Below are 55,436 nucleotides of genomic sequence, written 5' to 3'. Positions count from 1 at the left end.
ACGGCGGCGTTACTAATTATGCTTTCTAAACGGCTATTAGGCATATTTTAAATAACACACAGGATCAAATATTTTGGCATTTGATCCTGTGTGTTTCTATGGCTTTTCGATCCCTTAGGTCCAGTACGAAGCGGCGGATTGAAATTGACCAAGTTTTATTTCCAGTTCAATAATCCGGTTAAATCTTCAAAGATAAAATCCGGATCTAAGCCCAACTCATCAACTGTTTGCTTCTTGCGGTTGATCCAAGCTGTTTGAAAACCGAAATTTTTGGCTCCGGCCACATCCCAATTATTAGAAGATACAAATAAAATTTCCTCGTGTTTCAATCCAATTTTGTTTAACATGTACTGATAAGAATAAAGAGATGGTTTAAATTGCTTAATTTCATCCACACTGATGATATGTTTGAAGAACGGAGCATAGCCAGCATTTTCTACAAGAGGATCTAACATATTATGAGATCCATTCGAGAATACCATCAGTTCTTTTTCTTTTAGCTGTTCGAGTGTCTCTGCCACTTCCGGATAAGGAGTTAAATGCAGGAAAGCTTCAAATAATTCCTGCTCCTTTGCAGCACCCAGCTTTTCCCCTAAGTGTTCATTGATCGAAAACCTTAATCCCTCCTTGGTAACCTCTGAAAACGGGATATATCTACCCATGAGTTGATGTAGGAAAAGATATTCCATTTGCTTGGAATGCCAAGTTTTGCCGAGGTCTTCCCCTTTTCCCGGATACATTTCTTCACACGCTTTGGAGACTGATAACACATCGAATATTGTACCGTACACGTCAAATACCAGAGCTTTGATCGAAATGCCCATAACCTTGCCTCCCATAAAAAATTTTCAAATTCTTTGAAATGACTCTAACAATTCTTCACTTGCTCTTTTTGATTTTTAATTTCTTGTTTTCCGGTCGTTTAGTTTTTGAAGCAACAAAACGTTAGTGGATTACCTATCCAAGGTATTTCCTTCCGCCGGAATAGGATTTTGCCGTAAAGCACCCGCTAAATGATATGTGTTATAAGCCAGCCGTTTAATCGCTGTTCTCGTGAACTCGTTATCCCGACCGGCTTTTATATAAGACTCTCCTGGACCGGCTTCACCAACCCAATAAGCATCCACGTTCGGAGGAATCAAGTAACCGATATGCGATAAACCGTACAGGACCGAGGCTGCAGAATGCTTCGCCCCATCTTCGTTTCCTGTTATGACCACGCCTCCCACTTTGTTGTAGAAGACCGCCTGGCCTTTATCATTGGTCATGCTGCTGCTTCCATAAAGCCGTTCGATTGCAAGCGTCGCAAGTGAGCTTTTTTCGCCGAGCCAGATTGGTGTGCCGATGATCAAAATGTCCGCTTCTTTCACTTTCTTCAAAATTTCCGGCCATTCATCATTTCCACCTAAATCTTCTGCGATGCCAAATGCAATCTGATAATCAGCCAATCGGACGATTTCAGAGTGGACACCTAATTGATTGTAATGCACTTGGACATCATGGATAAAACCTTCCGTGTTTGATACCTCATCAGACTTCTTTAGTGAACTGTTCAAGAACAAAGCTTTTAATGGCTGCATATGTCCACTCCTTCGGGGTATAGTTTTCAGATTCCTTTGAAAACTTTGTGCTATACAATTACCCACACGGAACAATAACAAACAAAAGGGAATGTTGTATAGGGCACCAAAAATAATTCCTGAGAAGAGAAATATCCTTACGGTTTTTACTTTTCATCTCTAACAAAAAGAAACTAAAACAGCTTTCACTGCCTTAGTTTCTTGAAACAATCTTATTGTATTGTGGACTTCATGCTAAAAATCGATAAAAAACGGCTGCTTGCTGTCATCTAGACAATACTCAATCCGCTGCCTGAAATTCTTCCATGTGACCAACTGCAGGGCTTCTTCAATTGGAAAAAATTCCACCTCTAAACTTTCGGTGGAAGTTGTTAGCTCTCCGCCGATTGCTTTGGCTAAAAACAAGGAATTGCAAATAGACGCTTTTACATTTTGAAAAATGCCGCAGAACTTCACAATTTCTATAGCTATCCCGGATTCTTCTTTCACTTCCCTTATGGCTGCATCTTTCAATGATTCGCCTTCTTCTACTTGTCCCCCCGGCATTTCCCAGCCTCGCTTTGGACCTTTGATCAGCAAAATCTGCCTTTTGTCATTTAAGACAATCGCAGCTGCAGAAAGAATATGTTTCGGCGGTGAATGAAATAATTGGAGTTCGCGGCCTTGAGATATCATTAAAGCGCCTCCTTTTTAGGCTTGTTTGTTTCAAAATGCATTTGTGGTCGCTAATAGTTTCATTGTTGGAATCAAATCTCCGCTTTTTGCTGAACCGACCACTTGTTGCTCCTGCTATACTCCATCAGCCAGTTGCTGCCAGCATTTATTACAATAACTTTTCGGAATCCGCATTTTTCATAACACCTTATCGCCCTCTTATTGCTGATATCCGGATCGAGTATGATTTTGTGGAAATCGGTAGTATCGTATAGAAATTTTATAAATTTCTTGACCATGGCGGTTCCTAACCCTTGGTTAAAAAGTTCTGGCTCGCCAATGAATTGATCGATACCGCATATTTTCATGGAAGCTGGATAACCGAATTCTTCTTTTTTCGCATCTGATAAATGATATTGCTGCATGTATCCCATAGGACTATTGTTCAGTTCGACGATATACGGATGGATAGGCACGTCGCCATGGATTCGCGGCCCGTATTTTGCTTTCACCCGTTCTAAAGAAAAAGGAGAATTCACATCTCCATAGAACTCCAGAACTTCTTTAGTACTTAGCCACTGAGCCATCAATTCAAAATCCGAAACCCGCATTTTTCTAATAGTTATTCCATCTGTATGCATCAAGTCTCGCCTCCCTCGTTTAACCAACAAACCAGAGCCCTAATATCGAAAAAAATGCTATACATTGTTTTTTCTACCTTAATAATTTACCGGCCATGCTCTTCTCTTTCGCGCATGGCACAATCACGCTGAAAACTGAAATTATGCCTAGTAATCCAAAATAAGTTGCGAAGAAACCAAGCCCAGCGGTCGGAGAATCGCTTAGAAAGGCGCTTATGCAGAAAAACACCAGAGACATAAGTAGAGAAAATCGTTTCATTCCTTTGTTCTTATTTTTAAACAGCCAGCTGGCAAGCAAAAATAGAATAACGATAGCCGAACTTGCCATTAAGAACGGGAAAAGCGGTTCAAACTTTGCCGCGTAAATGAAGTGATCGATTGCCAGAATGTCTTTCGAAGAAGTAACTTCTCCAATTAACCAGCTTGAAAAGACAGCGGTATGCTTCCATTCCCAAGGGATATCCAGAAGTTGAGAACCCTCATACCAACTGATAAGCGCAGAAAAGACGAAAACACATGCAGCAACCAACAATGACACAATCCGGTTTAAAATCATCTTGTATCCTCCCTTTCTTTTAAAAGCATGCTTACATCTTAAAATCTTTTATGTACTTTTTCATAGCAATTTCGCCATATAATACTCATCAACAAACTGATTGCCAACCAACAGCGAATCGCGCTTCGTTCCTTCAATCACAAAGCCCGCTTTCTTATACAAAGCGACTGCAGCTTTGTTCTCGCTGATGACAGTCAAATCTAGCCGATGAAGCCCTGCTTTCTTTACCCATTTCTCAAGATGGAGAAAAAGAACTTTCCCAATGCCTCTCCCTCGGCAATCCTTGTGTACACCAATAACGATATAAGCGCGGTGGGCAATCCGCTGGGGGGTGTCGTTTTGGGCAATCAAATATCCTACTACTTGGCCATTACGGCAGGCTACAAACAGCCTGGATTTTTCTTTGCTGTTGATAGCTTCTATGAAATCGGCGAAAGCTGCGGGTGACAGTGTCCTTTCCCCAGGGTTGAATAGCATATAACCGGATTCTTCTGCGTTTTCCATCACTTTTGCTAATTGCTCAGCATCTGTTCTAACCGCTTTGCGAATTGTCGCCATGGACAGTGCTCCTTTCATCAAATATAACCAATATTCGGTGCAGATGTTCCGCGGTTCTGCCGCTTTCTCATTCAATACTTTCTCTCTGCATAACTTTCAACATTTAATAAGATTGAAATTTTTTAAAGTTTCATATACTTCTTTAATTATATTAATCCTCCAAAAAGATTGCTAGATAATTTTGGAAATCGGTCTACTAAGATTTGAGTGTATAGTCTCCATTCTTTATACTTTTAGTTACTATTCATATTTGGAAATAGAGAGGTAAGAATATGATGAAATGCTTGTGCGTACAAGATTTTAAATGTGAAATTAAAATAGAAGCAGATGTGGCCGCAGATCCGTTTTGGTGTACTTGTTGCAATTTGAATCTTGATCTAGAAAACTTCCCAATCTCCTCTTCTTTGCTTAACAGCTTAGAGGAATGGACAATGCGATACGGTGAATGGATAGATTGGGAAAGAGACCGCCTTTTGCCTAACGCTCTCTTGCTTGAACAGCAGCACAATATCGCTGGAAAGCTTCTTACTGAGAAGGTGAAAAAAGAGCTTGGGGAATATTATACTTTCATATTTTCTCCTTCTACTATGGCTAGTTATTTTTCTAACCAATTAATGTAATGCTTGCTCCAATCCGAACCATACCCAATTTTGTGAAATTGTTCGTTACATAAAAAGAAGACTAGAATTTTTGGTTTCTAGCCTCCCTTATTTAGATTCTTCATCCTTTAACTTTGCTGAAAAACCTAAAAAGATCGAATTGGATCATCACAATCCACTCAGTTTATATTATGAGCTAATTAGCTTCCAATAACTTTTCAACGTACCTATTTATGAAAATTTTAAAATCGTTCAGCACCTGTTTATCAAATATCTTGACTAAACAATCGTTGTAATCTTCAAAGATAGAAGATAAATAATCAGCAGCAGATACAGCCGAAAAAAATTCATGAATCGGTTCGCCCTTTAAACAAATCCAGCGTTTGTTGAGGATCTTATATGAGCAGCTAGATCCAAATCTGATTTTTCACCACTATTGAAATAATGCGTCGTTCCTTCATTCAATTCTTTCACATATCTTCCACGCCAAAATTCGCTGAAATGAAACATACAAAGGAGAAGGACGCTGCCAGTTGTTGAATTGCGATATGGTTATATGCTTTAACTTTCTATGTGTTCAGAAAAATACTTTTCACTTTGTCCATTCGCCTTGCAAGCAAGCGTCAGCAGGACAGTTATAAGCAGCATCACAAAAGTCGCTGCAATCACTGTAATTTGTATAGAAATTATATGAGCCGCCGCTCCGATTATAATTGTAGCAAAGATAATCAGCAGAGCTTCAAGCAAGCTGTACAAACTGACGATTCTCCCCATCATTTCCACCGGTATATTGTTTTGGGTAAAGGTTTGGAATCCTGTATTCGCAAAAGCAATCCCGAAAGCCAGGATGAAAAATCCGATTGCAGCAAAAGCAAACATATTGGAAAAAGCGTAAAACAAATAACCAACCGAGACCACAAACGCCCCGCCGCCAATCAAAACTGAAGTGTGCAGATTCTTTATATATACTGCATTCACTAAAGATCCTGCAATGATGCCCACACCAGCTATACTTACTAAAAACCCATACTCACTATCAGTTAATAATAGCACCGCTTTTGCAAAGGACGCTTCTTGTGAATCAATGGCTGTCGCCATGACCATTATACAACTGTAAAGAAAGAAGACAGACATAACGTTTGTTGATTGATGACTGTACTTTATGACTCCTCTCCAGTCATCCTTAATAATGGCCCACGACATTTTGACAGTGGACTTTTCGGCAACTTCGAATTTCTCCAGACGGGGCAGGCCCATCTTTACTAGTCCAGATAGAAATAAAGCAAATGCATTTATATAAATAGCAGTCAAAGGTGTACCGAGCATAAAGAGAATGCCCGCAATCGCAGGGCCGATCAAGAAGGCACCGGAATCAATCAAATTCCTGAAAGCGTTAAACCGTTGCCTTATTTCACGCGGGACCAGCATGGCTATATAGGTTATCGAAGCCGGTTCAAACATTGATCCCGCCATATTAATAATTAAAACAAGTAGATAAATTCCCCATAGCGTTGAAGAGAATGGCAATACCATAATTAGCACACCTCTTAACACATCCAGGAAGATCATCAAATTCCGTTTGCTCGTCCGGTCTACCACGCTGCCAGCCCAGCCGTTGGTCAACAAAGCCGCAAAAGGTTTTATGATATACAGACCGGCAACCGCTAACGGTGAATGGGTCATTTCCAGAACGATCAGGTTAAGTGCAATAAGGTATACCCACGCGCCAATATTGGAGATGCCGATACCAGACAGAAGCAAAAACGGGTCTTTCCAAGCTTTCATTTTATCCATAGAAAACTCCTTCCCTTCCCTAAATTTAGGCAAAACAAAAAATCCCACCCCCAAGACAGCAGTCTTGGGGACGAGATTTCTATAATCGTGGTGCCACCCCTATTCGCCGATATGTCGCCATATCGGCCTTTTTCGGTACTGCGACGGATCGCTCATACCTCAGCCCTGTAATGGGAGCCCCCACCACACCATCCCCTCCCAACAAGGTTCCTTTGTGGAGCTCAGAGATTTGGTTCAACAACAAACTCATGCCCTTTTACACCAAACAAGAGCTCTCTTGGATGAAAATTTGTTGCCTACTCTTCTCTTCAACGCTTTTGATTTTCTGATTCCCATAATATTACCATAAGGCAAGCCCTTTGTATCTTGTATTTTTTTGATTTTGGCTCGAATATAAAGCCATTCTCTTTTTACACTAACTATAATGCTCATTTTCTGCATCGGTACATTCAGTGCAGCAAGAACTTTCAGAAGGTCAATTGTAAAGGCTGGCAGTCGCACCAATGGCTGAGGCCCGAATTGCTTCCTGGTCTTCTAAAACTGCAAGATCCGCTACATCTCCTGTGACCACTGCTCCAATTACTTTTACATTGTCTTCAGTTAAACTTTTGGAGCCGCCTTTTAAATTGCCGGCAATCCGTTCGTATTCACCAAAATATTTCCCCTTTTCGTTGCTCAAACCCATATTTATATCTTCGATAAATCCTTTTACACTTAATTCAGGATGTTCACTAAACTCATCAAATCCATATACTTGAGTAGCCAATTCAGGGGTAGGATCAATAATATATAGTTCTTCGTCCGAAACAGCTCTTCTATTATCAATTCTGTCAATATCATCAGCTGAGTAGGTATCTACCCAAAACCACTTCAATGTCACTCTCTCAGGAATCATTTGCCTGATTTCTTCGACAGAATAATTTTTGTCGAGTGACAACGAAAGCTCTGCTACTGTCTGTTCAGGGAAATCAGCCAATTGGCTAATTTCATTTGCAACTTCTTTATACTCGACTTCAGGATGGTAAAATTCCAAAAGGCGCTGCTTTGTTTCGCGATCGAATGATTTTACTCCACCGCCAGCTTTTTCTATTTGAATCGGTGAATAGTCGCCTGCAAAACCGCTGACACCGCCAAACAAACTGTATGTCACCACTTCTGAACTCCAATCAACCGGTATTCCTTCTAGTTCTTTGTAACGGTCAAATGTCAGGATGCTTTGAAAGAAACCATTTCCTACTTGTTGCGGCCCTGCCTCCTGAATGTTTGGATCGGTAATTTCACTAAATAGCTGAATATCATTTATGGCATTCGCTTCACTCCATCTCATTATTGAAAGCCAGGAAAAGCCAAAAACTATTATTAGAAAAAACAGAACCAATGCTGAAACAATAATGTTCCTGATAATAGTCTTTCTTCTTGCTTTGCCTATAATTTTGGAAAAAGAATCGTTTGAATTCCCCTCTTGAAACATCTCTTCCAGGTTCAGTTCTTTTCTATCTCTTGTCATATTTTCGCTGCTCCTCCCCATACCGTTCTTTGAAAGCTTTTCTTGCTCGAAACAAATAGGTTTTTATCATGCCGGTATTCAAATCCATTAATCCTGAAATCTCCACATAGCTTAGCTCCATTTCATACTTCAGCAACAGCAATTGTTTTTGAAGGGGCGGCAACTGATCGAGAATGGATTCAATTTCTCTTCTCATTTCGCTCTGTTCAGCCTGTTCTTGCGGCAAAAAAGAATCATCTGCAAAATCAAGATTTTCAAAAGCGATGCGCACATCCTTCTTTTGCTTGCGGCATAAATCATAATATTGATTGACTGAGACTCGAAATAGCCAGCTATATGCTTTGTTTGGATTGACTGATTCTATGTATAGCATCAATTTATATAGCGATTCTTGTACAATATCTTCAGCATCCCGCTCGTTAGCGCCTATTTTTACTAAATATTTGAATATGATGTCTGTTTTGCCTTGTAATGCACGATATAATTCCTCTCGCGGGCTCAATTGCTCCCCTCCTTCCTTCATTAGACTTTTAAGCTTTAAAAAAGTTAACACTGAATATAATATTTCTAAAAAATGGTTAAAATAAGCAACAAATGCATAAGAAAAAACCCACCTTGTTATTGATGGATTTCTTATAGATAAAATGAAATTTTAATCCTTCAACAAATACCCCTGTACCGCAACAAAGAAGATAAATAACGAGACGGCAATAAATACATATCCATCAAATTCTTTCCGCTCCTTTTGGATTTTTTCAAATCCCGCAACTAGCATAAGCGCTCCCAGCGCCAGCATGACAAAAGGCAGCATTGTAAAGTTCTGTGCGGCAAGAACATATAGCGAAAAGATAATTACAACAAACTGCAAGGTGATTCTTATTACTTTTACCATCATTAAACACCCTTTCCATGTTTGCTTGCCCGTACTGCTTTTTTATACGCAACGAGTAACATCCACCAACCTGCTGCCAAGCCTAAAAATATAGATATAAATAAAAAAGGGGAAAAGGTTCCACCAAAAGCCGCTTCCGATTGAAGCATCTCTGTGCTTTCCCAGGCATTTGCTATATCCGGCCTGAATGCCAATGCTTTCAAATACCCTATAGCAAATTCTGCAACAAGATAAATCGTAAATGAAGCAGCTGCAGTCAGTAAGGCATACAGAAATATTTTCATTCCAATCCACTCCTCTTTTTCTAAATTTTAGCATATTATTCGCTAGCAGTTATTTTCTGCCCTGCCCAAATTTGATAAAACCAAACCAATAAAGCCGGCTGATTGAACCAATCAGCCGGCTTTATTGGTTTATTTTGTTACTCTAGAAACCGTTAATCCATCACCTAAGGGCAGCAGGACCGATTCCAACTGGGGATGCTCCGCTACTGCTTTATTGAACTTTGCCATATTTTCTGTATACCGCCTAGGCTGCATCTCGGAATCTGCTACAGTGCCTCCAGCAAGTACGTTATCTGCGACAATGATTGCTCCGTCTTCAGCAAGTTCAATGCATGCTTCCAAATAATTCTCGTAGTTTTCCTTGTCGGCATCGACAAAGAAAAAGTCAAAACGCTGGCTGCTGTGAGCCAACTGCTTCAAGCTATCGAGTGCTGGCCCCGTCAAATAAGTCACTTGATCGCCAAATCCGGCTTTAGCTAAATTTTTATGTGCCAATTCTGCGTAGTTTTCCATCAGTTCGAGTGAAGTCAATTGCCCACCGATTCCAAAGCCTCTTGCCAAGCAAATTCCGCTATAGCCGCCGAGTGCGCCGATTTCAAGAACTCGTTTAGCTCCTGAAATTGATACGAGCATAGTGAGCAGCTTGCCAGATGACGGGGAGACTGATATTGGGCGCATGCCGTTCTCTTCAATTGAACGAAGCACTTCTTTTAAGATGTTATCCTGATGTTGAAAAACCGAATCGATATAGCTATTGATCTTTTTCATGCCATTTCCCCTTTTATGGTTTCAGTTATTTTCCAGTTCATTCTGCGTCTTTGAAGAAGCCTCTTGCTCGCTGTTCTCTGCATCCCCTGATTCATGAAGCTCAAACAAATGGACAAATTCATCCATTATCGTCTCCGTAGCTTTCAATTCGCCGATCAGAATGGGATTGATCGCCTGCAATTCCGGTGTCTCCAGCTGTTTTTTCAACGTAGCCTGCCTCAGCTCCAGCTTTTCTAAAAAAGCGAGGGCTCTTCCCCTGCGGAAAGTTTTGGCTCCGCGCGTATTGGAATGCGCGTCTTTTCTGCCTCCGCCGCCTAGGTGCCTGCCTTTTATATTTTCATGTTGATGCGGTGTTTTCATTATATCAACCTCCTGTTGTATACAAATGTATACCCTCAATACATTGTATACATTTGTATACACCCCGTCAATTACTTCTTTAAAAAAGAGAAATTGCTCTGATTAGAGCACTTTCTCTTTGAACTTCCGTTATGGCTAGCTTTTATTGCTGTTCGACCTCTTTTCCCTTACGCTGGACCGTTCGCAAAAAACCAAGGGCAATAGCGGCTCCCACACAGCCAAACAAGCAGCCGAACAACAGATAAAAGGTTGGCTCTGAATCGCCGATTGCCACTGACGCCACACCGCCGATTGCGGGAAACAGTGCAACCATATAACCGCTGGTGGCGGCGCCGATTTTTTCGACAAGTTTCAGGTAAAACATCCAGGCTCCAAAAGAGGCGACTACCGTTAAATATGCAAGTGCACCAAGATAGGAAATGGATGTCGGCAGATAAAAGCTTTGCCCTTGAAAAGCGCATATGCAGACCAGCAGAATGGCTGCGACACATCCGCCGATGCTATTGGAATAGACGGGATGGATGCCTTTTTTTGCGTTTCTGGCAGAACTTGCATCACCAATTGCCGTAAGGATGGTGCCAAGCAGCGCAATGCCTATTCCTTTTATGTATATGATTTCGAATCCGGCGCTCAGTAATGGATACACTACGATGCAAACGCCGATAAGGCTCACCGTTCCACCGAAAATCACTTGCGGATTCAAGCGTTCTTTCAGAAAAATCCGCAGCGCTATCGGAGTCAAGACAGATTTAAGCGAAAAGATCAACGTCACCATAGCTGCTGCACTCCAAATGGTTCCATAGTAAAGAAACAGGTAGCTTAAAGCAAAGTTGCATATCCCGAAAATGATGATAGGCAAGAAATCTTTTCGGGAAGGCCAGCCTTTTGGCCGCTTCAAGCCCGCCAGCAGAACAAATAAAAAGGCGGCCCCAATCAAGCGATACGCCAATGATACTTCAAGATTAATTGGTGTTCCTTGAATTTTGACTGCTATAAAATTCAGCCCCCATACGACTAAACAAAATATGTACATAAATGCGATCATTTTTCAATCACTTCTGTTTCCTCCTAATGGCGTCTTCAAGTATTTCCTGCAGGCTATGTCGGGACCCTCTTTAATTATAGGTTTTTTGCCGGATGCAATGAAAATTGGAACTCGCTTGAAAAGAAAAAGAAGAGAATGCCATGGCAAGCAAATCCCCTTCCTTTTTCGCTTTATGTATCAACTCATATGAAAGGTCATACCAAAAGAGACTTTACTGCCTCTTTCAAATTCGGATAAACAATATCCGCATTTATTTGTGAACCGTTGCGCACAATTTCCATTGCGGTGCTTTTTTGGATTCCTGTAACAATTGCCTGGTAGCCCAGCAAATTTAAAGTAGTATGCAATTGTTGGAATGCTTCGTGGCTTGATTGATCGATTCGTTGGACACCTGACAGATCAATGATGACATATTCTATCCCTTTAAGTTCATAAATACCTTGAACAACCTGCTTTTGTATATAGCGGACTTTCTCCAAAGTCAGCTTTTTAACAATTGGCAATACAACCGCGTGATCGAGGACTGGCACAATAGGGGTGGAATATTCGAGTATTTCCCGCTTTTGGGATTCAAGCTTTTCTTCCAAGAATAAAGATTTCGACACATCGATCGCTACACCGACAATAAGTTCTTTTTCCGGCAGATAGCGGAGTTTGCATTCCAAAAACTCATCACCGATGGTCACTTGGTAGCTTACCTCTCTATCCGAAAGCGCTTTTTGATGATTCATATTATTAAGTCCGCTAGGCTCTTCATGATTAATTTCAGCGACCATTTTCCCGATAATATCATTTCTATCCACTTTCCATTCTTCAAATTTCTCGCCTACAATTGCTATGCACTTCATTTCCCGGTCGACCACCCACATGATTCCGGGTATGTATTGAAGTAAATCACCAGCCTCAAGCGTCAATGTCATATGGTTCTGCTCCTTTTGGTAGTTTGTCCAACATGGCCTGCTCACACGTCCACTATCATTGTCGTCCCCGCCAGTTCAATCCCCGATGCTTGTTGGCAATAGGCCATTAAATGATGAAGGAAGGAAATGATCCTAACTTTTTGCATTCTTGTCTAAGAAAACTAAAATACAGTATTTTCTATCGATAATGTGAGAATATCATAGACAAAAAGAATCATCAAATATCTGTATATCCTTTATATAACTTTTGTCTTATTCTAATAGGTTACTTTTGTTGATTTTTTAAGATATACGGAAAGCCTTACATACTTATAATTTTTTCTGCTTCTCTTATCCCGGATTTTGTGCATTTTTTATGGAGTTTCCAATATTCTGTTTAATGCGATGATGAAAGGGAATTTTCAATTGTGTAATTAAAATATGAAATGGAGGTTTTGCGAATGGCACATGAACAGCACCAAGAACTGACTCAGATTTTGCACGATTGTGCAGCAACTTGCAATCACTGTTTTTACGCTTGTTTACAGGAAGATGATGTGAAGATGATGGCAGAGTGCATTCGATTAGACCGGGAGTGTGCAGATATCTGCGCCTTTGTAGAACAGGCGATTACCCGCAGTTCACCTTTTGTGGCCGAACTTGCCGCAGTTTGCGCGAAAGTTTGTGAAGCATGTGGAAAAGAGTGTGAGAAACATGCTGAACACCATGAACATTGCAGACGCTGTGCAGAAGCTTGCTTCAAATGCGCGGAAGCTTGCCGGAACATTGCATAATTCCATCTAAAAAGGCTGGGCGGAATTTTTTCCGCCCAGCCTTTTTACGTTATTCCGCTTCATTTATCCACTTGTATCCCATTCCCCAAACGGTCAAAAAATGATCATCAACCGGAAAACCGGCTTGCCTGATTTTTTCCCGGACGTTGCGTACATGGGAGTCGATGGTCCGGCCTTCAGTCTCAGAATCATATCCCCAGATCACTTCAATCAATTGCTCTCTTGTATAGACTTTGTTGGGATTGTTCAAAAGATGGCCGACCATCAGAAATTCTTTTGGAGTCAACTTAATGGAATGTTCATAGTAAGTGAGTTCAAACCGGTCCGCATCCCACACCAAACCTTCCACTTCGATTTTATTTTTAGGGGATCTTCTGCGCAGCAGTGCTTCCATCCGCGCCAGCAGCTCTCCTTCATGAAAAGGTTTTGTGATGTAATCGTCCGCACCTATCTTTAACCCTTTGATGATATCCTCCTGCTGTTGGCGTGCTGTCAGCATGATGATCGGTACGTCCGAAAACTTTCTAATTTCTTCGCAAAGCTCCCAGCCATCCATTTCCGGCATCATGACATCCAGCAAGACAAGATCAAATTGCTCTTTTTCCAAACAAGCGAGCGCTTCAAATGGCCCTAATGCTTTTTGGCAATTGTATTGATGAGGCTTCAAGTACAAAGCCACAAGGTCTAGCATTCTTGGTTCATCATCAACCAATAACACCTTCCGCATGCAAATCCCCCCTTTCCAGCAGAATGTCCACAGTAGTCCCTTCACCATGTCCGCTCTGGATATTTATATGGCCGCCGTGCAATTCAACTATCTCTTTTGCGATAGCCAGTCCCAATCCGCTGCCGCCTAGCTGCCTCGACCTCGATTTGTCCACTCGGTATAACCGGTCAAAAACAAACGGAATATCCGCTTCCTGAATGCCTTCTCCCTCATCATGAACGCTTATTGTTATATGAGCTTTATCTTGCTTTCCTTGAAGAATCACCTTTGTGCCTTCCTTGGAATATTTCCGCGCATTATCCAGTATATTCAGCAATACTTGTTGAAACCGTTCCCGGTCGATGAACGCGGTGATGTCAGTATCACAATGAACAGCTAAGGAAATTTGCTTTTCGTCAAATACCGGCCGAACCAAATTGATGACTGACCGGAACAGGTCATCGAGGGAAACCGCCTTTTTCCGAATGGAAAATTGGTTGTGATCCAGTTGGGCCAACTCAAAAAGATGTTGCACAAGGTCCGTCAGATGTGCCGTTTCTTCACGGATAATCGTAATGTATTCTCTTTTTTCCGCCTCAGAGATATCCGGGCGGCTGGCAATATCAGCATAACCTTTAATATAGGTTAAAGGAGTACGCAATTCATGTGAAATGCTTGCGAGAAATTCATTCCGTGCATTTTTCATATGGTCCAAATCATCGGATAAAGCAGTGATGGAATTTGCCAATTCGCCAAGTTCATCTCTACGCCCGACATGGAGCTTCACTTGGTTGTTTCCTTTGCTGATTTGTTCCGTCGCTTCTTTCATACGGATCAACGGCAGCGTTATCAATCGCGACAACAGGAAGATTGTAATAATGGTCAATCCTAGTGCAATGAGGCCAACTACTAAAAATTGATTTCTCAAATGGCTGATCCGTTCTTTAATAGGAGCGGTCATTGCAAACATAAAAACATGCCCCCGGTGTTCACCGTCTATGGTGACGGGACTGTCCGTCGCGATAAATTCTTTTGCGTTCCACCTCTCTTCTACCACTCTTCCTTCCTGTGAATCCGTGTGAAAATCGGTGTGTTCCAACACTTCGAGCATCTCCGGTTCAACCGAATCCGAATGAGTCAGCTGGCTTCCGAATTGATCTGTAATAATAACGATAAAATCGGAAGCTGACTCCATCATTGCCACATGGTTCAACGTTTCCGGATCAAAGCTATCTTCCAGCACTTCACTGTGCGTATTTCCTCTAGCAAGCAGATTTTCCATAACTCCGTCCACTCGTTCATTGACGAACGTAATGTAGAAGGTCAAAAACAGCACGGATTCAAGTATGACAATAAACACAAAAAACAACAAACCGATTTTTAAAGCTAATTTATTGAACATAATATACCTCTTTAAGATTTATAGGTGAGAAAAAACCAACTATCGTTGTCTAATCCTGTTGCTTGAAAATATCAAACCTTATCGCAAGGTTTTCCAGGATTTTGCCCGGTCGTCAGATAAATAGGTATCTCCTTGGATTGTATAGATGGCTAGTTCCATATCATCCTCCGGATTCTGTGCGATAAATGCAATGCCATCTTCTTTCAATTCAGGAATTTTCAATTTCTCCATTTCTTCGTTTTCAATAGTATACTTTATTAAAGAGGCAGTTGTTCCAAAGCTGCCGAAATACAAGTGGTCTTTTGTAAATGCGACGGCCGTTCCTATCTCTTTATCCTTTGTGATAGGCCGGAAGTTGGCACCCGCATCGCTTGAAAAATAAATGCCTGTAGAAGTTGCTGCAGCTACATATGCTGAATCTTCCGGATGAAGGGCAAGCCCTGTCACTTCTCCAGTTAAACCGGCAGCTTTGACAGGTTCCCACGTTTCTCCTCCATTGCCGCTCTTATAAATCCCTTTTTCAAGCAAGGAATTCTTTGCCGGATTGATCAAAAGAATATCATGGCTGTTGTACCCGACTGCCATGGCATGGAAATCCGTTTCTCCTTCAAAGGAAATTTCTTCAAGTGTTTTACCGCCATCTAAACTGCGCTGAATTCCAAGCGGATTAGGCAAATCTGAATTTGCACTCGGATGGCCGGAAGTATAAAACCCTTTGTCTACTGCATTGAATCCCATGTAATCATGGAAATTATCCGCCGTTTCAAGCCACTTGCCATCACGGTATATCTTCAGTCCGCTGTGAGATGCAAAATATAATCCGCCGTTGTTTCCTGCATAGCCCATCCCGTGGACATGGCTCAGCTCTCCATCAAAGGCAACTTCAAAACTTTCTGAAGCCGTTTGGCTACCTGGAGACGATAAACTATTATCGCTATTGCAGCCTGTCAGTACAAACATAGCAAGGAGTATTCCTGCAAGCCTTCTTTTTTTCCTCATCGCATAAACCTCCATTGGATTTTATATCATTTTATTGATACTCGAGATTATATCAGGAATATTTAGATTTTCTGTGCAGAATACTTTCGCACCCTAAGCTTACTTGTCGCCAAGTCACATTATTGCCATAAAGGACTAGGCGGGAGAAGGCCAAATCCCTCCTTTCCTGCACACTTTATGCAATTTTTTGGGGTAAAATCCAATCATATAAACTTAGAAAGAGGGATTCAGATGTTAAAAAACAAATGGGCAGTGAGTTTTATGTCGCTTCTCACGGCTCTCACATTAAGCGCTTGCAACACACAAAGCGAAACAAGCGAACAACATATGGATGCCGGGCCAGAAGAGAAACAGGAATCAGCTCATACACATATGGACCACTCTGGATCAGGGGAAGTACCGGAAGGTTTGGCTGAAGCCAAAGCTCCTGCTTTTAAAGCCGGTGAGCAAGCGACAATCAATGCAAACCATATGGACGGCATGGACGGTGCCGAAGCGACTATCGTTGGAGCTTATGATACAACTGTCTATTCTGTCACTTATACCCCTGTTGGCGGCGGAAATCCTGTAAATAACCACAAATGGGTCATACACGAAGAATTAGAAAGCCCTGGTGATGCACCGCTAAAATCCGGTGATAAAGCGACCCTTGCTGCTGATCATATGGAGGGCATGAAAGGGGCAGAAGCGACAATCGATTCTGCCGAAGAAACGACTGTTTATATGCTCGACTTCACTCCTACAAATGGAGGGGAAAAAGTGACTAACCACAAATGGGTCACCGAAAGCGAGCTTTCGGTTAACTGATATTTGGACTTATTGCTTACGAATGGCCAAGCAGCGTAACCACTTGCTCTTGGCCTTCTCTTTGTCTTCCGCACTGCCCTGGGTAACAAAAAACTGCTTTTCCTTTAATGGTTGGATATATTAAGCTTGTAAAATAAAAAAAGTATAGTAGAATTTATTAATGAAGTTCCAAACACATATTTTTTATCTGTATAACCTTTAGAATATGGCTTAAGGGTCTCTACCAGGAACCAAAAAATCCTGATTACAGAAAACGACTTGTTCGTTTTCTGTAATCAGGATTTTTTGTTTTTTCTGACAACTGCATTCGAGTCTTTTTTGTCCACCCTATTAAGAAAGGAAGAGAAACCGTTAATGAATTTGAAAGTTTATATCCTTGCCCTAGCTACAGTGGCAGTAGGTCTCGTTGAGTTAATCGTCGGCGGAATACTGCCGACCATAGCAAAAGAATTTAATATCTCCTTGGGGTCCGCCGGACAGCTGATTACAGTATTCGCGCTAGTCTATGCAATTTCGGGTCCTGTACTGCTGGTATTGACCAGCAAAATTGAGCGAAAGAAGTTATATCTTGTTTCCTTGTTCGTTTTTTTCCTAGGGAATGTCCTAACCTATTTCAGTCCAAATTTTGCATTTATGATGGGTGCAAGAGTATTGACTGCTATCAGCACAGCACTGATTGTCGTACTTTCTTTGACTATCGCCGCTAAAATTACAGCTCCTGCCTACCGGGCAAAAGCTTTAGGATTGATCTACATGGGGATTAGTTCGTCGCTAGTTCTAGGTGTACCACTCGGCATATTAATTTCCGAGGCATTCGGATGGCGCATCATTTTCCTGGGAATCGCTGGGTTATCCATCGGATCTATGGTGCTGATTTCTCTATTTTTAGAGCAAATTCCAGGAGAAAATACGATTCCCCTTTCGCAGCAGCTGAAAGCGGTCGGCAGTCCCAAAATCGGAAGTGCCCATTTAGCTACATTGTTTATGCTTGCCGGACATTATACCATTTACGCCTATTTCACACCGTTCCTGGAAACAGCGCTTCATCTCGACTCCTATTGGATCAGCATTTGCTATTTAATATTTGGAATCGCAGCCGTTAGCGGCGGTGCAATCGGCGGCACACTTTCTGATGCCATCGGCGCTCCTAAAAGCATCGTCATGGTCATTAGCGCCTTCGCAATTGTCCTTTTCATATTGCCGTTTTCAACTTTCTCATTGGCTGTATTCATTCCAGTAATGATTGTTTGGGCTGCATTAAGCTGGAGTTTGGCTCCGCCCCAGCAAAGCTATCTTATCCAAACTGACCCTGCATCATCCGATATTCAACAAAGTTTTAATAATTCTGCTTTGCAAATCGGTATTTCCCTAGGGTCTGGAATCGGCGGCATTGTTTTGAACCAAACCGGTTCAGTCTCTAACATCGCTTGGGTTGGCAGCATTATCGCACTCTGCGCCTTATTATGCGCTGCATTTTCAATAAGCAGGCCAGCCATCGTGAGAACCGTCTCTTCTTTTCAGAAATAGCAGCAAGTACGCTCCATTAACCAAGAAAGCAAAGGAAGAAGAGTTTGAACAAGCTGAAGTTCCTTCCTACAGTAATTGAGTTCGACGATCAGTTGAAAGCCCATCCTTTTAACAGGATGGGCTTTTCTTTTTTATGTGCCAGAACAAGATAAGAAGACTAAAACTAAAATCCCTTTTTTCTTAGAGGATGCATCAAACCTAAATGTAAGCATCAGCTTGCATGAACTATACAGCATTAACAAACAAAGGTGGTTTTTTTTGGCTCTTTACCTTCATTTCTTCTTTTCTGCCATCTTTTTTAGTTCGATTGCTCGATTGGTGATAAATGCTGTCATGTATTTTTCCAAGAATAATTTATCTGCCACTTTGCCTACTATGCCTAATGGAGATTTATAGTCGAAGTTATCTCGCATGATTGTACCGGCACCGCTTTTTATAAATTCATGCGTATGCGTAAACGAATGAAAAGCACCAGTTACCATCGTATCCGTAAACGAATGCGGCCGTTCCATTTTTATAATCTTAGCAGTTAATTTTTGCTTTACTCCAAGGTGGGTGGCCTCCCAGGTTACACTATCCCCTTTTTCCATCAATCCTGTCGTCACACCCCCGACAGCTCTTTCTTTTGTGTTTAAAGTGGTTTCAGTATGGACCTCTACATTTCTAGCCAAGTCAAAACAAACCTCAATCGGGGCCTCAATATAAATTTCATGAACAATAACCGGCATTGCTCAACCCTCTTTCTTTTTTCAGCAGCTTTTCTCTAGAATTCAACTTCATTAAGGAGTGGCAGTTTTCACTATGACTGTAAGCAAGACAAAGGAAACCTTATTGGAGGTCTCAAAGAGGGAGATTTTGCATGGAAGAGACGAAGGCGAAAAAATTGCCAATCGTTTCTAGCATTTTTTAGTATACAGCCTCAAAAATGAATACCATTTAACTCTCATCTTCAGCAAAATCCCATGCAAAGCGGTGTAATAATTGAGGCATTAAATCGTTCCTCACTTTTCCAGTACCAATACCATGAAAGCTTTGTCTTTTGCAAAATCCCAATCGACAAACAATTCTCCCACTTTCTTTTCCAACACAGATTCTTCATTGAGAGAGTCCATCAAACGATGTTCTAATGGACGTTTAGCCACCCGCAATTCTTTGACTGCCCCATTTTTGACCAGCTCTTTTTCAATATCAACCATGATGCCTAAACGCTCAATCAGGAGTATGTAGTCATTTAGGCGATAGATTTCTATTTCATCAGGGGTTTTTTCTGTTTTTCGGCTAATATAAAGAACTTTCTCTTTCAACTTTCTTTTCTCTTCGTTTTCCTGCCACATGGTTCTATCTTTTTTATCCTTTTTATCTTTTTCCTCCATAATGGCAATTAGCATACCCGTTCTGTTTTCAAGATTCCAATCCACATATACTTCCTCTACCGCTGCACCTACAATGGCTGTAAGTTTTTTTCGTATATCGCCTTTCCATCCTTCCATGATTAAATCTCTTGTTCTCATGATCTGTTCCAATTCCTTGCGCCTGAAAAAAGTTTCTTCAGTTGGAAAGCTGAAATCCAGGAGGTGGATGATGATAAATGGCTTTTGAATGATCGTATCCACAGATGAAATACTGGCACCAAACTCCTCAATCAATTGCTGTGAAATAAAATGCACAATTTCCTCTGCAAGCAGCTGTTCTTTTACCATCAAACTATCCCCTCTTCCTAAAGGATAAAAAAATAAGTGGACCTGGAAATTTGCCGTTCAAAAAAAAACCGAACAATACGGTTAAGTAATTGTTTGTCTTTTATGGATATGGCTGTATTTTCCGTATACCCTAGTAGTTTTTTTGTAATCCTTCAAAAGCCACTTTCCTTTATCAATCCATTGTGCAATTCTAATAAGAACTATGAAAGGCCGGTGATTAAACCACCGGCCTTTCTTTAAAACTGTTTTATGAAACGGGTTCGTTTAACCGCTTCTCCTGATCTGGGCTTTACAAGGATTCCATTTTTTTAACGGGTTCTTCATTCAATGAGTATTTGTATTGAACTTTAGCATTAATGGAATGAACAACTGTGCAGTAAGTTTCACTTGATAATTTTATCGCACGTTTAACTTTGTCTTCAGGCAACTTACCATTAATATGGTAGATGATAGACATTTCGGTAAAGCGTTTCGGGTGTTCTGTCGCGCGGATACCTTCGATTTCGATAAAGAATTTATCGATCTTTAAGCGCATCTTTTCAAGGACATACACGATATCCATTCCAGTACAAACAGCTGCAGCGTGCAAAAGAACTTCCGGAGGACGCGGCCCCTTATTTTCTCCTCCACTTTCTGGCCCTGCGTCGAGCAAGACCAGATGTCCCGATTCTGTCTTTCCACTAAAAGCCATTCCGCCATCCCAATTTAAAGTCGCCTTCATCACATCATTCTCCTTTTGGAATATCGATAATTTATCAACAAACCTATTAAATGGTATAACTATACATTCCGCAAAACTTCTTCGCATTCCTGCTCCTTACTGCAAATACGTCAACTTCATAGCCTGCAAAACAAAAAAGCCTCCAATTCTGATGTTGCATGGAAAACGCAACATCAGAATCTATGAAATCCCTTTAGATTTGCATAGCTGTTGATTGACTCGCAGGAGAGCATCCTCCTCATAGACGTTTTTGCTTCAGCGTTTTATCTCTGCCAATACTTTTTCATACATGTTGTCTATGCCAATTCCAGTCAATAACGGAACACCGTCAATCACTTTATCTCTTATATTATCGGGCACGAGTGTAGTGGACAATATCACGTCATAGTCATCAATTCTGCCTATTTCATCACTGACTTTCGATTGGTAAATCTTAACTTCATGGCTCAGGTTATTTTCCTTTAGCCATTCCTCCACTTTCCCTTTAACAACTGTCGAGGTTGCAATTCCTGTGCCACACATGATCAATAATTTTTTCATTTAAGCTTTCTCTCCTTCTAGTCTTTCTTCTTTTTGTTGTTGCCGCTTCGGCTTGATTTTATTTTGGTAAATCAATCCTAAAAGTATGATAAGACCTAACGCAATCATTCCGTACCAGCTTAAAATTTTTGGAATCCAAACAAAGATGAATGTTGTCCATACCGCTCCGTCAATTAACGAAGAAATACTGGTATTGGCACCCATTTCAAAATTTGCAGCAGTCGCAGACTGTGTAAAGAGCGGCGCTATCCATGTCGCTATATAGAGGCCCACTCCAATGTATATCGTGCCTCCAATAACCGTTCTGACAATATTGCCTCTGAAAATCGGGACCATCAAGCAAATCAGGAACGGAATAGATGCCAAATCGGCAAAGGGCAGAACGGAGTTTCCAGGCAGCAAGACCGCCAAAAAAATCGTAATTGGAATCAGCAGAAGCGCGGATGACAAGACTGCCGGATGGCCGATTGCCAGTGCACTATCCATGCCGATATAAAGATCTCTTCCCGGAAAGCGCTTTTTAACAAAAGCGCCAGCTGCTTCCGACACCGGAACGAGCCCTTCCATTAATAAGGCCACCATTCTCGGAAGCAGCACCATTACAGCTGCTGTCTGGATAGCCAATTGCAGTATGCCCTGAACGTTATAGCCTGCTAAAATACCGATCAGGATTCCGATTAAAACACCGATAATGGTCGAATCTCCCAGGATGCCGAGCCTTTTCTGGATAGATTCCGGATCGGCTTCCAGCTTATTGAAACCGGGGATCCGGTCAAATACCCAGTTCATCGGCAAGGCCACGAATGCTGAGGGCGCCGATGTGCCGTGTGGAAAAGTGATGTTTTGAAAGCCATAGAATTTCTCGATATATTTTGCCAGGACATCAGCCATCAAATAAAGCAAAAGCAAGTGAACGATAATGGTAAGCACGCCTAGCCAAAAGTCCGAAGTAAGGGCATAAACTAATGAACCAGTTAAAGCTACGTGCCAAAAATTCCAAATATCAACGTTCAATGTTTTTGTTAAGCCGAAAGTCAGTAAAAGTACATTCACCCCAACTCCAAGCGGTATCGCTAAACTTCCGAGCGATGTTCCGTAAGCTATTGCCGCGGCGGCAGGCCATCCAACATCGATGGTGTTCAGGGTGAATCCGAAGTTTTCAACCATTGCCTGTGCGGCTGGCCCCAAACTCTCCACCAGCAGGCCGATGACCAAGTTGATTCCCACAAACCCAATCCCGACGATTAATGCAGCTCGCAATGCCTTGCCGGGTTTTGTACCTAATATTAACGCAAAGATAAAAATCAAAATCGGCAGCAAGACACTGGCGCCAAGGTCAACGAACCATTGCAGAAAATCCATTAAATCCCCTCCTAAATCCGTATTGTGTTTCTAGGCGGCTACGGTGTTCGGATACTTTCAAGAAAGCCCTGTTCTTTTGGCCTTACGATTTGCTTTAAGCGGGATACTTTCTATTCCTTATTTCTCAATAGTTCATTCAGCTGTTCGGCGTCTTTAATTTCAGCCATTTCCATTACCGTCTGCGGATCTTGGAAAAGCCCGACCAATTTTTGCAGCATCTCCAATTGATCCTCCGGAGTTTTTAGCGCAAGCATAAATACCACTTTTACGTCGATTCGTTCGTCATTTCTCCCCATCGCCAAAAATTTCACAGGAGTTTTTAGCGAAGCAAATGCAATTTTTGAGTCGTTTACCATTTCGCCATCAGTATGGGGTATTGCTACTCCAAAAGGCTCTGTCGGCAATCCTGTTGGAAAATCCTTTTCTCTTTGCAGAATACTTTCAATAAACCCTTCTTTCACAATCCCTTTGCCTATAAGCAGTTTTCCCATAGCTTCTAAGACTTCTTCTTTTGAGCCTGCTTTTAAGTCAATTACAACTAAGTCTTTTTCTAATTTCATAGGCAACTCCCCCTTCTTTTGATTGGAAAAATATTTATGTATATAATCTGAATCACCATACAAATTTGAAATACCCAAACTCCTTTACATAGATGGAATTTTCACGCTCCATAACTTATGGAATCTCATCCATAAAACGCTTACATTTTATTTAATTCTATATACAGTCCAGCAACTCCTTTAAGCAGATAAAAAACCATTCAAAGCCAAGCGGTCTTTGAATGGTTTTTTATCTTTGCCTCCCCTTAATCTATATCTCCCTATGTTTTCTATTATTATTTTTAAGTAGTTGGTCCTCCTAGCTAAATCTTTCAATACAGCCAAACTCCCGGAGTGTTACTAGGTTATCCGGCGTTTAATAACCACGCCAATTTTTCTTTGCGGTCTTCCATTCTACTTCGAATTGCCCCCAAGTCCATGGAGGATCCCAATAGCCATCTTCATGCTGTTTTGATGCCAAATACTCTAAATTCAACGGAATAACTTTTTTAAACGTATCGTATAAATCTGAAGAAGGCGAAAAAACGGCTTGGACTGGATGAAGACAATAGGAATCCCACTTTTTCGGATCACTAGTGGCATTTTCTTTGGCCATTTCTTTTAGCATACGGCCTCAGCGCTGCCATTTTCAAATTCATATTCAAACAACACGCGCTCCAATTCGCGGGCAGTATTTTTTAAATGGAATCTTGCTTTTTTATACTGCCCTTGAGAAAGTTCGGTTATAAGCCTTTTTTCAAAAGAAGATCGCGTTTTCTGCGTTGGCAATAAAGAATACGCTGCATCTTATTTCTCACCAATACTGAATTCCACATTCATTATTTTGACTGGATGGATTTTTATCCACTTTGATGTCGATGTTATAAACGATGAACTTTGCTTCATCCGCTTTTTCGTCCTCCACAGAACGTCGGTCTGGTATTTTTTAGTGGCTAAGGCATCATTAGAAAAAGCGAATGCAAAAAAGCAGCGGCCACATTAAAGCGGCTGCTGCCTTAATAAGGTATGAAAATAGCTGCAATAAACTGTCGCGAAAACAAGCATTCAATATTCCATGCACCAAACCCGGAACTTTTAATAAAATATTAGCAAAAGCGTTCCTACCAAAAAGCAATAATACGTAAAATATGTTAATTTCCCTTTTTTCATGATGCCCATAAACCACCGCAAAGCGAAATAGGACATGAAAAGCGTTGCCGTAAATGCTGCTGTATAGGGAATTGCCAATTCCGCTTTATTGGGTTCATCCAAAAAATCAGAAATCCCCAGAACCACTCCACCTAAACTAATAGGGATATAGAGCATAAAAGAAAATCGCAGGGCCGTTTCCTGATTCAGCCCAACTGCTATAGCCGAAATGATGGTAGCTCCGGAACGGCTGATACCCGGCGTTAAAGCCACTGCTTGCCCCAGACCAATAAGGAAGGCGTCTGTCCCCGTCATGGTTTTTTCAGTTTTTAAGCCGTGCCTGTTTCGAATCAGCCATAACGCAATTCCGGTGATAAATAACATGATTGCAATTGTCGTCATGCTGACACTTTCGCCTATCGAATCACTCAATAGAACCCCTAGCAAACCAGCAGGAATTGAACCGATGACGATATAGCAAATGAAACGGAAATCACTTTTGTATTCAGAACCCCTGGTTTTTATGTATTGAAGAGAGTTGGCGGCCAGTCTGATAACATCCTTGCGATAAACAAAGAGAATCGCCAATAGGGAAGCTGTATTGGTTAAAATGGCAAATGTAAAGCCTTGTTCCCCCAGCCCTAACAGCTGGCTCGCTATCATAACATGTCCGCTTGATGATACCGGAATAGGTTCAGTAAAACCTTGGACAATCCCGATGATGACCATTTTAAAAATTAAAAGCATATCAATATTTTCCATATTTCCTCCTTAATTCTATCTGTTACTATAACGAATTAGCGCACTCTTTGTTCCACATTCCCTCCAATCACAGTGTATTTAACAGAATTCTTCCAATTGTTTTTTAACAAAGTTGTTCTATGCGCCTCCGCAAACCTTGTGCTATACTTCCTACTTTGTAAGGAACTATCATTTCAGGAAAGTTTTCATTTTCTGAAAAGGTAAATTCATGGGAGGTAACTTAGTATGGAAGTTCTGATTATTCAATTGATGGAAACTTTAAAAGGGCTCTCGTATTTTGGAATTATGCTGGCATTGACTTTTGAATTTGTCCCTGCAGAACTGGTGCTGCCGCTAGCCGGCTATTGGGTATTTGAAGGCGACTTAAGTTTATATGGCGCAATTCTTGCAGGATCGATTGGCGGAGTACTTGGTCCGCTGACTTTATATGCGCTTGGCCGTTATGGCGGCAGACCAATGGTATTGAAGTTTGGGAGATACTTTTTGGTGACAGAAGAACATATTGACAAATCGGACCAATTTTTCAAGAGATACGGTGGTGGCGTTGCCTTTTTGGGCCGCTTTGTACCTGGCGTACGGACAGCTGTGTCAATCCCCTGCGGCATGGCCAAGATGAACATCTGGAAATTTATCGTTTATACATACATGGCGATGCTGCCTATTACAGCAATCTATGTTTACTTAGGATATCGCCTTGGCACGCAATGGGAGATGGCTGGCGAATTGTTGGGCAAATACGCAAATTACATGCTGCTGCCCATTGCATTGATTATTATCTGGATGATTGCCAAAAGAAAAAAACTGAAATTGCAATAACCATAAAAAAAGAAAAGCCGAGAGATTTCTCCAGCGGCTTTTCTTTTTTATCGGCTTTCTTTTCCATACCGATTCTGCCTCTTTTACTCAAAGCTTGAACAAATTAACTCGGTGTACCTTAAATTCTATTTTCAAGTTTGTTCCCCGCAAGTTGAATTGCCAGGCAATCATCCAAATAGCCTACCGCGAATATATAATCGTGCAATAGATCGAGCGGCAAAATAAAATAAAGCAATGCCCCGCCCATAATGGCTAAGTCATTCTTGCTCCCTTCGGCCAATAGGAATTTTTGATGCCAGAATTTAAGCTGCTGTATATATGGACCAACATTGCCAAAATGATTCACTTTCGCCTCAAATCCGTCTTCTGCCAAAGTTTTCCCTTCATGCGTCTCCGCATACTCTTCAAACGTTTTCAATTCTGCAGAAATTTTATCAGTGGTAATAGATGGATCATGCAGCTGAACTGATTTTTTCAGCAGTTCTACTTCATTTGCCAGAAGAGCTTCGGACGTCGATTTCTTCTCGCTTTTCTTTTCCTTGCCATTTGTTGCTATATCATAGTCTATAGCTTCCACCAGATCATGGAACGGAATTTCTAATGTCATAGAAAGTTTTTTCAAATGCTGAAGTGTCGGTCTTCTTTTTCCGTTGATTATTCGCGAAATGGTAGCTTTATCAATCGCTGTAAACTCCGCTAACTGACGGATCGAATAATCGTGTTGATTCATTGCATCCCGGAGTGCCATTCCTAGCTTGTTTAATTTTTCTGGCATGATTTGGACTCCTTCCTATAATTTGCATCTTGAAATCTAAAGTGAAAGTGATTGTTTATAACTACTTTATCCATACGTTGTTTTTTTGTCAACGCAGTATATGTTGACATTTTGTCAACACCACTCTACACTTTTATATGAATGCTTTTAACTCTCAGCATGCAAAGAGAGGAACAAATTATCGACAACTGAGCATGAGAAACAAATAAAAAAAGCCACTACACAAATTGCCGCCACTTGCCATCGGATCAGTCCTGCTCTTTCACTCATCCAGGATGAATCCGGTGAAATGGAGACGTTTCGCATCTCCGCTGCTAATACATATTCAAATGAATGGAAAGGTATCGGTGAAGTGCTGGAATTTGAATTCGGCGCCAAAAAGGAAATATTAAACAGCTTTTTACCGAACAAGCCTGTTTCCCAAGAACCTTAAAACGGGCTCTATCTTCACTTGCAATTAATTCGAAAGAAAGTAGGTGGTTTCTTGATTACCTGGAATTACGTGGATTGGGGAGGAAGCATAGACCAAGGGCTGACAAATACGGGTTTTCCTGTATACGAAGTAGAAATCAAGGGATGGAATGACAATCAAAATTATTCCGATTTGGAAGATTTGCTCATCATCCGGGTTGTACATACATATTCTTCTGTGGAAGCAAAAATGATCTACCTTCATCCGGACGCCAAATGCAATTTGAAGGTTCGGAAATTGGCTAAAGAGACGCAAAATTATTTGGTCGATGCCATACAAGTTAATGGTTGATGGACAACTCCACCCTTCCGCTTCAGTAGGCATTCCCTTCCAAAAGAAAGCAGGACTTCACAATAAGGAGGCCAATATGAAAAAAATAAACAATGACACCCTGAACGCCCTATTGGGGATTTTAACAACAGTCTTGCGCCTCTTTATTGGATTGCAGATTGTCAGCGGAGTTTTATATGCAGTAGCGGGGTTGTACTATTCTATAACGTATCTGCTGTTCTAAAAAGGCAGCTTTATAGGAAAAAAGCTGTTTTTTTAGAAAATACCTTCAGAAAATATATCAACGTTGGTAGTCCTCTGTGAACTTAAAGTAAAAATGTGTAGTTCTTTTCAAGCTTTCCAAATTTCCTGCCACAGCTTTTTCTGGACAAAAAATAACGCAGCATCTCCCCTGCTTTTTCTTGTTGTCCGCATGCTACATATGCGCCGAGCACTTGATTGAAGTCTTTCTTGCAGTAAAAGACTTCTTCATATCCTTCAATTCAAAAACCTTCAATCCCAGCCTATTACTGTGTATTCTTCATTCTCTAATGATAAAGCATAAAGCTGATTGGCGCATAGATTAGATAGTATAAGTTGTTCCTGGCTGGTTTTTGGCATTTTAAACTTCACATTCCGGGAATGTTGGATCCAGAAAAAAGTGATATAATGCTCTATTTCCCTTAGGAACTCTTCAATATGGGAGGTATAATGTTTTGCGGAAATTCTGAGCAGTTTGAATGAATCGTTTTCATCCAGCACGTCAGCCCTTTTCAAACTTTTTTCCACGGGCAGGCGCGGAACACATAATATCAACGAAAAACTTCCGTTCAGCAGTCCGCTCAGGATTTTAGCGTATGGAACACTATGTATTTCAATCAATTTATCTGGCATTTCATTTGTTCTAAAGGGAAGTCCGAACTCATACTCAAAGCGGTCCTCTAATTTTTCTAAGTCTGATTTTGTAAACACTTTTTCCATGTCCATCTCCCAGTTCTTATGTAATGGCATCTTTGTATGCAGCTATATGCCGGAGAAGCAAACGCCCTCATTGTTCTCCTCATGTATCCAGTATAAATTATTACTCAATAAGCTATCGCTCCTAGTTACGAATCTTTTTAAAGCAAAAGAAAAAAACCCCGGATCCAGTGTGGATTTATACCACCGTCTCCAAGGAATTCTTTTGTAATGTCAATCATCCAATCCCATTGATTGTTTGTAGCCTCGGAGATAAGGGATTTCCGATGGGCTTGCCATTTCCAGGGCACTCATCGCACGGTGCCATAGTGGATAAATCGGCACTGGACGAGCGACCGACTCAATCTTATCGTGTTCATCCTGGGTCAACTTGATCTCGAATGATGCAATATTTTGCTTCAGCTGCTCTTCGTTGCGCGCAGCTATAACAATCGGGCCGACGTTCGGGCGGTCTCTAACCCACGAATAAGCGATTTGCGGTACGCTGGCACCGTGATTTGCTGCAACTTCCTCCAAAGCATCAATCACGTTGTACAGGCGTTCCTGGTCCTGGACCCAAGGTTCCGGCCATCCGCCGCCTTGTCGGGTGTTTTCTGGAGCTTGTTTGTTTCGCCCGATTTTGCCGTTCAGCAGCCCTTCTCCGAGCGGACTCCAAATCATTGACCCGATGCCCAATTCTTTCCCTGCCGGCAACAGTTCATATTCCGCTTCCCTTGCTTCTGGCGTGTAGTAGATCTGCTGTGTTATTGGCGGAATGTAACCGGGTTGCTGGGCTATAGAGTAGGTTCTTGCAAGTGCCCAGCCGCTATAGTTGGATACACCCCAATGGCGGATTTTTCCGGACTTGACCAGGCTCGTCATTGTTTCCACGGTTTCTTCTATCGGCGTTTGCCCATCCCAGAGATGGACGAAATACAAGTCGAGATAATCTGTGCCAAGACGCTCCAGTGATTGGTCGATGGAAGTTAAGATATTATTTCGGGAAGCGCCTTGGGCATTTGGGTTATCTCCCAATGGAAAGCCGGTTTTGGACGTAAGCAATACTTCATCCCGGCGCCCGCGGATAGCTGATCCAAGAACGCGTTCAGCATCACCCTTAGAATAAAGATTCGCTGTATCGAACATATTGATACCGGCTTCCAAAGACAGATCCACCATTCTGCGTGCTTCCTCTTCTTTTACATTTCCGGCTGCTTCAAAACCATTCGTCCCGCTGAAAGGGACAGTACCAAGTATGTATTTGGGGACACGCAAGCCTGAACTTCCTAGATAAATGTATTCCATGATATCCTCCTAAAGTTAATAATTGTTTTATCTGTTGGACACATTAGTAGGATACCCGGCACTCCAGATAGTAAACGAACCGTCCGGCTGCAGCGCAATGAACAGCTAGCCAACTTCTTGGCATACTGAAAAAACGCTAATCTTTTCGATTAGCGTTTTTATTATGGTTCCGCATGTTAATCTTCGTCCTGGTCTTCCACTACATCTTCTTCTAATTCTTCATTTGTATCTTCTTCACCTGCGGGCTCTTCTGTATCATCGTCTCCCCCAACAGCAGGGTTATCATTTTGCAGATCATCGTTATCATTGCTTGGAGAGCTGCAGGCGGCTAGCAAGAGAGACAAAAAGCCGATTAAACTTAGCTGTTTCAGTTTTGAAATCACACCTTTACCTCCTTAAACCGTTCTTTTTACTCTCTATACCCCATATTTATCATTCAAAGCATTTATTCTCAAAATCGAAATCATTCCTTCTCCATGTCGAAAACCTAGTTTCAATTCTATTCGCAAATGGGTGTACTGTTGCCTTTTATATCGCCTTTTATATACATGTTTAATTTTGTAATTACGTGGTAGCCATAGAAAGTAACCATTAAATCCATTTCTAGGAGATGTTAAAATGTCGAAGCTTACAAACCCAACCACTCAATACTCTACGGAAAATTTTCCGAAGCAATACCAGGAACCGCCAGCGCTTCAAAATCAAATGGATCCCCTGCCGGATTGCGGCGAAACAAGTTATGCAGGTTCCGGGCGCTTAACAGGACGGAAAGCGCTTGTAACGGGCGGTGATTCAGGTATCGGCCGTGCAGCTGCAATCGCTTATGCCAGAGAAGGCGCTGATGTCGCGATAAACTATTTGCCGGTAGAACAGCCAGATGCAGACGAAGTAAAAAAGCTGATTGAAGCTGAAGGGCGAAAAGCGGTACTGATACCGGGAGATTTAAGCGATGAAGCTTTCTGTAAAGAACTTGTGGAACAGGCAAACACAGAACTTGGAGGACTGGACATTCTCGCGCTAGTTGCCGGAAAACAGCAAGCCGTCAAAAGCATTTTGGACTTGCCGACCGAACAGATGGAAAAAACCTTCCAAGTCAACGTATTTTCATTATATTGGACAGTGAAAGCTGCATTGCCATATCTTCCGGAAGGGGCTTCGATCATCACCACTTCTTCTGTCGAAGGGTTTGACCCGAATCCGATTTTGCTGGATTACGCTGCTACAAAATTCGCGATTATCGGCTTTACAAAAGCACTATCCAAACAACTCGCGGAAAAAGGAATTCGCGTGAATTCGATCGCACCAGGTCCAATTTGGACGGCTTTACAAATCTCAGGCGGCCAACCGCAAGAAAACATCCCGGAATTCGGCAAAAGCACACCTGCCACACCTATCGGCCGCGCTGGCCAACCAGCAGAACTTGCGGCTACTTATGTTTTTTTAGCTTCGACGGATTCGAGCTATGTGACGGGGCAAGTGTATGGCATTACTGGAGGCATGCCGACCGCTTAAAAATCTATAAATTTTAATAGAAAGAGCTTATAGAGTCCGGCCGGATTGGCTCTATAAGCTCTTTTATTTGTCCTGCCGATACACCGGCTACAAATTCAACTTCAAACTCCAGCCTTTCTGTATCAAATCCACTCTTTCGCATCCCAGTTTTTCAAAGAACTGAATCGCTTCTTTGCTCGAGTTCCACTGAAGCCAAGCGGCATCTACTGTTTGTTCCATGAGGACGCGTGCAATGGACTTATTTCATACTTGCCTTAATGTTGGTTGGAATCATCACTACGGATGTGGTCAAATCGACAGGCTGAAATGTCGGATCAATGCATTCGTTCCAAAATGCCAAGTGCTTTTCATCAACCCAATGAGTGGAAGATTCTACAGATTGTCCGCCTTCGCCTTGAATGGAATACCAGTATAAATATTCCTTGCCTTCCAGCGTTTCTCTAAATATTGTTTCTACGTACATTTTTTCACCTTCTAATGTGACCAGTACATCATCCAAGTGTTCGTTCAAAAATTCCAACCACTCATCCACTTTCGCTGTTTTCCCTTCTTTCACACGGAAGCGCGTTAACTCAATATTCATAGGTTCTCCCCCTTTTTCTTTAAGCCAGCAGGACTTTCTATATCAAATAAATCACTCTTGTTTGATCTGTTCATCGATTTCTTCCGCAGTCTTCCCGACCAAGGAATAGGGTTGGCCAATTAAAGGGCCATTAGAATGCGGAAAAGAAATTCCGCCAATCACTTCTTGATCAGACAAGTATACGGTGGCATTTGTTTTTCCTCTATCTGAAGCATCATCCAAAGGGTGATCCTTTATAATAAAACTGACTGCCACAATCGCTTTGTTTGTATAAGCTTCCGGCTTGGTGGACTGTACATCCCAAATGCCTGACCAAGGTTGGTCCAATAGCTGGGAAGCGGAATATTTGAAAGAACTTTCATCTTCAATTGAAATCACAGTGTATCCTTGCTCTTCGAGATACTTGGCAGCCCGTTCTTCATTTTCGCTTAACTGAATGGAGCCCTCACACCCTGCAACTATAAATAGCAGGATCAGTCCAAAACGCTTCAATATATCTACTCCTTTCGCTGCCTTTGAAAAGCAGCTTTTCCACACAGCAGCTCAAATAAAACGCTATCTGTTCCACAGTAGTTCTAAAGCTCATAAGGTTGTGGATAAGATAAGGTAAAATCTTCGACCAAACAATATTTCCGACTATTTAATATTTTACTAATAATACCATAATTGTAAACTGTAAACCTCACCAAAATTAGTTTTCATTCACCATGTTCATAAAACAAAAAGTATAAAAAAAGACCGGTAGCTATGAAAAGCCATCGGTCCTTGATATTGTTTGTTTTTCGTCTGTTAGAGCTCCCATAAAAGGCAATTCGCTTACTCTTTTTTCGTGACATCTATCGCCGCAGTATTGTTGTACAAGTATGAAGCCGGCGAAGAGCGGGTATCTTGGCCATCGGAATCTAGTTCTTTATTGAGTTCCAAATTTGCTTCTTCAGTTTCGGTCAAAAACTCCTTCGTTTCATTACTGACTTCTTGCTGCTTGCCATTGAATTTTTCGTTGAGTTCCTGGTTGGCACTTTCGGCTTCCGTATTTTTTTGAAGCTTTTTTTTATCCGACATTTCCCTGCCTCCTTAGGTTTTTGATCATTCATCTTTTCCCTTTTCATCACGTTTCACACACTCTTTCAAAGAATTTACAAAACGGATACAATCCGGCTTTGACAATTGTTTCTCATTCACATCACTTTAAGAACATCGGATAGGAACAAAGGCTAGGTCAAGATGATGAAAAATACAAGTCTTATAAATCAAAAATCGGCATGCTATAATGGAAGTATAAGGAAAGACTCACTATGACGGAATTTCAGATGAAGAAGGGGATGGTTCAAACCATCTCCTTTTTTTGATTATAAATCATTCTTAAGATAGGACATGTGTCCTTTCTTTCTTAATTCCATCCTTGTAAATTGAAAGTATAGAAAGGTGCGTGGATTTCATGAAAGGAATTTTGTTTGCGCTCGCTGGCGGCTTTTTTCTGACATTCCAAAGTGTCGCCAATGCGACGATAAGCGATCAAATCGGCACGTGGCAGGCTGCTGCGATGACCCAATTGACTGGCTTTTTGCTGGCTATGCTTATCGTGGTCATTATTAAAGACCGCTCGTACGGGCAGTTAAATCAGGTATCGCCACTGTATGCATCCGGCGGCCTGTTGGCAGCCATTGTACTTTTCAGCAACATGACCGCAGTCCACAAGATGGGCGTAACGCTGACAATCGGGATTTTCTTGATCGCGCAGCTTGTCATGGCGATTCTAATAGACAGTAAAGGCTGGTTTGACATGTCCAAGGAGAAAATTGGCCGGACGCAAATCGTTGGGGTATTGTTAATGGTTTTGGGTGTAATGATTTTGAAATGGTGAGGAGGAGCAAAATGGACCGGCGTGTAACGAATTATCTGCAGCAGTTTCAGGTATCTGACTTGTTTCCGGTTTTAGTCCAACAAGAAATGTATGTTGCAACATACGCAAGTTGTGAACGTTTATTCTCACAATGCGACGAAGCAGATACGCTTTATTTTCTTGTTGAAGGCAAACTGAAAATTTCCATGTTGTCTCCTGAAGGGAAGCGCCTCATCTTGGCGTTTAAGACACCATTTGATATTGTTGGAGATATTGAATATGTGAGGAATTGCCGATTTATCAATACAGTGGAGGCCGTAACGGATATTGTGGTGATCGGAATTCCATATGCTGCCCTTCGAAAAGATATGTCAGGTAATGCGGCATGGCTGAAATTTTTACTTGATACCATTACTAAAAAATTTGAAACGAAAACCCGGGCGATGAACTTTAGCCTCCTTTATGCGGTGGATGTCCGAGTAGCAAGTTACCTGCTTTCCATGACGCCAACCCAGCCAATGGTCGATTCCACCTCGTTAGTAGATATGGCGGATTTAATCGGCACTAGCTACCGCCATCTCAACCGGGTCTTGCACCAATTTGAAAAAGCCGGATGGATCATGAAAAAGCGCGGGAAAATCACCTTGCTTGACCGGGCTGCCTTGCTGCAACAGGCCGGTCACAACATTTACGAATAGGAGGAACATATATGGCTATCGGCATTTTTTTAGCGCTTGTTGGCGGCGGTTTTGTCTGCCTGCAGAATACGTTTAACGCAAACGTCAAAAAGCGGGTCAGCGTCTGGTCTACCACTGCGCTGGTCTTGCTTCTTGGATTTATCGCCTCATTTGCCGCTGGTCTTGCGTTTGAAGGAGCTGGACTGTTCAAGTTCCAACCAGAACCGTGGTTCTGGTTCAGCGGTATTTTAGGCGTAGGCGTTGTCGCTTGCGTAACGCAAGGCGTGCAAATTCTTGGGCCAAGCCGGGCCATTTCCCTTGTCATGGTGTCTCAGATTTTCTTCGGTTTGATGTGGGACACCCTGGGCTATTTTGGACTGCAGCAGGTTCCGTTCACATGGCAATCGCTTTTCGGTGTCGTTTTGATTAGCAGCGGCGTTCTGCTGTTTCAATTAGGACCTAAATTGGAACAAAAGCATTTTCTGAATGGAAATAATGATTCAATCAAAGTGAACGAGTGATTCAGGAACTGAAAAACAAAGAAACCCAGCAAGCCTTGTTTTAAAGGGCTTGCCGGGTTTTTATATTGTCTGGTATGGTTGTGAATCAGTTCATATACCGGTATTCTCTCAAACTATTCAATATGGAAATTTCCTGCAGCAATTCTTCACCGATATTCGTTTCTCTTACCTTTTGCCGCTGCAGCTCTTCATCGACCAAGCGCTTGACCGACAATACATCGGTTCCATTAGCCAAAACATCTTCTTTTGAATTGAAACGTTGATGGGCGACAAGCTGCATGCCGTACGAATTGTAGAGGAGTGTATATCCGGCGATTCCCGTAGTCGATTGATAGGCTTTTGAGAACCCGCCATCGATGACAATCATTTTGCCGTTTGCTTTGATCGGGTTTTCCCCGTCGCGTTCTTTGACAGGCGTATGGCCATTGATGATGCGTCCATGATCCGGATCCAGATCAAATTCAGCAAGCATTTTCCTGCACATTTCCTCATCTTCACGCAAATAATAATAAGGATTTTTTCTTTCCTTATGCGTTTCTTTTTCTTTGATGAAATACCGCTCGAAAGTGGTCATTTCTCTCTTTCCAAAAAGCGATGAATATTCCCCTGTCCACAAGTACCAGGCCATATCGGTTGCGATATCATCTGTTTGTTCAGGATGAGCAAAAGAATAACGGAGATACCGTTCAAAAACATCGAGCAAATCACGGCCAGCGTATGTCTTGCCTTCAATCTCCATTTTTTCCATTTTGCCGTCTTCATCTAATGGGATACAGCCATGTATCAACAGATTTCCATTGTATTTCAAGTAAAGGCTGCCCTTTTTCATTAGGAAGCTCATATGCCTTGTCAGCTTTTCGGAATGCTGGACAGAAAACAGCAATTTATCGATCACTTGCTGTTCTTCCTCCAACAATTCATCGGGCTTCTCGGGATTGACTGTCGCAAAACAAGTGTTTTCCAGGGAGTATGTTTTTCCATGAAGAGTCACTTCGTTTTTATCATAGTCCACTTTTTCCAGCAACAGCCGGTTTGACATGTCAAAGCATGGCCGTCTTTTAATAATGGGGCTTTCCAGCTTGAACTGAATGATGGAAATAGCTTGATGGATCTTAGTTATCTGAATTTGCTCTTGCTCAGTTAACGTAACATCGGAACTTCTCTTAGGGCGAAAAGCAGGATTGTCATCATAATATTTTTCAGCAAGATTCAGCAGGGGCCTTAGGTTGATTCCGTATACATCTTCAATAATATCCAAGTTATTATAGCGGGCACAGATCCGGATGATGTTGGCGAGACACACTTTCGAACCGGCAAATGCGCCTATCCATAAGACATCATGGTTTCCCCATTGAATATCGACAGAATGATAGTCGATAAGCGTGTCCACAATTTTATGGGGATCTGGGCCGCGGTCATAAATATCCCCAACCACGTGCAGATGGTCCACGACTAGTCTTTGGGTAGTATAAGATAAACCGATGATCAGCTTATCGGTCTGGTCAAGTGAAATAAGCTGTTGGACAATTTTGGTATAGTAGTCTTTTTTGTTCTTATACTCGTCAGTTTTGTATAACAGTTCTTCAATGATGTAAACAAACCGTTTCGGCAATGCTTTCCGCAATTTCGAGCGCGTGTATTTCGAAGATGCATACGAGATAAGCTTTAACATGCGTTCGATAATATTAATATACCAATCGTGCAATTCTTTTTCGCTGTTAAAATTATTCTTGATTAATTGGATTTTCTCTTCAGGATAATACACCAATGTCGCAAACTCATTTATTTCTTCTTCTGATATTTCATCTTTGAAAAGGTCTCTGATTTTCACTTTTACGTTTCCAGAACCGTTTCTCAGCACATGCTGGAATGCCTGGTACTCACCGTGCAAATCACTGACAAAATGTTCTGTTCCCTTTGGCAAATCCAAAATCGCTTCAAGATTAATGATTTCAGTGGCCACTTTTTCTTCACTATCGTATTTCTGCGCCAACAAATCCAAGTATTTTGAACTTAACATCAAGCAACCTCCTTCTAATCTCGTAAAACCTTTACTAGAGTATAAGTACTACTTCTATTATAAAGGAAGAGACAGAAGGAAGTTATAGGAATAATAATATTTTTTAAAGATTTCTCCAATAAAATACTTTAGAGATACCTTTTATCTGTAATTAACACATAAAAAAACAAATGAAATCTTTTACTTCGCTGCTAATAATTTGTGTGTCAAGTCAACTCAGCTTTTGTTTTTACTTTAGAGCGCTGGCCGGTGATTTGAATTTCTCTTCTATTAAAGCGGCATTAACGCCAATTGCGGCTCTGCTTCCTTCAGCAGCGGCAATAATCAATTGTGAAGCTCCTGTGATGAGTGTATCCCCGGCAGCATAAACCCCATCAATAGTTGTCCGCCCCATACTATCTGATTCTATTCCGCCTTGAACGTTTAATTTACAGCCTAATAAAGATCCAAATGTGGAGGCTTGCACCCATTCCGGTGTAATAAATCCGCCTTCGCGTAAAATTGCTGATCCGTCCTTAAACTCAATTTTCTCTAACTGGCCGTTTTTTCCGATTAATGCATGAATTTCTTGCTCATAAATCTTGATCCCTTTTGTTTCCAAAAGTGTTTTTTCGGCTTCAGATAAAATTTGTTTGCCGTTGGTGCATACAGCCAGATCTTCTGTCCAGTTAAATACCACTTTTGCCATGTGGAAAGCCTTCGGATTTTCAGAAATAACCGCTAATGGACGGTCTTTCAGTTCCCAGCCGTCGCAGAACGGACAACTAAAAAGACTGGTGCCATAGTATTGTTCCACATCTTTTACTTCAGGAAGCACTTCTTTAAAGCCAGTCGCCAATATGACATTTTTGGCGCTGAAGAAAGATCCATCTTCTGTTTCGATTCGGAATAGTCCGCCAGCCTTGTCAATGTTTTTCACCCGTTGCTTTTCAATGGCGACGTTCGGGTACTTCCTTAACTCTTCTTGCGCAATCCGCTTCATCTCCTGTGGATCAATGCCGTCCCTCGTCATAAAACCATGAGACTCGGAAGTAACGGCGTTCCTTGGCATGTTGTCGTCGAATAATACCGTTTTCCTTCTTGATCTTCCGAGGACCAGCGAGGCATTCAAACCAGCCGGTCCCCCTCCGATTACAGCACAGTCAAGTATCATTTCATCTTCCACCTTCCATAGGTCTAATTGGCTTCTTTGTTGATTGGATCGTGTTGATGTTGCTCGTCAATTCTTTTTATAAGATCGATAAGCAGTTGGTTTGCCAGCTCTTCTTTCATATTCTCTTCAGCTTGCCTCATTACTTTCTCAATTTGGCAGCCTTCATGATGCAATGAGCAATTAAACAAATTTGTATCCCCTTCAATTGCGTTAATGACATCAAGAAATGATACGTCGTTTTGGAATCTTGCAAGTTTATATCCGCCTTTAACCCCTGGTGTTGACTCGATCAACCCGGCTTTGGTGAGCTTGGTCAAGATTTTTGAAAGGTATGTCGGCGAAAGCTTCTGCATTTCAGCCAAGTCTTGAACCCCGATCGTGCTTCCTGCCGGCAAGCGCATGATGTGGACCATTGTGTGCAGCGCATAATTTGTTGCGTTCGAATATTTCATAGGAACCTCCTTTGGGTTTTTAAAAGATATAACAGACTCTAGTTGTCTTTAATCATGTTTACTTTATCACTCAATTCAATCCACGTCAACTTAGAATGCTTAAAGCTTTCGCCTGTTATGCGAACATGAAAAAAACAAGAGAACCTGGCGCCTGGCTCTCTTGTTCTTCTTAATATTTATTGGCTGTCGCACCAAGAACTGCAGCACGAATCATCGGATCCTCGTTGAACCGCTTTAACTCTTCCGGAGTTCCGGTAACTACAGCTCCTGTTATTTTCAAGTTTTCCGGAGCCAGTTCCTTTTTGCCGGCGTCGGTCAGGATGTCATAGAGGCGATGAGCTTCTTCCTTAGAATCACCGTCTTTTTGCAGCCATTCAACTTGATGAATGAACCTTTCGGCCGCATCTTCATTCATTTCTTCAATTCTGGAGATAAAACCGTAAGCATCCTCCCCAGTAATTGGCTGAACGGCATTTTCCTTTTCACTTGCAGAAGCTGTATCCACCCAATACCAGGCCAATTGGCCGGAAAATCGTTCGCGCACTTCATTGATGGTGTAATCCCGATCAAAAGAGAAAGCCATTTCCACTACTTGATGGTCTGCAATTTCATCGAGAAGCACTCGCTCGTCAGGCAAATATGGGTATTTTCCAGTTGGGTAATAAAATTCAGTGACCCGCTCTCCTTCAAAATATAGCGGAATTCGTTCTTTTTCTATGTTTCCGGAACTTGAAATCGTAGAAGCCTGAATCTCGCGGGATGTCCCTAAGATTGAAAAGACCTTTATGTGCTCTCCCCATGGAACTGGAACCCCATCAATTTTCTTGTACCGGGCTGTCGTCACAGTAGTTGAAAAAGGCGTATTTGTGAAAAGTGAGCCATTGCTTTCCACATTTGCCCCTTTAACAAACAGCCACATATTATCGTAAGTCTGTGTTTCCTCTGCTTTTTTATACATTTGGTATGTGCCTAGCCATAAAAGCCCGCCAAAGAAAAGAATGCTCACAATAATGGATAAGATGAGGTTTCTTATAATGGATTTCCTTTTCGCCTTTTTCACCAGCTGTGAGAAATCATTATCCCTTTGAAACAATCCCTCTTTTTCACTCATGCCCCTGCCTCCGATACTCTTTTATAAAGTCTTTTCTTGCCCTATACAGCGTCGTCTTTACCGAGTCTTCTTTCATCCCATAAAACTCTGAAATTTCGCGAATTGCCAAGCCCAAACTGTACTTCATCAGCAATACTTGCTGCTGTTTAGGTTTCAGTTTCGAGAAGATTGTCTCCAGATCTTTTTTCACTTCGTTCTGCAAGGCCGCTTTTTCAGGTGTATCTTCTTCAAATAGCTTCTGAAAGTTAAACTTTTCCAATATCGCTTTTCTTCTGGAACCTTTGCGGTACAAATCATAATATCCGTTTACTGCTACCCGAAAAAGCCAGCTCTCCACGTTTTTGTGGCTGATCGAATCGATGTAGAGGATAAACTTGTATGCGGTATCTTGAACAACATCCTCAGCGTCTTCTTTAGAGGCGCCGATTTTCATCAAATAAGCTTTTACTTTCTGCAAACATTCATACAGCTTCTGCTCCATCATCGCATCGTTCATTTGCCGGCCTCCTTGCTTATAAAACGTGCGTACAGAGAAAAAGTGAACAAAAAGATTAAACTATTGGGCATAGTTTAATCATGATAAATCCGGCACCAAAAAACAGCGGCTTCGCAGCCGCTGTTCCCTGGATATTTCCGGTCCATCATTGCTCTACAAATGCTAAGATTACAAATTAATTTTGCTTTGCCATTTTCTTATCTTTTAACATCCATACAGATAAAATTATGTAATGGCATAATGCAAGCAAAGGCAACAACCACAACAATGTTAAGTATGAATCCATTTTTAACATAACCACAAGAGCAGTTGCCAGCAGTGAATAAGAAGCCAGCAAGGCCAGTCTTTTCTTAAAATGCATATTGGTTCTACTTCCCTTCTTCATGCCATCAATTGTGCGTATGCTCGTCTACTGTGTAATTCTTTAGTAATTGGTATATGTATAACCGGTAATTATAACTATAAATACAACGGCTCTTATCCAAGCCCACTTGGCACTGATGCCGACATTTTTTTCTAACAGGTATAGGTAATGGATCATCAGGATATATCCGACTATGGCCAGAGTAAGGCCGGTTCCGTTTTCAGCGACGTATAAAAACTCAACTAAACCAAAAGCAAGCAATAGCATACCATTTGAACCAATTACCAAAGCTAGATGAGCATTACTTGTTTTCTCCGAATCTTTTCCACCTTTCCGGTCTTACCGCTCTTACCGCTCTTCCAGTCTTTTCTTGATTTATCAACTTTAAAGAATAAAAAGCTAATATGGCCATATAACCAAAATTAAAACTCTTCTGCCTCTACTGTTTGCGACGCCTTGGTAAGCATCCATATTTTTTATTCAGCCGTTAGGTAAACAGTAACCTTTCGAGTGCCGCCTTTTAATTTTAACATATTTATCCAATAAAACTGCGAAAAATTATGGAAAGGCAACTAGGTATTCCCAGCTGCCTGCAAAAGTTAGTCGGCATCTGAATTAGTCCATAAACAATAAAAAAGAAGCAAGCCGAATAGCTTCCTTCTTTTTTGCTGATTTTTCTTATGAACGCTTGTTTTCATTCTTGTCAACGGAATCAGTTGTATCTTCGTCAATATCCGCCACTTCCCGGCGAACAGTTTCATTCACTTGTTCTGTGTCCTGAACTTTGCGTTTACTGATGACGATTTCTTCAGCGACGACATCTTTCTTTGTTACATTTACGCGTTCTTCGGAAACGGGGACATGGATCGTATCATTTTCTTCAAAAGCTTCCGAGCCAGTTGCTTCTTCGTTTACCGCATGGCGCTCTACGTATACTTCTTCGCGTTCCACTGGGACGTCAATTGACTGGTTTTCTTCGACAACGTGTTTGCCTACGTTCACTTCTCCAGTCTGAACGCGTTCTTTATCTACACTCAAGCGTTCTTCGTGAAGGCGCAAGCTTTCTTCTTCGGTTGCGCCAGACACCGTGCCGTAATCACCAGCGTTGGCATTGGACGTTGAACCGGCAGAACCGCTTGTAGCAGAAGCAGATTCAAAGGTGCTGCCTGCATCCGATGTTGAACCGAATGTGCGGCCGGTTGTATCGCGAGTGGACGACCCTGTAGTACCGGCATCCGACTTGAAGGAGCTGCCACTATGGGATGATGAGCCAAACGAATTGCCAGCAGTTCCGGATTCCGATTCAAATGAACTCCCGCTAGCGGATATCGATTTGCCGAACTCACTGTCCGCATCTGATGTCGAGCTGGATGAGCTGCTGGTTGCCTCCTCGGTGAAGCCAGCTCCGGATGTGCTGTTGGCATTTATCGAAGATGTGTCATACGCAATATCTGTATCTGAGGCTGAACCAGCTGAGCTGCTTTGAGAAAAGGATGCGTTGGTTTCAATAGGAGCAGTCTGGTCAATGCCGGAAGAATTGCTGTAGTCAGTTGTAAAATTAGCGCTGTATTGCTCATAAGTTTCGCTATAGTCGCTATCTGCGTAAAGTACGAGTTTGCCGTTTCTGACTTGATCGCGGTATTCCTTTTCTTCATAGCGCTCCAGCCCCATGCCGTTGAACGCTGACAATGAAGAATCATCAGAAAGAGCAGTCATGAATTTGCCCAGGAATCCTTGTTTTTTCTTCTCTTCAGTCGCATCTACATGAACGTCTGTCTGGTTATGAACCATTGAAAATGAATTATTGTCCCGGCCAACGACATACATATCACTTTCGTTGTACCCTTGTGCTTTCAGTTCCGTCACTTTACTTAAAACTTCCGCCTGATTATCGAAAACCCCAATGAATGTATTTTCTTTTCTAGCCATTGTGCATTCCTCCTTTTAGTAATGAACCGCTTTAAATTCGCATAATGGTAATTTACCCGTCCTTACTTATAGAGTAAACATTAGTCTTAATAGGGTTGCTTGACACTGGTAAAAAAAATCGCTTGGATGCTTCCGATTCAAATAAAGGGGAAGAAAGTATAATATACAGAAAGAAAGCAAGGTGAAGCGGTTGAACAAGCGAGATGAAGTGAAATTAAGCTCATTCATGGCCAAAATCCTTCGGCATTCCCCGGAAAAATTCGGATTAAAGTTGGATGACTATGGATACTGCGGCGTATCGGAACTAACAAAAGCGATACAAGCCCAATCCCGTTGGGAACATGTTACCGAAGAAGATATCCGTCATATAGCTGCAACGAGCCCTAAACAGCGGTATTTGATCAAAGGCAATCAAATCAAAGCCCGCTATGGCCACAGTATCCCGGTCTTCCAGGAAACTTCAGCCAGGCAAGTGCCTCCCTATCTTTATCACGGAACACATGGGGATGCATTAGAAGCAATCAAGAGAGCGGGAATTCTTTCTATGAACCGACAGCAAGTCCATCTTTCCGAGAGCCCTTCTTTCGCCACTCTTGCTGCAAAAAGGAGAAAAAACCCGCTCCTCTTGAAGATTGATACGCAAATTGCTATAGAAGCGGGGGCAAGTTTCCATTTTGCCGGCAACGAGGTATGGTTATCAACCCCGCTTCCCCCCTCTTCTATCACCGAAGAGATCCCTGTGGAGTAATCCCCAGGAATCTGTGTCCTATTTAAAAACAAAAAAGAGCAACGGTTTTTATCTGCCCGTTGCTCTTCCGGCATTTCAGGAAAATACCTTAGCTCTTTATGATTTTCTCTATCTTATTTCTCATGGCAACAGATCTTTGTGGAAAGTTTCATACTTGCTTACATAACATTATCGGCAATCAACTGGACGATTACCAGTGCAGTGACAATACGCAATATCGGTTTGACATAGATTGGATTGAGCTTTTCTGCAATCCGGACTCCTAGTTGTGCTCCTGTGACCGATCCCGCCATCAATGCCAGAGTCATAGGCCAGATTACTGCACCTGATAAAATATAGCTGATAGCTGCGCCGAAACAACTGGAAAAAGTAGCAAACCTCACCAATCCGACAGATTTTACATATGCCACTTTCAGGTAGCTGAACAGGTAAAGCATCAAGGTTCCTTGTCCCGGGCCAAACAGGCCATCATATATTCCGATTCCGAACAACCCTGTACCGCTAACCGGTGTCAGTTTTAACGGTTCTGCTCCTGCAGGATTGCCTTTACTGATAAAAGAAGTAATAAATGCAAAGGCCATTAAAGTAATGGCGATGATGTATAGATTTTCTGGTGACAACTGCGCGGCGATCAATCCGCCAGTAATGCCTCCACCTAAACTGAATGGAACGATCCAGGAACATTCCTTCAGCGTTAGCTGTTTACGTCTGTACAAAGTAAAAAAGCTGGAGAAAGAACTGACTGCATTGGATACCTTGTTCGCACCTATCGCTGAGTGGATCGGCATTCCAAGAAACAGCATGGCAGGCAAGCTGACCAATCCCCCTCCTCCTGCCAGCGTCCCGATTGTTGTAGCAACTACTCCGATAAAAAACAGTAAAAGATATTCCATTCCATTCACCTGTCTTTCTGCATAATATCCATGCGCGACATAGTTGTTGATGTACAACATAACCTTCTATCAGGTTTATTGTACGCCGCAGAAAGACATAAGAAAATTAGAATGATTTTATGAGTTATCATAACTGAAACTTATGAGCTTTTAAATTTTCCATTCAGTATAACTTTAATCAGTTCCATCTTATTGATTTGATTAAATAAGCTTTTTTTATGTACAACTTCTAAATACATTTCATATTCCTCGTTGCCCAGTATGCACTTTTCAGGATCAATTCCTTTCAGAAAAATCATTTCATCGAGTAATTTTTCGGAACCTCCTTGTAAAGTGAAATTATCAACATACTTGCCATCACTTGACTCTAAAATGATATTCAACATTTCTACTTGCTGTAAGGCTATTTTTTTGTCTTTTGCCGACAAGGAAGATTGACTTGAAATTAGTTTTTTCATCTTTTGCATTTCCTGTTTTTCAGCAGCCGTCAGCAAGTTATTCTTTGCTTCTTCGTCTGTGATTGAATAACAAAAAACGATATTATCAAAATTTACACAAACATCCTCTTTCAACTCTTCAAATTTATCTATGTTGACAGGCTTTGCTTTAAGAAACATCGTAAGATATTCATTTATTTCATTTAAAGTAAATCTTTTTGTGTGGATTGAATGGATAAACTTTTCATGTAACCTCTCCACAAAAAACCGCTCCTTTCGAATAGCACTTTTAGGCAGCTTCAGAGTATAACGCGCTGATCTTACTTTGAAATCGAAACGGCTATTCCTGGATAGTTCTTATCAGTTTTATCGAAACTTCAGTAATGGCAATAAAGTCGTATGCCTCATTCACTTTCAAACCTCTTAATATCCCTTTCATTTGCCCAGCAACTTGCGGTTCTTCCATTCCCAATTCCCAATAATACAACTTGTTTTTTGGATCAAATTGACTGTGAAAATAAGCACCTTTTCCTCGGACGGAAAGGGCAGTCGATTCGGCAAATAGTTCCGGAGCGGAAAAGGAATTCACGAGATTCTTTTTAAAGTCTAGGTGCAGCAAAGACGGTTCAACATCCGGCAGCAAGATAGGGAATATCCAGACACTCGATCCCTCGCCTTCACATATGGCATCGCAACTGGTCAAAAACGGCTGATTCTTCAAGTCTGAATGATACTTAAACAACGGTTCACCGGTAAAACTAAACAACACCAATCCGTTTGTTGAAATTCCTTCACCGAAAATCCCTTCATCAAAATAACTGAACCATGCCCCTTCTTTCGTAATCAGGATATCCATTATTCCATCTCCTGCGTTAAAAGAGCCGAGCAAGCCGCCAGCTATATCCAAGATGAAAACATTGTCTTCTTCCGTTTCATTTCTGGGACTGGCCACAAGAATTCTTCGTTTATCAATCCAACGTATTATTGGATATTCCACATGAAAAGGAACAGAAAGAGTAAACAAGCCTTCACTTCCCACTAAAATTTCAAACTGCTCTCTTTTCTGCCAAATAGCAGTCAATCCCAGTTCAGAGCGCCAATCTGCATCCAGTATTTCCAGAGAGCTCAAATTAAAATCAAATGCAGAAAAAATTTCAGTCTCAATGATTTGCATAGTCAAATCCATACTCCTTATTTGCCCCCCCAAAATGGCCCAATTCTTTTAGCAACTCTGTACTATATGAACATTATACAGTTCGAATGGTATTGTAGAAATCGAAGTTATGCCTACTAAATTTATTCCATTGATTGTTGAGGGAGATTGTTTGGATTCATAAAGATTACTAAAAGATTGTTATCAAACACACCCAAAATTGTTTATTCAGAAATTTCTTTATTCATTGTTTATTTCATCTAATTTTCACTTTCTCTCTTTATTATGAGGATATGTAAAGGCATAGAAATTTTTAAAAACAATTTTTACATAATCCTTAACTAAATGGGGGAATAATATGGGCAGACAGAAAAATATTTCGCTGACAATCGTTGATTGCAAAAACCATATTCAATGGACTAGCATTGTGGATAGTTTTTTAGAAAAAGACATCTATTTTACTTATGAATATTTTAAGAGTTCTTTAGCAGTCGACGAAGGAGAACCGATGCTGTTTTTCTTTGAAAACAAGCATGGCAAGATAGCTTACCCAGTGATTAAAAGAAAAATACAGACGAATACAAACCTCGAACTGTATGACATCACTACTCCTTATGGTTATGGCGGGCCGTTAATTGAAGTCCGTACTATGGAAAGTCTGTTGATTTCGGAATTTCGAGAAGTTTTCAATGAATACTGCAAAAACAACCGCATTATTTCCGAATTCGTGAGGTTTCACCCATTACTGAACAATTACAGTGGATTAGAAACTGAAATGGAAATTGTCCATCACAGCAAAACTATTGAAATACCACTTCAGCAAGAAGATGATTTGCTCAGCAGAATTCCCGGAAAAACCCGCAATATGATCCGCAAAGCGTTAAAAAACAACGTGGAAGTAAGGAAAGTCGAAATAGAGGATCACTTAGAAGCGTTTATGTCCATGTATTATGCCACGATGGACCGGAATCAGGCGTCCGGCTATTACTACTTCACCGAAGAGTATTTCAGGGAGACGATTAATCTGTTTGGTCCGGATATTCATCTTTTTGGGGCTTTTCTGGATGAAAAAATGATTTCTTCTACATTAATTTTAACAAAAGGGAAATATATGCATTATCATTTGTCAGGTTCGCTAAAAGAATACAATCATCTGGGCGCAAACAATATACTTCTTTATACGGTTGCCCAATGGGGAGACGAAAATGGCATCGCACGGTTTCATCTAGGAGGGGGCTATTCAAGCAATGAAGACAACCTCTTTAAATTCAAAAAATCATTTACAACATCCCAACCGCTCCAGTTCTGTATCGGCAAGAAGATCCATGATCCAGTTTTCTATGAGATGCTGATTCTGGAAAAGGAGATCACGGAAAACACCGGATTCTTCCCATTGTATAGATCATTAAACAGACTTACCGACAGTAGGCCGCCTATCAATCATTTATTGCCGAAGCAGCACGATGCCGACTAGCGCCCTGCACTTTTCGGCCAGCTAGTTGCCGTATTCATCGGTAGGCATGGTGCTGCGTGCAAGCAAAACTTCGGTCCGTGTTTTTCCTCTTTGTGTTTAATGCTTTTAACGGTTAATTTTGATTTAACGCTATTGGCTATCTATCACTTGGTTTAATTTGTTCAGCGCTTCAACAACTTCTTCTCGAAGTTGTTGTGCTGAAATCTCAAAAGCAGTTTCTTGTCCCGGAAGGCACTCGTGCCAATAACAGTCTGCAGCTTCGAATACGCCATTCAAAATCTCAAATTGATATTCATTCATTCGGTCATTCCATTCAATAAACTTGTCCATATACAGTGTCTGAAATTCATCGGCTGATATTTCTTTCTTAATAAATTTCTCCATTAAATTTTTGTATTTGGCTTCCAATATCTTACCCCCTTATTACAAAAATTGCCTTTCAACCAATAGGCTAAATTGAACAAGAAATACTTTTTCAGAGTCCAGCCAAAAGATTAAAAAGAATCTCTAGGCTTATAGAAGTAAGGGCCACAGTCTTCTTCGTGGGTCAGAACATAAGTCCAGTCAAAGTGTTCATCAACGATGTAGAGATCGCTGCCAATATGCGTGATATCTTTCGCTTTTAGCCGATTTGCCTTTAAAATGCGGATTGCATCATAGCTAGATGTACAAACAAGAAAGCATCCCGCCTTTTTCTGCAGATCGAATGCTTCTTTCGCCCGCTGCTCTTTCAAGCACTCGATTTTCCCCCAGCTGAAAACATTCCACATGCACTGATTGAACGCCATCTTCCGCTTTTGGGATTTGCTGATCCCCTTGGCAAAAGCGTCTTCCCATCGCTGCTCCAATTCGTTATCCTTGTTAGGCACTACTTCAAAGCTTATATTCATGGCATGCAAGCGTTTTGTTTGCATATGGATAAACTCATCCAAGCTACTCCCTCCTTTTCTAAAAGCCCCTTAGCACGGCATTTTATCTAGAAATTGAATTTCATATTTCTTTCTCCCAATATACCTGGATACTAATATGAGTTAAAAAACTCTTTTCGTTTCGAAAAAGAAAGCCCAATCAATCAGCTGTTTTTTTGTGGATTGAATAACAAATTAAGATCCTTCGCAGAAGTGCTGTTACACGAATAAAAGGGCTGTCGGCAAATGGATCCATATTCTCTGACAACCCTTGAATCTATATCTTTTTTCATTAATGAACAATATGTACGCTGCCGTCTTCCATAATCCGGATCGGCTGATAACTTTTCATGAATTCCATTCCAACAGACCCATTGGAATTCAAATCCGCTGCCCCTTTGATATAGGCTTCTTCATTGGTGATCAACCGATAGAAGAAACAAATGCCATCACCGGTATCGAAGGACTCTTCAAATACGAATTTCTCCCCATACTTTTCTTCAAAAAAATCTCGCGCTTCTTCATGTCTTTTGAACAATGGCAATTCGGCTTGTTCCTCTCTGCTGATTCGTTTCGATTCTGCCATGTTTTCACCCCTCCAATTGGCATGCCTTTCTTAGGCACAGGACGCTGCCTGCGCATTTTTTATATCTTACCCCAAATATTGGAATCATTCACCCTCAAATCGGTGTGTTTTCTATCAAAGTGTGAAACAGACCTTCTCTTCTGCTGCAGTCTACTGCAAACCCAATATAAATGAGAAAAATCCGAAATGAAATCAAACGAAACACTCTCATTGTTATAAGCATCCAACTAAGCATCAATATTATTTATTTCTTCAAAGCGATGATTTTTTCCTAGCTGAAGTCAACGGAATGAAGAAACTGAAAGAAGCATCTTCCCTGAAAAGTTATACTCAATTTCATAATCTGCTAATAAAAAATGCCTCTAAAAGCATTTTTATTAGCTCAGTTTTTGACCACTTTTCTTCATCATCAATCCATCGCTTATTCTTCAAATCGTATGATTTATAATCATCATGAAAAACAAAATACGAAGGCAAATTCAATGCAGCTCCCCCTGCCCTTTCCCAGCATTGACAGAACCAATCTGCAAAAACCTGTTGCTCTTTTAAAACTAGCGTCTCTTCATTTTGCTCATAAAAGTCAAAAAAATCATCCAGCTGAGAATCACTCAATTGATAATATTCCACTTCCGGAAGCACCTCTTCACTTCCAGCAAAAACTGTCGTGTCATTTCCATCACTGAACACTTCATTAGCTTCTTCATCCATCGAGAACATTATAATGGATGCTTCAAATCTTGTTGGCTCTATAGATGGAGAGAAATCTAAAAGAGCTGTATTGGAAGAAAAATTGTATGTAAAGATATTTTGCAGATTTGCTATTAATGGATCGGATTTTTTCTCCAGGGTGTCTTTGATGGAACGAACATACTCATCAACTGAAAACATAAATAAACCTCCTTAATATTGTTCCAAGCAATAGTTTTCCGGTAACCGGATTGAACTGCATTGGTAAAGGCATTAACTTATAGGTTTAAACCTATAAATATAGCATCACCAATAATTGGTAAATCACTACTTGTTTCGTAAATATTTAACCCTCTTGAAGCTGAACACCTTGCAAAGTGAATTCCTCTTAATATGGACCGATTGATACTAACACCAAAACAATGAGCAGAAAAATTTCCCTAGAAGTTAATAACTCGGAGAATAGATCCTGCCCGTATCAGTATCCAATACAAAATCCACTTCAATATCCTTTGAATAGGAAAGTTGCTCAAATTTATGAAGTCTGCAAAATACGTTGGAAAAATCACCGGGTTCAGAAGTTAACTTTTCTGCTTCATTATACATTTGCTTCAATTGCTGTTTAGAATTCTTCTTACCCGTCAATAAAGCTTGGTTAAAGAAGCCATCTATTTCAAGGATCATATGAATCACAACTGGGTGCTAACCAGTTATATAGCTTAAATTTTTTCATTGATTTTCTATAGCCCATGTTCCTAGAATTTGAGAGAGTAAGAACTTGATAATAACGTCCTTGCCAATAATTCACTTTGACTTGAGGAGCAGCTAGTATTTCACAAATGTAGTAATGCCATGATGAGTAATATAATTGCGACGGCTTAGTTCCTCTAGCCATTTTTTTGGCTTTAACTGATACAAACCAGAGGCATCTCTATATGTATGATTCCCTGTATTCACTTCGATCGGTTCTGGCATTTCCTGTGCCTTTTTCTTGTAACTGTGGAATGCATGCTGATTCGGCACACTGTAAATCTCCAATACATCTCCGGTTTCCATGTGATTTTCAAGGTACGTGAGAAACAGCTGACTCCCAGCCCCTTCCACTTCGTAAATATAAGGCAAAGAAAAAAGATCTTGAATTTCTTTGAGCCAATTCTCATCTATCTTTTGTACCGAAAAAAAGATAACGTCTTCTTCATTTTCAAAATGCACATGCTGATTATGGGCTTGGATTTCTTCAGGTATTTCGAACGGTTTTGAGGATGCCAGGAAGGTGATTCTCGACATTTTTTCGCCCCCTCTAAATGTTTTTATCTTAACTTCTTCTCTTTTGTTTCATATAAAGTTTTGTTCTCGTTGGATATTGCCACAATAGATACAACTTCAGCGTATAGCTTTGTAAAAATAACAAGGAATTATCTGCTAGCACATCACTTACATTTCTTCATAGAAAAAACAGCCCAAAGAATATCTCCGGGCTGCAAGTAAACATTCAATTTCGAGGCTAGATTCCAATGCCAAGCACGCTTCGCTCAGACGTTTATTTTCCGTCCCTTCCAAGTTACCGTGTGCAGGACATTCACCCGAAACGAGGAGTACATAAAGAGCCCGATAAAAAACAAAAACAGAACAGGATGGAACAGGAAAATAAACCAAGGGAAATCCCCGCATCTGCGTGCGAACAATCCGGTCTGGACCGCATAAACCATGTACAGTAAACTACTCATAATCATCGCAGCAGTGTCTGCTGAAGCAATGGCGGAAATCAAGGCATTCGCACTGATGAAACTGCCGGCAATCCAAATGACGGTCATCCCCATGACAAGCGGATGGGTCGATTTTGAACCGATGGCAAAGCTTTTGCACCAGCCTTCGACCAGGCTTTTAAAACCTTCCGGATACATCCGGAACGAGATGATCCCTTTTCCGCCAAGGCAGCGGACGGGAAGATTTTTATCGAGAAACGCCTCACCCAGCGCTAAATCATCCATAAGAGCGCCTTCGATTTTTTTATGGCCTCCTGACAGAAAATAATCATCTTTGTTGGTTAAGATGCATGGACCGAACGAGCCGGCCGTTTGGAACCGGTCTCCCCAAGCGGTAAAACCATTCATCCCGACAATCACGATGATGTTGAATACGGCAGAGAGGTTTTCATACAGCTTACGGACCGTATGGAACGGCTGCAAAGCCAGAATTCCCTTTGCGCCTTTTTCTTTATAAGAAAGGAGCAAATTTTGAAGACCATCAGCGCTCGAGAAGTAGGTATCCGCATCCAAAAACAAGAGCCACTCCCCTTTTGCCTGATTTGCGCCGTACCAGCAGGCGGCCGATTTTCCTGCCCCCTGCCGTTCTCCCTTTCTCTGAAGAACTTGTGCGCCTAAATTTTCCGCAACAGCAGCTGTATTGTCCGATGAATCATCATCCACAACCAGCACTTCAAATGACCGGAGATTTTGGCCATTCAACGACTCCAACAACGGCGTAATCCGGGCGCTTTCGTTTCTTGCAGGAATGATGACGGACAGGAACGGCAAATCATCTGATTGCTGACGCGGCTCGGGTTCCGGCTTTGGCAACGAATGGTTTCTCGGTTCAGGTTTTGGCAATGACTTGAACATGAGGAAACCGACCCCGACTGCAACAAAACCGACCGCGAGATTTATAAGGTTTGAAGCTGCCATCTGAATACCTCCTTAACTAAATTCGGCTGCCGATCGCAGCTTAAAGATCATGTGCTGCAGAAATGGCGCCTTGATCATCGTCTATCAGTTCTTGCACGGCAATCTTTGCGGATAAAAGGACGATCGGAACACCTGCCCCCGGGTGTGTGCTGCTTCCCGTAAAATACAAATTCGAACAGTGGGTTGCCTTGCTTTGCGGCCGCAGGTGATTGCTTTGGGACAGCGTTGGCTGCAAACCGAATGCGGCGCCATTATAGGCATTGAACTTCTTCTCGAAATCCAGTGGCGTTATGTACGTTTCCGCAACGATTTCATCCTCAACGTGTTCAAACCCCGGGATTTTTTTCAACGCATTCAGGATGTAGCCCCGGTAATACGCGATGGTTTCGTCGTTCCACTCGTAATCCGCTGTCGCCACGTTTGAAACCGGCATCAAAATATACAAGCCGTCCTTTCCATCGGGCGCAAGTGTTGGATCCATTTTTGAAGCGAGATAAACATAGAAAGAGGCATTTTCCAGTTTTTTTCCGGAGAAAATATCAGCCAGATTCTTGTCCAGCTTTTCATTGAATATGAAATTGTGGACATGCTCGGCTTCCGTATATTTTCTGTCCATGCCTAGATACAATAAGAAGCAAGAACAGGTGTATTTCATTTTGTCGATTTTTTTGTCGGTAAACTTCCCTTTGGCGGCCGGTTCTTTGACCAGGTTTTTCATGGCATACGGAAAGTCCGCATTGCACACCACGAAGTCTGCAGCTACCTTCTCGCCGTCCACAAGAATGCCGGTGGCTTTTTTATCGTCAATGCAGATTTCCTGCACGGCCTGATCATAGAAGACTTCGCCTCCAAGTTCCTTGAAGAGCCGTTCCATCGATGACGCCATCGTGTACATGCCGCCTTTGATGAACCAGACGCCATAAAGAAATTGGAGCATCGGGATCATGGTATAAAACGATGGGCTCTTGTACGGGGAAATGCCTATGTACAGTGTCTGAAAACTGATGATCTGCTTCAAGCGTTCGTCTTTGATGTAGCGGCCGATAAACTGATCGGCTGTGTCCAGCACCCTGATTTTCGAGCCCCTGCCCTTATTCATCATCGAACGGTTATAGAAATCCCGGTGCCTGCGGAAGGGACGCTGTAAAATATCATATCTTGCAAACGCAAAAATTTTATGGGCTTCATGAAGATACTGAAAGAATCCCTCTGTCCCGGATGGATTGAGCCTTTCAAGGGTTTTTGTCAACTGCGGAAGGTCAGAAGACATATCAATAGGTTCGTCGGGTTTATCACTGAAATAAACCCGGTACATCGGATCCAGTTTTTCCATCGGGATATAATCGTCGGGATTGCGGCCGCACAACTCGAATAGTTCCTGATACACTTCCGGCATCATGACGATAGTTGGTCCCAAATCGAATTTATAACCGTCGATTTCAATCCGGTTCATTTTTCCGCCGGGGGTGGATTGTTTTTCGTATAAGGCTACCTGGTATCCGGCATTCTGAAGCCTGATGGCGCTTGCCAGCCCCGCCACTCCTGCGCCGATCACAATCACCTTCTTTTTCACGCTGGTTTCCTCCTTCCTTTGGTTATGATGGCGTTTATGAAACTGTTCTCTTATATTAACGTAATCGATATTCCGCAAAACAGCTGCGCTTGCCGCGGGCGTCTACACTGTTTTGCTCCATATCTTTATAACAAGACAGAAACCACAGAGAAGTTAACTTTTCAGGCACTTCTTATCCAGTAAATCACTATAATGAAAAAATTGATTGATTGAAGCGGAAAGAATTAGGCTTTTGTAAAATTTCTCGACAGCCTGATATTCATATCTATTTTAGAAAGGATTTGATGAATTAGCTGTTGATTTCAGACTGTATCCACATCAATTATGGATTCTTTGCATAGAAATCGCCCATCATTTTCCTCCTCGCATATCCCGTTCTGCAATTTTCCTTCCGACCTGCTGGCCGCTCAGGGTGACCATCGGCATCCCGCCGCCCGGATTCACCGTTCCGCCGACAAAATACAGGTTGTCATAGCGATCACTTTGTTTCGGATGCTTGAACCCTTTGTTTACGCTGCGGTCCGACAGTGTTCCATAAATTGCACCGCGGTCGGAGCCGTAAACCTTCCGGATATTTTCAGGCGTCCAGATATCCTGCGTCACGATGTTTTCCCTTAAATCCTCCAAGCCCATCCGCTCCAATTTGATCAATACCTTTTCTGCGAAGCGCTCATACTCCTGCTGAGTGATAGGTTTGTCCTGGATGTACGGAATGTGCGGCAGCACTTTAATATTCTCGTGTCCGGGCGGCGCTTGGGACGGATCGGTTTTATTCACATTGACCAAATAAATGACCGGATCATCCGGCAGCTTGTGTTCGTGGAAGATCGTATTCATCTGTTTCTTCATATCTTCCGCAAAGAAGAAATTGTGGTGGCGGAGCTGCGGATAACTTTTTTTGACGCCCAGGTGCATCACAAGTCCGGAACTGGCTGGTTCAAATTTGTTTTTCAGTTTTTCAACATACCGCTCTTTCTCATCCAGCAGCTTCTCATAAAACGGAATCACTTCCATATTGGAGATGTAATAATCAGCGGCCACCTTTGCCCCGTCTTCCAACAGGGCGCCTGTGATTTTGCCTTTTTCCTTATAGAGGCGGGTGACCCCCACTCCTGTATAAATATTGACGCCAACTTCACGAGCCAAACGCACCAACGCATCCGCAAGCCGGTTCATACCGCCTTGCACATACCATACGCCTTGGTCATGCTGCATGTAGATCATCATATTCAAAACGGCCGGCGCATCATAAGGGGAAGAACCGACATATTTGATAAAGTAGGAAAGCATATCCTTCAGTTGCTTGTTGCTGATCCGTTTGTCAATGGCGCTATGTACAGTCGAAAAAAGATCGAAATTTTTAAAGGACTCAATCGCTCCGTGGTACTTTCCAATCTCTGTTGCACTGTCCAGCCCTTCCTTGAAGTAGCCTTTCTCGGTGATATCGTAAAGCTTTTTGGAGTATTTCAGCAGATTTTCATACTCACGCATATCCCGCTTGCTCAATGATGCATTTTTCGCTGCCATTTCATTCAAGTCCTGATACAGGTCAATCACGTTGCCGTCCGGAAAAAAGGAGCGCCATTGATGGTCCAGCCGGATGATCGGCACATAGTCCTCTATCCGTTTGCCGCTGTCCGCAAATAATTTCGCGAAAATTTTGGGCATTGTCAGGATGGACGGACCAAGATCAAAGCCGAAACCATCTTGTTCAAGCCGGTTCAATTTACCGCCAATGTGGTCGTTTTTTTCGAACAAGGAAACTTTATACCCGCGTTGCGCAAGGGAAATAGCGGCAGATATGCCGCCGAGCCCTCCCCCGATAATTAAAACTTTTTTATTTTCAGTCAATTTTAACAGCACCTTTCCGCAGTTTAACAGCGTTTTTCAAC

At 41.7% G+C, this 55,436-nt stretch carries 66 protein-coding genes, 1 riboswitch and 1 other annotated feature (1 of these 68 only partly in view); of the genes, 15 read left to right on the top strand and 51 right to left on the bottom strand.

Annotation, left to right across the window (positions count from 1 at the left end; genetic code table 11):
- Window positions 1–29 carry the final stretch of an SDR family NAD(P)-dependent oxidoreductase gene (locus tag FQV28_RS06505; RefSeq protein WP_146494767.1) on the top strand. It extends 745 nt beyond the left edge of the window, so only the last 29 of its 774 coding nucleotides appear in the window; its start codon lies off the left edge, out of view; the stop codon is at window positions 27–29.
- A 126-nt stretch (window positions 30–155) separates the two neighbouring features.
- Here the strand turns inward: FQV28_RS06505 and FQV28_RS06500 are convergent, their stop codons facing one another.
- From FQV28_RS06500 to FQV28_RS06475, 6 genes are all read right to left on the bottom strand, one after another.
- On the bottom strand, window positions 156–824 hold the full coding sequence (locus tag FQV28_RS06500; protein ID WP_146494765.1) for a haloacid dehalogenase type II: 669 nt from the start codon (window positions 822–824) through the stop codon (window positions 156–158).
- Window positions 825–953: 129 nt separating this feature from the next.
- The gene (locus FQV28_RS06495) at window positions 954–1,580 is read right to left on the bottom strand and encodes a flavodoxin family protein (protein WP_146494763.1); all 627 of its coding nucleotides are present in this window, start codon (window positions 1,578–1,580) and stop codon (window positions 954–956) included.
- 234 nt (window positions 1,581–1,814) lie between these two features.
- Complete coding sequence (locus FQV28_RS06490) at window positions 1,815–2,255, bottom strand: NUDIX hydrolase (RefSeq protein WP_146494761.1); 441 nt, start codon at window positions 2,253–2,255, stop codon at window positions 1,815–1,817.
- Between the two features lie 71 nt (window positions 2,256–2,326).
- On the bottom strand, window positions 2,327–2,875 hold the full coding sequence (locus FQV28_RS06485) for a GNAT family N-acetyltransferase (protein WP_146494760.1): 549 nt from the start codon (window positions 2,873–2,875) through the stop codon (window positions 2,327–2,329).
- Between the two features lie 73 nt (window positions 2,876–2,948).
- Window positions 2,949–3,431 carry a YjdJ family protein gene (locus FQV28_RS06480; protein WP_146494758.1) on the bottom strand — a complete coding sequence of 161 codons (483 nt, stop codon included), beginning with the start codon at window positions 3,429–3,431 and terminating at the stop codon, window positions 2,949–2,951.
- Between the two features lie 60 nt (window positions 3,432–3,491).
- Window positions 3,492–3,989, bottom strand: coding sequence for a GNAT family N-acetyltransferase (locus tag FQV28_RS06475; RefSeq protein ID WP_146494756.1), 498 nt, complete (start codon window positions 3,987–3,989; stop codon window positions 3,492–3,494).
- Between the two features lie 272 nt (window positions 3,990–4,261).
- Between FQV28_RS06475 and FQV28_RS06470 the strand changes: the two genes are divergently transcribed.
- Entirely contained in the window at window positions 4,262–4,609 is a 348-nt protein-coding gene (locus tag FQV28_RS06470) for a hypothetical protein (protein WP_370455115.1), read from the top strand.
- A gap of 540 nt (window positions 4,610–5,149) precedes the next feature.
- Here FQV28_RS06470 and FQV28_RS06465 read toward each other — a convergent pair.
- The 9 genes from FQV28_RS06465 to FQV28_RS06425 form a co-directional block, all read right to left on the bottom strand.
- Entirely contained in the window at window positions 5,150–6,382 is a 1,233-nt protein-coding gene (locus tag FQV28_RS06465; protein WP_146494754.1) for an MFS transporter, read from the bottom strand.
- A gap of 63 nt (window positions 6,383–6,445) precedes the next feature.
- Window positions 6,446–6,703 (bottom strand) — a binding site (T-box leader).
- Between the two features lie 154 nt (window positions 6,704–6,857).
- Window positions 6,858–7,889 carry an anti sigma factor C-terminal domain-containing protein gene (locus FQV28_RS06460; protein ID WP_186763792.1) on the bottom strand — a complete coding sequence of 344 codons (1,032 nt, stop codon included), beginning with the start codon at window positions 7,887–7,889 and terminating at the stop codon, window positions 6,858–6,860.
- Window positions 7,876–8,391, bottom strand: coding sequence for an RNA polymerase sigma factor (locus FQV28_RS06455; RefSeq protein ID WP_186763791.1), 516 nt, complete (start codon window positions 8,389–8,391; stop codon window positions 7,876–7,878). The genes FQV28_RS06460 and FQV28_RS06455 overlap by 14 nt, the downstream gene beginning before the upstream one ends.
- 150 nt (window positions 8,392–8,541) lie before the next feature.
- Window positions 8,542–8,781 carry a DUF3953 domain-containing protein gene (locus FQV28_RS06450; RefSeq protein WP_146494748.1) on the bottom strand — a complete coding sequence of 80 codons (240 nt, stop codon included), beginning with the start codon at window positions 8,779–8,781 and terminating at the stop codon, window positions 8,542–8,544.
- A gap of 2 nt (window positions 8,782–8,783) precedes the next feature.
- Entirely contained in the window at window positions 8,784–9,065 is a 282-nt protein-coding gene (locus FQV28_RS06445; RefSeq protein ID WP_146494746.1) for a hypothetical protein, read from the bottom strand.
- Window positions 9,066–9,194: 129 nt separating this feature from the next.
- Window positions 9,195–9,833 carry an O-methyltransferase gene (locus FQV28_RS06440; protein ID WP_146494744.1) on the bottom strand — a complete coding sequence of 213 codons (639 nt, stop codon included), beginning with the start codon at window positions 9,831–9,833 and terminating at the stop codon, window positions 9,195–9,197.
- 21 nt (window positions 9,834–9,854) lie between these two features.
- Window positions 9,855–10,193 (bottom strand): hypothetical protein, encoded by a 339-nt coding sequence (locus tag FQV28_RS06435; RefSeq protein WP_255472825.1) that lies wholly within the window; start codon window positions 10,191–10,193, stop codon window positions 9,855–9,857.
- A 142-nt stretch (window positions 10,194–10,335) separates the two neighbouring features.
- The gene (locus FQV28_RS06430; RefSeq protein WP_146494742.1) at window positions 10,336–11,238 is read right to left on the bottom strand and encodes a DMT family transporter; all 903 of its coding nucleotides are present in this window, start codon (window positions 11,236–11,238) and stop codon (window positions 10,336–10,338) included.
- A gap of 194 nt (window positions 11,239–11,432) precedes the next feature.
- Complete coding sequence (locus FQV28_RS06425; RefSeq protein ID WP_146494741.1) at window positions 11,433–12,158, bottom strand: STAS domain-containing protein; 726 nt, start codon at window positions 12,156–12,158, stop codon at window positions 11,433–11,435.
- 440 nt (window positions 12,159–12,598) lie between these two features.
- Between FQV28_RS06425 and FQV28_RS06420 the strand changes: the two genes are divergently transcribed.
- Entirely contained in the window at window positions 12,599–12,931 is a 333-nt protein-coding gene (locus tag FQV28_RS06420) for a four-helix bundle copper-binding protein (RefSeq protein ID WP_146494739.1), read from the top strand.
- 49 nt (window positions 12,932–12,980) lie between these two features.
- On the opposite strand, the gene FQV28_RS06415 is transcribed toward FQV28_RS06420, so the two are convergent.
- The 3 genes from FQV28_RS06415 to FQV28_RS06405 form a co-directional block, all read right to left on the bottom strand.
- Complete coding sequence (locus FQV28_RS06415) at window positions 12,981–13,658, bottom strand: response regulator transcription factor (RefSeq protein ID WP_146494738.1); 678 nt, start codon at window positions 13,656–13,658, stop codon at window positions 12,981–12,983.
- Window positions 13,636–15,039, bottom strand: a complete 1,404-nt coding sequence (locus tag FQV28_RS06410) for a sensor histidine kinase (protein WP_146494737.1) — start codon at window positions 15,037–15,039, stop codon at window positions 13,636–13,638. The genes FQV28_RS06415 and FQV28_RS06410 overlap by 23 nt, the downstream gene beginning before the upstream one ends.
- Before the next feature lie 78 nt (window positions 15,040–15,117).
- A complete protein-coding gene (locus FQV28_RS06405) occupies window positions 15,118–16,038 on the bottom strand; it encodes a F510_1955 family glycosylhydrolase (protein WP_146494736.1) in 921 nt (306 codons plus the stop codon).
- A gap of 231 nt (window positions 16,039–16,269) precedes the next feature.
- Here FQV28_RS06405 and FQV28_RS06400 point away from each other — a divergent pair, with 231 nt between their 5' ends.
- On the top strand, window positions 16,270–16,845 hold the full coding sequence (locus FQV28_RS06400; protein WP_146494735.1) for a YdhK family protein: 576 nt from the start codon (window positions 16,270–16,272) through the stop codon (window positions 16,843–16,845).
- A 167-nt stretch (window positions 16,846–17,012) separates the two neighbouring features.
- A riboswitch (purine riboswitch) is annotated at window positions 17,013–17,112 on the top strand.
- An 87-nt stretch (window positions 17,113–17,199) separates the two neighbouring features.
- Window positions 17,200–18,372: an MFS transporter gene (locus FQV28_RS06395; RefSeq protein WP_146494734.1), complete on the top strand. Its 1,173-nt coding sequence runs from the start codon at window positions 17,200–17,202 to the stop codon at window positions 18,370–18,372.
- Between the two features lie 272 nt (window positions 18,373–18,644).
- Here the strand turns inward: FQV28_RS06395 and FQV28_RS06390 are convergent, their stop codons facing one another.
- The 8 genes from FQV28_RS06390 to FQV28_RS06355 all read right to left on the bottom strand — a co-directional run bounded on the left by FQV28_RS06390 (window position 18,645) and on the right by FQV28_RS06355 (window position 25,145).
- Complete coding sequence (locus tag FQV28_RS06390; protein WP_146494733.1) at window positions 18,645–19,100, bottom strand: SRPBCC family protein; 456 nt, start codon at window positions 19,098–19,100, stop codon at window positions 18,645–18,647.
- A gap of 273 nt (window positions 19,101–19,373) precedes the next feature.
- Complete coding sequence (locus tag FQV28_RS06385) at window positions 19,374–20,072, bottom strand: Na-translocating system protein MpsC family protein (protein WP_146494732.1); 699 nt, start codon at window positions 20,070–20,072, stop codon at window positions 19,374–19,376.
- Between the two features lie 289 nt (window positions 20,073–20,361).
- The gene (locus tag FQV28_RS06380; RefSeq protein ID WP_146494731.1) at window positions 20,362–20,793 is read right to left on the bottom strand and encodes an OsmC family protein; all 432 of its coding nucleotides are present in this window, start codon (window positions 20,791–20,793) and stop codon (window positions 20,362–20,364) included.
- A gap of 255 nt (window positions 20,794–21,048) precedes the next feature.
- Complete coding sequence (locus FQV28_RS06375; RefSeq protein ID WP_146494730.1) at window positions 21,049–21,333, bottom strand: PTS sugar transporter subunit IIB; 285 nt, start codon at window positions 21,331–21,333, stop codon at window positions 21,049–21,051.
- Window positions 21,334–22,695: a PTS galactitol transporter subunit IIC gene (locus tag FQV28_RS06370; protein WP_146494729.1), complete on the bottom strand. Its 1,362-nt coding sequence runs from the start codon at window positions 22,693–22,695 to the stop codon at window positions 21,334–21,336.
- A 110-nt stretch (window positions 22,696–22,805) separates the two neighbouring features.
- The gene (locus tag FQV28_RS06365; protein WP_146494728.1) at window positions 22,806–23,333 is read right to left on the bottom strand and encodes a PTS sugar transporter subunit IIA; all 528 of its coding nucleotides are present in this window, start codon (window positions 23,331–23,333) and stop codon (window positions 22,806–22,808) included.
- Between the two features lie 277 nt (window positions 23,334–23,610).
- Window positions 23,611–23,862, bottom strand: coding sequence for a hypothetical protein (locus tag FQV28_RS06360; protein ID WP_146494727.1), 252 nt, complete (start codon window positions 23,860–23,862; stop codon window positions 23,611–23,613).
- A 467-nt stretch (window positions 23,863–24,329) separates the two neighbouring features.
- Window positions 24,330–25,145 (bottom strand): undecaprenyl-diphosphate phosphatase, encoded by an 816-nt coding sequence (locus FQV28_RS06355; RefSeq protein WP_146494726.1) that lies wholly within the window; start codon window positions 25,143–25,145, stop codon window positions 24,330–24,332.
- Window positions 25,146–25,370: 225 nt separating this feature from the next.
- Between FQV28_RS06355 and FQV28_RS06350 the strand changes: the two genes are divergently transcribed.
- Complete coding sequence (locus tag FQV28_RS06350; protein WP_146494725.1) at window positions 25,371–25,961, top strand: DedA family protein; 591 nt, start codon at window positions 25,371–25,373, stop codon at window positions 25,959–25,961.
- A gap of 118 nt (window positions 25,962–26,079) precedes the next feature.
- Here FQV28_RS06350 and FQV28_RS06345 read toward each other — a convergent pair whose 3' ends face one another.
- On the bottom strand, window positions 26,080–26,736 hold the full coding sequence (locus tag FQV28_RS06345; protein WP_146494724.1) for a helix-turn-helix domain-containing protein: 657 nt from the start codon (window positions 26,734–26,736) through the stop codon (window positions 26,080–26,082).
- Window positions 26,737–27,025: 289 nt separating this feature from the next.
- Between FQV28_RS06345 and FQV28_RS19145 the strand changes: the two genes are divergently transcribed.
- From FQV28_RS19145 to FQV28_RS19140, 3 genes are all read left to right on the top strand, one after another.
- Complete coding sequence (locus FQV28_RS19145) at window positions 27,026–27,169, top strand: hypothetical protein (RefSeq protein ID WP_186763790.1); 144 nt, start codon at window positions 27,026–27,028, stop codon at window positions 27,167–27,169.
- 51 nt (window positions 27,170–27,220) lie between these two features.
- Window positions 27,221–27,499, top strand: a complete 279-nt coding sequence (locus FQV28_RS06340; RefSeq protein WP_146494723.1) for a hypothetical protein — start codon at window positions 27,221–27,223, stop codon at window positions 27,497–27,499.
- 76 nt (window positions 27,500–27,575) lie between these two features.
- The gene (locus FQV28_RS19140) at window positions 27,576–27,722 is read left to right on the top strand and encodes a hypothetical protein (protein ID WP_186763789.1); all 147 of its coding nucleotides are present in this window, start codon (window positions 27,576–27,578) and stop codon (window positions 27,720–27,722) included.
- 269 nt (window positions 27,723–27,991) lie between these two features.
- Here FQV28_RS19140 and FQV28_RS06335 read toward each other — a convergent pair whose 3' ends face one another.
- From FQV28_RS06335 to FQV28_RS06325, 3 genes are all read right to left on the bottom strand, one after another.
- Window positions 27,992–28,459, bottom strand: coding sequence for a hypothetical protein (locus FQV28_RS06335; protein ID WP_146494722.1), 468 nt, complete (start codon window positions 28,457–28,459; stop codon window positions 27,992–27,994).
- A 210-nt stretch (window positions 28,460–28,669) separates the two neighbouring features.
- A complete protein-coding gene (locus FQV28_RS06330) occupies window positions 28,670–29,740 on the bottom strand; it encodes an aldo/keto reductase (protein WP_146494721.1) in 1,071 nt (356 codons plus the stop codon).
- Window positions 29,741–29,916: 176 nt separating this feature from the next.
- On the bottom strand, window positions 29,917–30,123 hold the full coding sequence (locus FQV28_RS06325; RefSeq protein ID WP_146494720.1) for a hypothetical protein: 207 nt from the start codon (window positions 30,121–30,123) through the stop codon (window positions 29,917–29,919).
- 235 nt (window positions 30,124–30,358) lie between these two features.
- Between FQV28_RS06325 and FQV28_RS06320 the strand changes: the two genes are divergently transcribed.
- Complete coding sequence (locus FQV28_RS06320; RefSeq protein ID WP_146494719.1) at window positions 30,359–31,252, top strand: SDR family oxidoreductase; 894 nt, start codon at window positions 30,359–30,361, stop codon at window positions 31,250–31,252.
- A gap of 87 nt (window positions 31,253–31,339) precedes the next feature.
- On the opposite strand, the gene FQV28_RS19445 is transcribed toward FQV28_RS06320, so the two are convergent.
- The 4 genes from FQV28_RS19445 to FQV28_RS06305 form a co-directional block, all read right to left on the bottom strand.
- Window positions 31,340–31,471: a hypothetical protein gene (locus FQV28_RS19445; protein ID WP_255472824.1), complete on the bottom strand. Its 132-nt coding sequence runs from the start codon at window positions 31,469–31,471 to the stop codon at window positions 31,340–31,342.
- A 19-nt stretch (window positions 31,472–31,490) separates the two neighbouring features.
- A complete protein-coding gene (locus FQV28_RS06315; RefSeq protein WP_146494718.1) occupies window positions 31,491–31,835 on the bottom strand; it encodes a DUF6176 family protein in 345 nt (114 codons plus the stop codon).
- 51 nt (window positions 31,836–31,886) lie between these two features.
- Window positions 31,887–32,327: a hypothetical protein gene (locus tag FQV28_RS06310; RefSeq protein ID WP_146494717.1), complete on the bottom strand. Its 441-nt coding sequence runs from the start codon at window positions 32,325–32,327 to the stop codon at window positions 31,887–31,889.
- A 324-nt stretch (window positions 32,328–32,651) separates the two neighbouring features.
- On the bottom strand, window positions 32,652–32,897 hold the full coding sequence (locus FQV28_RS06305; protein WP_146494716.1) for a hypothetical protein: 246 nt from the start codon (window positions 32,895–32,897) through the stop codon (window positions 32,652–32,654).
- Between the two features lie 376 nt (window positions 32,898–33,273).
- On the opposite strand from FQV28_RS06305, the gene FQV28_RS06300 reads away from it, so the two are divergent.
- From FQV28_RS06300 to FQV28_RS06290, 3 genes are read left to right on the top strand one after another with little or no spacing between them, the layout of a single operon-like run.
- On the top strand, window positions 33,274–33,699 hold the full coding sequence (locus FQV28_RS06300) for a DMT family transporter (protein ID WP_146494715.1): 426 nt from the start codon (window positions 33,274–33,276) through the stop codon (window positions 33,697–33,699).
- 11 nt (window positions 33,700–33,710) lie between these two features.
- A complete protein-coding gene (locus tag FQV28_RS06295) occupies window positions 33,711–34,376 on the top strand; it encodes a Crp/Fnr family transcriptional regulator (protein ID WP_146494714.1) in 666 nt (221 codons plus the stop codon).
- Between the two features lie 11 nt (window positions 34,377–34,387).
- Window positions 34,388–34,876, top strand: a complete 489-nt coding sequence (locus tag FQV28_RS06290) for a DMT family transporter (protein ID WP_146494713.1) — start codon at window positions 34,388–34,390, stop codon at window positions 34,874–34,876.
- A gap of 85 nt (window positions 34,877–34,961) precedes the next feature.
- On the opposite strand, the gene FQV28_RS06285 is transcribed toward FQV28_RS06290, so the two are convergent.
- From FQV28_RS06285 to FQV28_RS06260, 6 genes are all read right to left on the bottom strand, one after another.
- Window positions 34,962–36,896 (bottom strand): fructose-1,6-bisphosphatase, encoded by a 1,935-nt coding sequence (locus FQV28_RS06285; protein WP_146494712.1) that lies wholly within the window; start codon window positions 36,894–36,896, stop codon window positions 34,962–34,964.
- Window positions 36,897–37,125: 229 nt separating this feature from the next.
- The gene (locus FQV28_RS06280; protein WP_146494711.1) at window positions 37,126–38,049 is read right to left on the bottom strand and encodes an NAD(P)/FAD-dependent oxidoreductase; all 924 of its coding nucleotides are present in this window, start codon (window positions 38,047–38,049) and stop codon (window positions 37,126–37,128) included.
- A gap of 23 nt (window positions 38,050–38,072) precedes the next feature.
- The gene (locus tag FQV28_RS06275; RefSeq protein ID WP_146494710.1) at window positions 38,073–38,501 is read right to left on the bottom strand and encodes an Rrf2 family transcriptional regulator; all 429 of its coding nucleotides are present in this window, start codon (window positions 38,499–38,501) and stop codon (window positions 38,073–38,075) included.
- Window positions 38,502–38,670: 169 nt separating this feature from the next.
- Window positions 38,671–39,612, bottom strand: coding sequence for an anti sigma factor C-terminal domain-containing protein (locus FQV28_RS06270; RefSeq protein ID WP_146494709.1), 942 nt, complete (start codon window positions 39,610–39,612; stop codon window positions 38,671–38,673).
- A complete protein-coding gene (locus FQV28_RS06265) occupies window positions 39,605–40,108 on the bottom strand; it encodes an RNA polymerase sigma factor (protein ID WP_146494708.1) in 504 nt (167 codons plus the stop codon). Before FQV28_RS06265 ends, FQV28_RS06270 begins: the two co-directional genes overlap by 8 nt.
- Window positions 40,109–41,150: 1,042 nt before the next feature.
- The gene (locus FQV28_RS06260) at window positions 41,151–42,401 is read right to left on the bottom strand and encodes a YsnF/AvaK domain-containing protein (RefSeq protein ID WP_146494707.1); all 1,251 of its coding nucleotides are present in this window, start codon (window positions 42,399–42,401) and stop codon (window positions 41,151–41,153) included.
- 190 nt (window positions 42,402–42,591) lie between these two features.
- Between FQV28_RS06260 and FQV28_RS06255 the strand changes: the two genes are divergently transcribed.
- Complete coding sequence (locus FQV28_RS06255; RefSeq protein ID WP_255472823.1) at window positions 42,592–43,149, top strand: RNA 2'-phosphotransferase; 558 nt, start codon at window positions 42,592–42,594, stop codon at window positions 43,147–43,149.
- A 158-nt stretch (window positions 43,150–43,307) separates the two neighbouring features.
- Here FQV28_RS06255 and FQV28_RS06250 read toward each other — a convergent pair whose 3' ends face one another.
- From FQV28_RS06250 to FQV28_RS06240, 3 genes are all read right to left on the bottom strand, one after another.
- Window positions 43,308–44,042 (bottom strand): sulfite exporter TauE/SafE family protein, encoded by a 735-nt coding sequence (locus FQV28_RS06250; RefSeq protein ID WP_146494706.1) that lies wholly within the window; start codon window positions 44,040–44,042, stop codon window positions 43,308–43,310.
- Between the two features lie 140 nt (window positions 44,043–44,182).
- Window positions 44,183–44,740, bottom strand: coding sequence for a hypothetical protein (locus FQV28_RS06245; RefSeq protein ID WP_146494705.1), 558 nt, complete (start codon window positions 44,738–44,740; stop codon window positions 44,183–44,185).
- A gap of 79 nt (window positions 44,741–44,819) precedes the next feature.
- Window positions 44,820–45,659, bottom strand: coding sequence for a TetR family transcriptional regulator (locus FQV28_RS06240; RefSeq protein WP_146494704.1), 840 nt, complete (start codon window positions 45,657–45,659; stop codon window positions 44,820–44,822).
- 331 nt (window positions 45,660–45,990) lie between these two features.
- Here FQV28_RS06240 and FQV28_RS06235 point away from each other — a divergent pair, with 331 nt between their 5' ends.
- Window positions 45,991–47,106: a lipid II:glycine glycyltransferase FemX gene (locus tag FQV28_RS06235; RefSeq protein ID WP_146494703.1), complete on the top strand. Its 1,116-nt coding sequence runs from the start codon at window positions 45,991–45,993 to the stop codon at window positions 47,104–47,106.
- A gap of 129 nt (window positions 47,107–47,235) precedes the next feature.
- Here FQV28_RS06235 and FQV28_RS06230 read toward each other — a convergent pair whose 3' ends face one another.
- The 8 genes from FQV28_RS06230 to FQV28_RS06190 form a co-directional block, all read right to left on the bottom strand.
- A complete protein-coding gene (locus FQV28_RS06230) occupies window positions 47,236–47,514 on the bottom strand; it encodes a colicin immunity domain-containing protein (RefSeq protein WP_255472822.1) in 279 nt (92 codons plus the stop codon).
- 86 nt (window positions 47,515–47,600) lie between these two features.
- The gene (locus FQV28_RS06225; RefSeq protein ID WP_146494701.1) at window positions 47,601–48,038 is read right to left on the bottom strand and encodes a DUF4275 family protein; all 438 of its coding nucleotides are present in this window, start codon (window positions 48,036–48,038) and stop codon (window positions 47,601–47,603) included.
- A 268-nt stretch (window positions 48,039–48,306) separates the two neighbouring features.
- A complete protein-coding gene (locus FQV28_RS06220) occupies window positions 48,307–48,600 on the bottom strand; it encodes a hypothetical protein (RefSeq protein WP_146494700.1) in 294 nt (97 codons plus the stop codon).
- Window positions 48,601–48,936: 336 nt separating this feature from the next.
- A complete protein-coding gene (locus FQV28_RS06215) occupies window positions 48,937–49,488 on the bottom strand; it encodes a hypothetical protein (protein WP_146494699.1) in 552 nt (183 codons plus the stop codon).
- A gap of 624 nt (window positions 49,489–50,112) precedes the next feature.
- Complete coding sequence (locus tag FQV28_RS06205; RefSeq protein ID WP_146494698.1) at window positions 50,113–50,574, bottom strand: hypothetical protein; 462 nt, start codon at window positions 50,572–50,574, stop codon at window positions 50,113–50,115.
- A 245-nt stretch (window positions 50,575–50,819) separates the two neighbouring features.
- Entirely contained in the window at window positions 50,820–51,971 is a 1,152-nt protein-coding gene (locus tag FQV28_RS06200; protein ID WP_146494697.1) for a glycosyltransferase family 2 protein, read from the bottom strand.
- 40 nt (window positions 51,972–52,011) lie between these two features.
- Window positions 52,012–53,544: a phytoene desaturase family protein gene (locus tag FQV28_RS06195; protein WP_146494696.1), complete on the bottom strand. Its 1,533-nt coding sequence runs from the start codon at window positions 53,542–53,544 to the stop codon at window positions 52,012–52,014.
- 351 nt (window positions 53,545–53,895) lie between these two features.
- Entirely contained in the window at window positions 53,896–55,395 is a 1,500-nt protein-coding gene (locus tag FQV28_RS06190) for a phytoene desaturase family protein (protein ID WP_146494695.1), read from the bottom strand.
- Between the last annotated feature and the right edge of the window lie 41 nt (window positions 55,396–55,436).

Source organism: Planomicrobium sp. CPCC 101079, from assembly GCF_007859275.1.
Lineage (GTDB): Bacteria > Bacillota > Bacilli > Bacillales_A > Planococcaceae > Planococcus.
Note: the sequence above shows the minus strand (reverse complement) of the source record. Positions and strands in the feature narration are given on the sequence as shown.

Excerpts from the sequence above, each read along its gene's own strand:
- FQV28_RS06500 (WP_146494765.1), bottom strand. The coding sequence starts at position 824 with ATGGGCATTTCGATCAAAGCTCTGGTATTTGACGTGTACGGTACAATA.
- FQV28_RS06495 (WP_146494763.1), bottom strand. The coding sequence starts at position 1,580 with ATGCAGCCATTAAAAGCTTTGTTCTTGAACAGTTCACTAAAGAAGTCT.
- FQV28_RS06490 (WP_146494761.1), bottom strand. The coding sequence starts at position 2,255 with ATGATATCTCAAGGCCGCGAACTCCAATTATTTCATTCACCGCCGAAA.
- FQV28_RS06485 (WP_146494760.1), bottom strand. The coding sequence starts at position 2,875 with ATGCATACAGATGGAATAACTATTAGAAAAATGCGGGTTTCGGATTTT.
- FQV28_RS06480 (WP_146494758.1), bottom strand. The coding sequence starts at position 3,431 with ATGATTTTAAACCGGATTGTGTCATTGTTGGTTGCTGCATGTGTTTTC.
- FQV28_RS06475 (WP_146494756.1), bottom strand. The coding sequence starts at position 3,989 with ATGGCGACAATTCGCAAAGCGGTTAGAACAGATGCTGAGCAATTAGCA.
- FQV28_RS06470 (WP_370455115.1), top strand. The coding sequence starts at position 4,262 with ATGATGAAATGCTTGTGCGTACAAGATTTTAAATGTGAAATTAAAATA.
- FQV28_RS06465 (WP_146494754.1), bottom strand. The coding sequence starts at position 6,382 with ATGGATAAAATGAAAGCTTGGAAAGACCCGTTTTTGCTTCTGTCTGGT.
- FQV28_RS06460 (WP_186763792.1), bottom strand. The coding sequence starts at position 7,889 with ATGACAAGAGATAGAAAAGAACTGAACCTGGAAGAGATGTTTCAAGAG.
- FQV28_RS06450 (WP_146494748.1), bottom strand. The coding sequence starts at position 8,781 with ATGGTAAAAGTAATAAGAATCACCTTGCAGTTTGTTGTAATTATCTTT.
- FQV28_RS06445 (WP_146494746.1), bottom strand. The coding sequence starts at position 9,065 with ATGAAAATATTTCTGTATGCCTTACTGACTGCAGCTGCTTCATTTACG.
- FQV28_RS06440 (WP_146494744.1), bottom strand. The coding sequence starts at position 9,833 with ATGAAAAAGATCAATAGCTATATCGATTCGGTTTTTCAACATCAGGAT.
- FQV28_RS06435 (WP_255472825.1), bottom strand. The coding sequence starts at position 10,193 with ATGAAAACACCGCATCAACATGAAAATATAAAAGGCAGGCACCTAGGC.
- FQV28_RS06430 (WP_146494742.1), bottom strand. The coding sequence starts at position 11,238 with ATGATCGCATTTATGTACATATTTTGTTTAGTCGTATGGGGGCTGAAT.
- FQV28_RS06425 (WP_146494741.1), bottom strand. The coding sequence starts at position 12,158 with ATGACATTGACGCTTGAGGCTGGTGATTTACTTCAATACATACCCGGA.
- FQV28_RS06420 (WP_146494739.1), top strand. The coding sequence starts at position 12,599 with ATGGCACATGAACAGCACCAAGAACTGACTCAGATTTTGCACGATTGT.
- FQV28_RS06415 (WP_146494738.1), bottom strand. The coding sequence starts at position 13,658 with ATGCGGAAGGTGTTATTGGTTGATGATGAACCAAGAATGCTAGACCTT.
- FQV28_RS06410 (WP_146494737.1), bottom strand. The coding sequence starts at position 15,039 with ATGTTCAATAAATTAGCTTTAAAAATCGGTTTGTTGTTTTTTGTGTTT.
- FQV28_RS06405 (WP_146494736.1), bottom strand. The coding sequence starts at position 16,038 with ATGAGGAAAAAAAGAAGGCTTGCAGGAATACTCCTTGCTATGTTTGTA.
- FQV28_RS06400 (WP_146494735.1), top strand. The coding sequence starts at position 16,270 with ATGTTAAAAAACAAATGGGCAGTGAGTTTTATGTCGCTTCTCACGGCT.
- FQV28_RS06395 (WP_146494734.1), top strand. The coding sequence starts at position 17,200 with ATGAATTTGAAAGTTTATATCCTTGCCCTAGCTACAGTGGCAGTAGGT.
- FQV28_RS06390 (WP_146494733.1), bottom strand. The coding sequence starts at position 19,100 with ATGCCGGTTATTGTTCATGAAATTTATATTGAGGCCCCGATTGAGGTT.
- FQV28_RS06385 (WP_146494732.1), bottom strand. The coding sequence starts at position 20,072 with ATGGTAAAAGAACAGCTGCTTGCAGAGGAAATTGTGCATTTTATTTCA.
- FQV28_RS06380 (WP_146494731.1), bottom strand. The coding sequence starts at position 20,793 with ATGAAGGCGACTTTAAATTGGGATGGCGGAATGGCTTTTAGTGGAAAG.
- FQV28_RS06375 (WP_146494730.1), bottom strand. The coding sequence starts at position 21,333 with ATGAAAAAATTATTGATCATGTGTGGCACAGGAATTGCAACCTCGACA.
- FQV28_RS06370 (WP_146494729.1), bottom strand. The coding sequence starts at position 22,695 with ATGGATTTTCTGCAATGGTTCGTTGACCTTGGCGCCAGTGTCTTGCTG.
- FQV28_RS06360 (WP_146494727.1), bottom strand. The coding sequence starts at position 23,862 with ATGCTAAAAGAAATGGCCAAAGAAAATGCCACTAGTGATCCGAAAAAG.
- FQV28_RS06355 (WP_146494726.1), bottom strand. The coding sequence starts at position 25,145 with ATGGAAAATATTGATATGCTTTTAATTTTTAAAATGGTCATCATCGGG.
- FQV28_RS06350 (WP_146494725.1), top strand. The coding sequence starts at position 25,371 with ATGGAAGTTCTGATTATTCAATTGATGGAAACTTTAAAAGGGCTCTCG.
- FQV28_RS06345 (WP_146494724.1), bottom strand. The coding sequence starts at position 26,736 with ATGCCAGAAAAATTAAACAAGCTAGGAATGGCACTCCGGGATGCAATG.
- FQV28_RS19145 (WP_186763790.1), top strand. The coding sequence starts at position 27,026 with ATGGAGACGTTTCGCATCTCCGCTGCTAATACATATTCAAATGAATGG.
- FQV28_RS19140 (WP_186763789.1), top strand. The coding sequence starts at position 27,576 with ATGAAAAAAATAAACAATGACACCCTGAACGCCCTATTGGGGATTTTA.
- FQV28_RS06335 (WP_146494722.1), bottom strand. The coding sequence starts at position 28,459 with ATGGAAAAAGTGTTTACAAAATCAGACTTAGAAAAATTAGAGGACCGC.
- FQV28_RS06330 (WP_146494721.1), bottom strand. The coding sequence starts at position 29,740 with ATGGAATACATTTATCTAGGAAGTTCAGGCTTGCGTGTCCCCAAATAC.
- FQV28_RS06320 (WP_146494719.1), top strand. The coding sequence starts at position 30,359 with ATGTCGAAGCTTACAAACCCAACCACTCAATACTCTACGGAAAATTTT.
- FQV28_RS19445 (WP_255472824.1), bottom strand. The coding sequence starts at position 31,471 with ATGGAACAAACAGTAGATGCCGCTTGGCTTCAGTGGAACTCGAGCAAA.
- FQV28_RS06315 (WP_146494718.1), bottom strand. The coding sequence starts at position 31,835 with ATGAATATTGAGTTAACGCGCTTCCGTGTGAAAGAAGGGAAAACAGCG.
- FQV28_RS06305 (WP_146494716.1), bottom strand. The coding sequence starts at position 32,897 with ATGTCGGATAAAAAAAAGCTTCAAAAAAATACGGAAGCCGAAAGTGCC.
- FQV28_RS06300 (WP_146494715.1), top strand. The coding sequence starts at position 33,274 with ATGAAAGGAATTTTGTTTGCGCTCGCTGGCGGCTTTTTTCTGACATTC.
- FQV28_RS06295 (WP_146494714.1), top strand. The coding sequence starts at position 33,711 with ATGGACCGGCGTGTAACGAATTATCTGCAGCAGTTTCAGGTATCTGAC.
- FQV28_RS06290 (WP_146494713.1), top strand. The coding sequence starts at position 34,388 with ATGGCTATCGGCATTTTTTTAGCGCTTGTTGGCGGCGGTTTTGTCTGC.
- FQV28_RS06285 (WP_146494712.1), bottom strand. The coding sequence starts at position 36,896 with ATGTTAAGTTCAAAATACTTGGATTTGTTGGCGCAGAAATACGATAGT.
- FQV28_RS06280 (WP_146494711.1), bottom strand. The coding sequence starts at position 38,049 with ATGATACTTGACTGTGCTGTAATCGGAGGGGGACCGGCTGGTTTGAAT.
- FQV28_RS06275 (WP_146494710.1), bottom strand. The coding sequence starts at position 38,501 with ATGAAATATTCGAACGCAACAAATTATGCGCTGCACACAATGGTCCAC.
- FQV28_RS06270 (WP_146494709.1), bottom strand. The coding sequence starts at position 39,612 with ATGAGTGAAAAAGAGGGATTGTTTCAAAGGGATAATGATTTCTCACAG.
- FQV28_RS06265 (WP_146494708.1), bottom strand. The coding sequence starts at position 40,108 with ATGAACGATGCGATGATGGAGCAGAAGCTGTATGAATGTTTGCAGAAA.
- FQV28_RS06260 (WP_146494707.1), bottom strand. The coding sequence starts at position 42,401 with ATGGCTAGAAAAGAAAATACATTCATTGGGGTTTTCGATAATCAGGCG.
- FQV28_RS06250 (WP_146494706.1), bottom strand. The coding sequence starts at position 44,042 with ATGGAATATCTTTTACTGTTTTTTATCGGAGTAGTTGCTACAACAATC.
- FQV28_RS06235 (WP_146494703.1), top strand. The coding sequence starts at position 45,991 with ATGGGCAGACAGAAAAATATTTCGCTGACAATCGTTGATTGCAAAAAC.
- FQV28_RS06220 (WP_146494700.1), bottom strand. The coding sequence starts at position 48,600 with ATGGCAGAATCGAAACGAATCAGCAGAGAGGAACAAGCCGAATTGCCA.
- FQV28_RS06215 (WP_146494699.1), bottom strand. The coding sequence starts at position 49,488 with ATGTTTTCAGTTGATGAGTATGTTCGTTCCATCAAAGACACCCTGGAG.
- FQV28_RS06205 (WP_146494698.1), bottom strand. The coding sequence starts at position 50,574 with ATGTCGAGAATCACCTTCCTGGCATCCTCAAAACCGTTCGAAATACCT.
- FQV28_RS06200 (WP_146494697.1), bottom strand. The coding sequence starts at position 51,971 with ATGGCAGCTTCAAACCTTATAAATCTCGCGGTCGGTTTTGTTGCAGTC.